Below are 54,387 nucleotides of genomic sequence, written 5' to 3' on the forward strand. Positions count from 1 at the left end.
AAAGCAGATCCAGACATGACCCCAGACCAGATCATCACCCACCTGAACCTCAGCCCACATCCCGAGGGCGGGCATTATCGGCAGACATGGGTCGACACCGACGCCAAGGGTCGGCCCTCGGGCACCTGCATCTATTTCCTTTTGAAAAACGGCGAGCAGAGCCATTGGCACCGGGTCGATGCGACCGAGATCTGGCTTTTTCACGCAGGTGCGCCGCTGGTCCTGTCGATGGCGGCGACCGACGCGGGACCGGCACAGGATCATCTGCTTGGCCCGGACCTCGCCGCCGGTCAGTCGCCTCAGTTGATCGTTCCGAAAGACAACTGGCAGGCTGCGCGCTCGACCGGGGCTTATACGCTGGTCAGTTGCACCGTGTCACCGGGGTTTCAGTTCGACGGATTTACCCTAGCGCCTGATGGGTTCGACATTCCACGCGACTGACCGGTTTATCCCCCCAGCAACAGTGCCGAAACCGGAGCCATCGCGACGGTTTTCGCCCGGTTCCCCAGGCTCCATTCGATCAGGGCTTGCAATGTCTCGGCCCGGGCGTGTCCCAGCAGGATCACCCCGCTGTCCTGCCCGGCCTTGAAGGCTGCGTTGTCAAGGAAACGGCGCATGACCTGGCTGTCCTGCCCGTCCCCGTCCAGTTCGCGGAACACGGTGCCTGCGGCAACGCCGGTTTTCAGCGCCGTCTTGTGACCGGTGTTCAGCCCCTGCGGCTCGGACACCAGACCATGTCCGCTGGCAACCAGAATCTCGGCGATCTGCGCGGCCAGCTGGCTGTTGCCCTGAAAGCCGCTTTCTTCAGCCATGAAGATCGCGACGGCCTGATTCAGAAGCGGGGCCTGAGCCTGAAAGATCACTTCGGCATCCTTGGGGGTGGCGTTGGCGGGCAGCGAGGGCACGATCAGCACCTCGGCCCCGGTGCTGCGATAGAAGGCGACCGCCTGCTCGGCGTCGGGCGCGCTGGCTTCGACGATGAAACTGACCGGAAAGGGCAGATTGTTCAGGTCGCCCAGAGATTGGCGCGTTCTACCCAGATCCATCAGAACGACCGACATCAACGGCCGCCCTTCGGGATTGGAAAAGGCGGCGGCGTTCTGGTCGATGGCAAGCATGAACTGGTCGGTCAGCACCGCCCCCGCTTCCGCCGGGGCCTGATTTTCGTCTGCGGGCTGTTCGATGGTAGGCAGGCGGTTGGTCGTCACCCCATCGGCCTGATCGTCAAACGGCGCAACAGGGTCGCTTTTGATTTGCGGCGTGTTGGCCAGTTCGGGAATGGATTGCGGCAGCTTCGGGGCTGCGGCCTCGTCCGCCTGAATGTTTTCGGCATCTGTACGGGCCGCATCGTCACCGGTGGCATCCGGGTTCGTCTCTGCGCTGTCCTGCACGGCAGGTTCCGGCGCGGCGTCCGGTGCAGGCGCGGGCGGCGCGTCGGTTTCCAGCGGTGCCTCGTCTGCCGGCACGGCAGGTTCCGGCGGCGGCGCGGGCGCGTCGGCCACAGGCACGTCAGTGTCGGGCGCAACGTCCGCGATGTCCATTTCTGCCGGGCTGTCTGGCGCGCTGATTGCATCGGGCGGTGTGTCGTTGGCCTCTGGCGCGGCGGCTTGCGCGTCCCCGGCCTCTGATGATGCTCCTGATGCATCATCGGGCGTGGTGGGCGCATCGGGCGCGGGGGCGTCCTGATCCACAGGTGGCGGGTCAACCCGCCCCGGTTGCACTGGCGCCAGTTGCAGCGACACAACCCCAAGCCCCAGAACGGACACGACCGTTCCGGCCAAAACACCTGACACAAAGCCTTTTGCCATGGCTTTCTCTCCCCGAAACCTCATCTTTGCCTGTGCCGCTCTTGACCGTCGGCACCTGCGTGGATCATGTATAGCCCGACAATCGCGGGACGTAACCCCCGCTGAGACATTCCTGGCGAAAGGCCGCATCATGATCCTGCTGATCGACAATTATGACAGCTTTACCTACAACCTCGTCCACTATTTCGGTGAATTGGGCGCCGATGTGGTGGTGCGCCGCAACGATGCGTTGAATGTGCAAGAGGCCATGGGCATGGGTGCGGCCGGGATCGTGCTGTCCCCCGGCCCCTGCGATCCGGCACAGGCCGGGATCTGTCTGCCCCTGACATTGGCTGCCGCCGAAGCGGGTGTGCCGCTATTTGGCGTCTGTCTTGGTCATCAGGCCATTGGCGAAGCATTTGGGGGCAAGGTCGTGCGCGCGCCTGAAATCGTACACGGTAAAATGGGCGAGATCGTGCATCACGGCAAAGGCGTGTTCGATGGCCTGCCCTCGCCGCTGCTGGCCACGCGGTATCATTCGCTGGTGGTGGATCGCGACACCCTGCCCGACTGTCTTGAGATCACCGCCGAACTGGACAACGGGCTGATCATGGGCCTGCGCCACAAAGAGCTTGAGGTCGAAGGCGTGCAGTTCCACCCCGAAAGCATCCGGTCCGAACACGGTCACGCGATGCTGCAAAACTTCCTGAACAGAACAGGCATGAATACCGGGGGGGTGGCCGCATGAGCGATGCAATGAAACCGCTGATCTATGCCGCGACCGAGGGACCGTTGTCGCGTGCACAGGCCGAAGCTGCCTTCGAAGAACTGTTTGAAGGCCGTGCCACCCCGGCCCAGATCGGCGCATTGCTGGCGGCGATGCGGGCGCGCGGTGAAAGCGTCTCGGAATATGCGGCCGCCGCTGCCGTGATGCGCGCCAAATGCGCCAAGGTGTCCGCGCCTGATGGCGCGATGGACATTGTCGGCACGGGGGGCGACGGGATGGGCACGCTGAACATCTCGACCGCGACGGCCTTTGTCGTGGCGGGCGCGGGTGTGACCGTCGCCAAGCATGGCAACCGCAACCTGTCATCGAAATCCGGCGCAGCGGATGCGCTGACCGAAATGGGCGTGAACGTGATGGTCGGGGCAGATGTGGCCGAACGCGCGATCAACGAGGTCGGGATCGGCTTCATGATGGCTCCCATGCACCACCCGGCGATGAAACACGTCATGCCGGTGCGTCAGGAAATGGGGTGCAAGACGATCTTCAACATTCTTGGCCCGCTGACCAATCCGGCAGGGGCCAGGCGTCAGTTGACCGGCGCGTTTGCGTCCGACCTGATCTTCCCGATGGCGGAAACCTTGCAATCTTTGGGGTCGGAAAAGGCGTGGCTGGTGCACGGGGCGGACGGGATGGACGAAATCTCGATCACCGGAGTGACCTCCGTGGCAGCCTTGGAGAACGGCAAGATATATGCGCGCGAAATTCACCCCGAAGATGCGGGCCTGCCCGTGCATCGGCTCGCGTCGATCCTTGGGGGCGAGCCTGCCGAAAACGCTGCGGCCTTCCGCGCGCTTCTTGCGGGCGAGGCATCGGCCTATCGCGACGCAGTGCTTCTGAACGCAGCGGCGGCGCTGGTGATTGCGGACAAGGCGACAAACCTGAAGGAAGGCGTCGGACTGGCCGCCGAAAGCATCGACAGTGGGGCTGCAAAAGCGAAGATCGACGCCTTGGCCGCACTGACTTCGTCGGCATAGCTTGCCCCTGCCCCCACAAGGAATTAGACCACCCCCATGAGCACCGTTCTGGACAAAATCAAAGCCTACAAACTGGATCATGTGGCCGCGTGCAAAACCGCCCGCCCCCTGTCCGAGGTTGAGGCCGCCGCCCGTGAGGCATCCCCCACGCGCGGTTTCGCGCAGGCGCTGATGAAGGCCGCAGAAACCGGCTATGGCCTGATCGCCGAGATCAAGAAGGCCAGCCCGTCGAAGGGGTTGATCCGCGCCGATTTCGACCCGCCCGCACTTGCCCGCGCCTATGAGGCGGGCGGCGCGACCTGCCTGTCGGTTCTGACGGATGGGCCGTCCTTTCAGGGTGCGGATGAATACTTGGTTGCTGCGCGCGATGCGGTCACGCTCCCGGCGCTGCGCAAGGATTTCATGTATGATACCTATCAGGTCGCTGAAGCCCGCGCGCTGGGTGCGGACTGCATTCTGATCATCATGGCATCGGTAGAGGACGCGCAGGCGCAAGAGATTGAAGACGCCGCGTTTTCCTGGGGCATGGACGTTCTGATCGAAGTGCATGACGAGGCCGAACTTGACCGCGCCCTGGCGCTGAAATCGCCGCTGCTGGGGGTAAACAACCGCAACCTCAAAACTTTTGAAACCACGCTCGACACCACCCGCCGTCTGTCGAAACTGGCCCCCGCCGACCGCCATCTGGTGTGCGAAAGCGGGCTGTCGACGCCGCAAGATCTGGCTGTCATGGCCGAATATGGGGCGCGCAGCTTCCTGATTGGGGAAAGCCTGATGCGACAGAATGATGTCGAGGCCGCCACCCGCGCACTGCTCGCCAACCCGGTGCCGGCATGAGCGACAAATCCCCCCTGACCCATTTTGACGCCGACGGACAGGCCCACATGGTCGACGTGTCCGACAAAGCCGTGACCGACCGCATCGCCTTGGCCGAAGGGTTCGTCAAGATGACGCCCGAGACACTGGCGCTGGTCATGTCCGGATCGGCCAAGAAAGGCGACGTTCTTGGCGTGGCGCGGCTGGCTGGGATTATGGGGGCCAAGCGCACATCGGACTTGATCCCGCTGTGCCATCCGCTGCCTATCACCAAGGTCGCGCTGGAGCTTACGCCGCAGCCCGACCTGCCCGGCGTCCGCGTCACCGCGACTGTCAAAACCGGTGGACAAACCGGGGTCGAGATGGAGGCGCTGACCGCTGTCTCGACCGCCTGCCTGACCGTCTATGACATGCTGAAAGCGGCGGAAAAGGGTATGGAGATCACTGCTATCCGCCTGTTGCGCAAGGAAGGCGGGAAGTCGGGCATATACGAGGCCGACAGATGATCACCGTGACCGAGGCGCTGGATGCGATATTCAAGCTGGTCGAACCGCTTGGAACGGAAGACGTGCCGCTGGCCGACGCTGCGGGGCGCATCCTTGCCCAGCACGTCACGGCCACCCGCCTGCAACCGCCCTTCGCCGCGTCAGCCATGGATGGATATGCTTTGAACGGTGTCGAGGCCGACCCCGAAGCGATGTTCCGCGTGATCGGCGAAAGCGCGGCGGGGCATGGGTTCGACGGTCAGGTGGGTCCGGGGGAATGCGTGCGTATCTTCACCGGCGCGCCGATGCCGGACGGAACCGATCGGGTGATCATTCAGGAAGATGTGGAGCGCAAGGGCGATCTGATCACGCTGGCGCGCGCGCTGGACAAGGGCCCGCATGTGCGCCCTGCAGGCGCCGATTTCGCCCCCGGTGACACAATCCCTGCTCCGCGCATCCTGTCCCCCGCCGACCTTGCACTGGCGGCGGCGATGAATGTGCCGGCACTGACGGTCACACGCAAACCCGTCGTGGCCCTTCTGGCCACCGGGGACGAGTTGGTCATGCCCGGCGAGGAACCCGGCCCCGACCAGATCATCGCCTCGAACGCTTTTGGGTTGAAAGCCCTGATCGAGGCCAATGGTGGCCACGCCCGCATGTTGCCCATCGCGCGCGACAACGCAGCCAGCCTGCGCATGGCGTTCGATCTGGCCTCGGACGCCGATCTGATCGTCACGATCGGCGGCGCGTCGGTGGGCGATCATGACCTTGTGGGCGACGTGGCCGCCGACATGGGCATGGAACAGAGTTTCTATAAGGTCCTGATGCGCCCCGGAAAACCGTTGATGGCCGGGCGCATCGGTGACGCGGTGATGATCGGCCTGCCCGGCAACCCCGTCTCGTCGATGGTCTGCGGGCATGTGTTCCTGGTGCCTGCGCTGCGGGCGCTTCTGGGTCTGGGCGCTGCGGCTGCGCCGCGCAAATCGGCGACCCTGGTCGCGCCCGTCACAGCCAATGGCCCGCGTGAACATTATATGCGCGCCCGAGTCGATGACGACCAGATCACCATCTTTGACAGCCAGGACAGCGCGCTTCTGAGCGTGCTGGCGCAGGCCAACGCATTGGCGATCCGCCCTGCCTCTGATCCGGCGCGCGATGCGGGGGCGCAGCTGGATTATTTGCCGATCTGACACGATTTTTTGCGCCCACATTCCCGCCAGACGTGCGCAGTTGACACAAAAAGGGAACAGGGATAGAACATTCCTTGAACGCCCGAACGCAAGGGCCATCCCGAACCGTCATCCCAACGACGGCCACGGATTACAAAACGACGGAGGAATGAGCAGATGCTGACCCGCAAGCAGTTGGAACTTCTGGATTTTATTCACAAACGGATCCAACGCGACGGCGTCCCCCCGTCCTTTGACGAAATGAAAGAGGCGCTGGACCTGCGATCAAAATCCGGCATTCACCGGTTGATCACGGCTCTGGAAGAACGCGGCTTCATCCGCCGTCTGGCCCATCGCGCCCGCGCCATCGAAATCGTGAAACTGCCCGAACCATTGGAAAATTCCGGTCGCGCCGGGTTTGAGCCGCGCGTGATTAAGGGCGACCGCCCCGAACAGACGCCACCAAGCGCCATCCCTCTGGAAGGGCTGGGCGTCAGCGACCTGCCCCTGATGGGGCGCATCGCCGCCGGACAACCGATCGAGGCCATAACAGACGGCGCTCAGCACGTGTCGGTGCCCGAAACCATGCTGGGCACGGGCGGGCGCCACTATGCGCTTGAGGTCAAGGGCGATTCCATGATCGACGCCGGGATCAACAACGGAGACATCGTGGTCATCCGTGAGACCAGCCAAGCGCAGAATGGCGACATTGTCGTGGCGCAGGTGGATGGGTATGAGGCGACGTTGAAACGCTTTCGCAAGACCGATGGGATGATCGCGCTGGAAGCGGCCAATCCGGCGTATGAAACCCGCTTGCTGCCCGAAGGTCAGGTCAGCGTTCAGGGCAAACTGGTCGGGCTGATCCGCACTTACTGATCCGCCTCATCCGGGCGGGTCAAGGCAGCTTACAAACGAAAAAGGGACGCGACTGATGCGCGTCCCTTGTCTTTTGTGGCCCGACCCTCGGGCACCAGTCGTCGGGCGGGTGTCACCCAAGCCCGGACAATTTCTTCTGCAAATCCGCCAACTGCTTCTTGATCGCCTCCAACTCGTCCTTGGAACTTCCATCGGACGCCTCTGACGCGTCGTCCTCGCCCTCATCAGAGGTGCTGTTGCCGGGAAAACCGCTCATCATCGCTTTCATGAAGGCTTCCTGCTGTGCACGCATGGCTTCAAACCCCGGCATCTGCGCCATCGGATTGCCCATGGCGCCAAAGTTCTCCATCATCTTGGATTGCCCATCGCGCAGCATCTCGAAACTGGCGGCCAGAAATTGCGGCACGACGCTTTGCGCTTGCGTGGTGTAAGACCGCACAAGGTCCGTCAGCACATCCACTGGCAACACGCTTTCGCCGCGGCTTTCATGTTCGGCAACGATTTGAAGCAGGTATTGGCGCGTCAGATCATCCCCTGACTTCAGGTCGATGATCTGCACCTCACGTCCATCGCGGATGAACCCGGCGATGTCGTCCAGGGTCACGTAATCCGACGTCTCGGTGTTATAAAGTCGCCGACTCGCGTAACGCTTGATCAGCAGCGGTTCTTTTTTCTGAGCCATCATACCTCCCCGCAGCATCTAGGGTATGCTGCACTGCAAAAGCCTAGCAGCGCACGGCCCAAAGGCAAGCCTTTTGACCAAAAGTTTACGTCACAACCTTCGGCGCAAAGGGCAACGAAAAAGGGCGAGCCCAAGGCTCGCCCTTTCGGAAATTGCCGGGAGGGAGGTTGACCCCGGCGTGATCCGCTTACTTCGCAGTCGCTTTTTTGGCGGCTTTCTGAACTTCGTCAGAGGCTTTCTTGACAGCAGCCTGAGCGTCGTCGCCCATTTCCTTGCCGGCAGCCATCAGCAGCTCAACGGTTTCAGCCTGAACTTTCTTGGCGACTTCAGCGAAAGCAGCCAGGTTCTCGGCAGCCATTTCAGCCTGAGCCGATGCGAAATCGGTGACGGCTTTGCCATACTCGGCGGCTTCTTCTTTGGCGGTGGTCACGTCGCCCATTTTTTCCAGGGTTTCTTTGGTCCACTTGGTCGAGATTTCGGCCGACTGACCAGCAGCTTGCAGAGCAACTTTCGACAGTTTCTCGCCCAGGGCAGCCTGGTTTTTGAAAGCGTCTTGAGCAACCGACATATCAACGGGGAAGTTGCCCATCATGTCTTGGAACATCTTGGTGAAGTCTTGGGTCTTGGTCATTGTCATATTCTCCATGGTTTGGCGCCGGGAGGAGGACGCCTGAATTTGTTATGAGGAGAATATGCATGCTGCAGTGCAGAAAATCAAGTCTTTTTCTGCACTGCAGCATAAACTATCTAAAGTTGTTGAAAATCAATTATTTGGCTTGTTCACAACATATGTTCCGGGCGCCGGGGCAAGGGGTTTGTGCGAAGAATCGCCTATTTTTCTTGCCTCGATCTGCTTCCCGGACCGCTTGGACAGCCATTGATCCCAGCGCCCCCACCATGACCCTTCGTTGAATGTCGCGCCCTCCATCCAGTCATCGGACGCCGCAGGCCAGTCATCATTGGTATAGTGGCCGTATTTCTTTTTCGACGGCGGGTTCACGATCCCGGCGATATGGCCGCTTTGCGACACGATGAAGGTCTTGTCCTTCGATCCCATCTGCCGGATGCCATCATAGGATGACTTCCAGGCCGCGATATGGTCGGTTTCACAGGCAATGGCACAAAGCGGCACATCGACATCCTTGATTGACAGATGCTCGTCCAGCAGTTCGAAGTCGCCTTTGGCAAAGCGATTGTCCTGGCACAGACCGCGCAGGTATTCGATGGTCATTTTCGCAGGTAGGTTGGTGCTGTCACCGTTCCAATACAGAAGATCGAACGCCGGGGGGGTCTTGCCCAGCATGTAACTGTTGATCGCGGGACCATAGATCAGGTCATTGGGCCGCAGATACGAAAACGTGCGCGACATGAAGAAACTGTCCAGATAACCTTTTTCCTGCACTTCCTCCTCGATCCCGCCCACGAAATCGTCATTCAGGAAAACGCCCACTTCGCCCTGATCTTCGAAATCGGTCAGGGTGGTGAAGAAGGTGGCCGAGTTGACGGATTTATCACCGCGCTTCTTCATCAGCGACAGGGTCAGAGACAAGGTCGTACCGGCAATGCAATACCCGACGACATTGACTTTCTTCTGCTTCGTGATCGCCTTCACCTCGCGCATGGCGGCCAGATAGCCATCTTCGATGTAATCACCCATCCCGACATCGGCATAAGAGGCATCGGGGTTCACCCAGCTGACCACAAACAGCGTATAGCCCTGATCGACGATCCATTTGATCAGGCTGTTCTGCTCTTTCAGATCGAGAATATAGAACTTGTTGATCCAGGGCGGAAAGATGATCAGCGGCGTGGCATGCACCTTTTCGGTTGTCGCCTCATACTGGATCAGCTCCATCATCCTGTTGCGAAAGACGACCTGTCCCGGCGTCGTGGCGATATTGCCGCCCACTTCGAACGCGCTTTCATCCACCAGTTTGACCAGAAGTTCCCCATCATTGGCTTCCAGATCAGCGACCAGATTTTCCAGCCCCTGCACCAGCGACTGGCCGTTTGTCTCAACCGCCCGCTCCAACGCGTCAGGATTGGTGGCAAGAAAATTCGTGGGGCTCATCATATCGACGATCTGCTGGGTGAAGAATTCCATCCGCTTGGCTTCGTCAGGATCAAGCCCCTCGACGTCCTTCAGGGCATTTTCGATCGTCTGGGACGAAATCAGATACTGTTTCTTGACATAGTTGTAATATGGGTGCGTGTCCCACAGCGGATTGGAAAAGCGCCGGTCTTTCGGGCCGGGATCTTCGGGTGCTGTGAAGTCTCCGCTGGCCAGGGATGCCTGAGCTTCGATGGCATGTTCCAGCGTCTTGGACCAGAACGCGATCTGGTGTTCGAACATTTTCGACGGGTTGGCCATCATGTCGGCCCAGATCGTGCCCGCCGCCTTGGCATAGAAATCGTGCCCCGGCGCCTGAAGGCTGGGGCGCACGGGTTTGCGGTGGGCCATGATATTGGCCAGCCGCTTCGACAGCTCTTCGATGCGGGCGAGGTTGTTGTTCAGTTCACTCAGTTCCTGGCCTTTGTTAACTTGGTCAGTTGTCATGAAACAATTTCCCCCCTATGGTTTTTCGCAAGTGCAGCATCGAAAAAACTGCATGTGTTATCTGACTATGCAAATGCAAAGCGACAAATCAAAGGCTAATATAAAATGCGGTACATGGCGACATACGATCTGATGGAGACACTCCGCAATACGAATCAGTGGCTGGGGGCAACGGCCGCTGCCATGGGGTCGTATCCCGCAACAGCCTTGGTTCCGAACCCGTTCTTTCAGCTTATGTCTGCCTGGGGTGAAGTGACCGAGCGCAGTTTTGAACGCATGGTCGCCAAACCGGACTGGGGTATTCTAAGCGTGGTCGGCGAAGACGGACGCGATCATGTGGTCCAGGTGGAAAAACGGGTCGAGCGTCCTTTCGGCGACCTGATCAAGTTCAACGTGGCGGGTCGTGCCGAGATGAAGCGCCGCATCCTGCTGGTGGCGCCGATGTCCGGTCACTATGCAACGCTTCTGCGGTCGACGGTGGCCAGCCTTCTGCCAGATGCCGATGTGTATATCACCGACTGGCACAACGCCCGCGACATCCCGGTCAGCAAAGGCAAGTTCGATATCGAGGACTACACGCGCTATCTGGTCGATTTCATGCGCTATCTCGGCCCTGACATCAACGTGGTCGCCGTGTGCCAGCCTGCCCCGCTGACGCTTGCGGCAACCGCCTATCTGGCCGAGCTGGATCCCGAAGCACAGCCCCAGACCCTGACCCTTATCGGTGGGCCGATCGACCCCGATGCCGCCGCTACGGACGTGACCGATTTCGGTCGCCGGGTCACGATGGGACAGCTGGAAGGTCTTGCCCTGCAACGGGTGGGGTTCAAATACAAGGGCGCCGGGCGCAAGGTCTATCCGGGCCTGATGCAACTGGCCGGGTTCATGTCGATGAATGCCGAAACCCACAGCAAGGCATTTTCCGCCCAGATCCTGCGCGTCGCCAAGGACGAAGCGTCGGACAACGACAAGCACAACCGGTTCTATGACGAATATCTTGCCGTGATGGACATGACGGCCGAGTTCTATCTGTCCACGGTCGAACGCGTCTTCAAGAACGGCGAGATCGCGAAGAATGAATTTATGGTTGATGGTCACAAGATCGATATCGGTGCCATCACCGACGTTGCGGTCAAGACCGTCGAAGGCACCAAGGACGACATCACCGCCCCCGGCCAGTGCATCGCCGCGCTTGACCTTCTGACCGGCTTGCACGCGGACAAGAAGGCCAGCCATGTCGAAGAGGGCGCGGGCCATTACGGTATCTTTGCCGGGAAAAGCTGGCGCAACAACATCCGCCCGCTGGTCCTGGATTTCATCGACCAGAATGCCGGACGTCACGACCGACAGGCTGCCAAGACGCGTGCCAAACGAGACGCTGCAAGGAAGGCGAAGCTGAAGGTCGTGAAGGCCGCCGGGGAATAGGACGGACCCCCCGCAAACGGCACCGGCGGACGGCAGGCCGTAAGGTTGGGTCAAAACGGGTCAAAGGGCGACGCAAGGCTTGCTGCGCATGGATACGTCGATCAGATCATCGCCCACGCGAACGCCGACGCAGGCAATCGGGGTCAGCCGATCAGCAATCTGAATAGCCGTCGCCATCTGCCGGATCAATCCGCAGATGTGTGACATGCCCGCTGGCACCGCAGATCTGGACCAGCCAGGTCTGGGCATAGCCCTGCCACCCGCCTCCAAGCAACGCCTGAAGATATCGGTCAACCCCACCCGCGCGCACCAGATCCGGGATTCTGGCACGCATCGCCCGATCACCGAAAAAAGGATCCGTTTCATCGCCGGGATGGCGAAGCCCAAAGCGATGAAAGTTGGCGCGATCCTGCTGGACGACCGCGCCGACATCCCTGAGTGGCGCACCACGAGAGTTGAAAAAGTCTTCTTTGCCAATGGTGGTGTAGTATGAGGCAAGATTGGGACCGGCAAAGGCGGTTTGGGCCGTCCCGAAAACAAGTGCCGAAAGCATCAATGAAATCTTGAGCATCTGGAAATCTCCTGTGCAATAAAACACGCCAAGCATAGCCCAATTCGGTTCTTCACGAAACGCAGGCAGGAAATGTCGTCCGTGCCGCGGCTTCGCGACAGGATGGACACGGCAAAAAGCGGTGCGCGTTCAGATCAGATGCAGGCCAAAGACATTGAACATCCTGCCGATGAGCAGGGCTCGATCTGGCCGCGAACATCCGCAGGCATGAGAAGCGAAGCGGTTCAGCAGGCTCTGTTGAAACAGGGTCGTCAGCGCAGTTCCAGCGGCATGTCCAGCCAGGCGCGCATTCCGATATTGACCTGATGGGGGACTTCGAGCGTGGGCAGATGCCCGGCTTCCGGCAGGATGACAAGCTCGGCCCCCGGGATCAGCGCGGCCATGGTTTCATGCCGCCGGGGGGGCGTCAGCCCATCATGAGCCCCGCACATCACCATGGTCGGGATCTTCAGCCGTTGCAGGCTGCGCTGCGCGTCCGGGCGCCGTTGCAGGGCGCGGGATTGACGCACGAACATCTCGGCCCCCAGGCGGTGCGCCATGTCATGGACCAGCGCCATCACCGCGTCGCGCCCCGGACCGGGGGCCATGTGATCGGGTGACAGGCTTTCGGCCATCGCCTCGTCCAGCCGCCCGGCGCTGGCGCGCACGATCTGTGGCTCGCGCCATGCTGCCTGTGCGGGCGTATCCGGCAGGGGTGTGGTCGAAATCAGCGCCAGTCGCGACACCCGGTCCGGCGCGCGGCGGGCGATCTCCATCGCGACGATACCCCCCATGCTCAGCCCGGCCAGCGCAAAACGCGGCGGCAATTGATCCAGAATGTGCCCGGCCATCTCGCGGATCGTGTCCCCCTGCACCGGTGGGGCGACGATGACGATATGGTCGCGCGACAAATCCTCGATCTGCAGGCCGAACACCCGCGCATCGCACATCATTCCGGGGATCAGAACCACAGGTTCCTGCATCATCTGCTCGTTTCTTCTATTGTGCCTCGACGGGGAGTTTGACGCCCCGCTGCCGGTTGCGCAAGCGCGAAGCCGACAGCGCAGCGCAGATCAGATGCGGGCCAGCACCACCTTGACCATTTTTTGGATGGTGCGCAGACATTCGTCGTCCGAGAAACGGTGATCGGCGCCCTTGACCAATGTCAGCCTGATATCATCGCCCTCGACATGCTCCAGCAGCTTCACTGCCTGCGCGGTTGGCACCGCCGTATCCTCGGTCCCTTGCAAGAAGCGCACGGGCATGTCGAGAACCAGAGGGCTGCGCAGGACCAGATGGTCGCGCCCGTCTTCGATCAGGCGCTTGGTGATGATGTAAGCCTCGTCATAATCCGACGGCAGGGACACGAAGCCTTCGCGGTCCAACTCTGCCTTCTGTGCATCTGAGAAACCCGCCCAATACCCATCCTCGGTGAAATCCGGCGCGGCGGCGATGGTGACAAGGCCCACCACCCGACCGGGCCGCGCCCGTGCCAGAAGCAGCGCCTGCCAGCCACCCATCGAACTGCCCACCACCAGAACCGGACCGTCGATCAACGTATCGACCACTGCCAGCGTATCCTCGTGCCAGTCACCGATCGCGCCATCGGTGAAGTCGCCCGAGCTTTGCCCGTGACCGGAGTAGTCGAACCGCAGAAACGAGCGCCCTTGCGCCTTTGCCCAAGCCTCCAGCGCCACGGCTTTCGTGCCCTCCATGTCCGATTTCAGCCCGGACAGGAACAGGATCGTCGGCCCCTTCCCTTCCGTTTTCTCATAGGCAATGCGGTGGCCATTCGCGGTTTCAAGAAACTGTGTATCGGACATGCTGTCCCCCGGTCTGATGCGTCGCGCAAACCATACCGGGCGCAAACCGCTCTGCAATCCCCAACTTTGACCACGGGCCGTTGACAGCGCGCAGGCAAGGGTTCAAAAGGCACCCACACATAACCCGCAACCGGGCGTTCCGTGGGCGCCAAAACGACGAGGAGAAGGCCATGAGCCAGATTTCCCTTACATTTCCTGACGGCAATTCGCGCGCTTTTGACGCGGGCGTAACCCCTGCCGAGGTCGCCGCTGGCATCTCGAATTCGTTGGCCAAGAAGGCGGTTTCGGCCACGGTGGGCGGCAAGCATTGGGATCTTCAATGGCCGATCAATGAGGATGCCCAGATCGCCATTCACACCATGAAGGACGACGTGCAGGCGCTGGAGCTGATCCGCCACGACTTTGCCCACGTGATGGCGCGTGCGGTGCAGGAAATCTGGCCCGACGTGAAGGTCACCATCGGCCCCGTCATTGAGAACGGCTGGTATTATGACTTCGACCGCGAAGAGCCGTTCACGCCTGAGGACCTTGGCCAGATCGAAGCCAAGATGAAAGAGATCATCAACAAGCGCGATCCTGTGACGACCGAGATCTGGGACCGCGACCGCGCGGTCAAGTTCTATGAGGCCAATAACGAGCCCTACAAGGTCGAGTTGATAGAGGCGATTCCCGGTGACGAACCGCTGCGCATGTATTGGCACGGGCATTGGCAGGATCTGTGCCGTGGTCCGCATCTGCAACACACGGGCCAGTTGCCTGCCGACGCCTTCAAACTGATGAGCGTCGCCGGGGCCTATTGGCGCGGCGACAGTGACCGCGCGATGTTGCAGCGGATCTATGGCGTTGGCTTCCAGAACAAAGAGCAGTTGAAGAAACACCTGCATATGTTGGAAGAGGCCGCCAAGCGCGATCACCGTAAGCTGGGCCGCGAGATGGACCTGTTTCACATGCAGGAAGAAGCCCCCGGCCAGATCTTCTGGCACCCCAACGGCTGGACGATCTACACAGAACTTCAGGACTACATGCGCCGCCAGCAAAAGCGCGGCGGTTATGTCGAGGTGAATACGCCACAGGTCGTGGACCGAAAGCTGTGGGAAGCCTCGGGCCACTGGGACAAGTATCAGGAGCATATGTTCATCGTCGAGGTGGACGAAGAACACGCGCGCGAGAAATCGGTGAACGCGCTGAAGCCGATGAACTGTCCCTGCCATGTGCAGGTCTATAACCAGGGCCTGAAATCCTATCGCGACCTGCCCCTGCGGATGGCCGAGTTCGGGTCGTGCAACCGGTATGAGCCCTCAGGCGCGCTGCACGGGATCATGCGGGTGCGCGGGTTCACGCAGGATGACGCCCATATTTTCTGCACCGAAGCGCAGATCGAGGAAGAAACGAAAGTTTTCATCGAGTTTCTGTCCGCGATCTACAAGGATCTGGGCTTTGAGAACTTCGCGATCAAATTCTCGGATCGCCCCGAAAAGCGCGCCGGGTCGGACGCGGTCTGGGACAAGGCCGAGACTGCGCTTCTGGACGCGACCAAGGCCGCCGGGTACGACTGCGAGTTGAACCCCGGTGAAGGCGCGTTTTATGGTCCGAAGCTGGAATTTGTGCTGACCGACGCCATCGGGCGCGACTGGCAATGCGGCACGCTTCAGGTGGATTTCGTGCTGCCAGAGCGGCTGGACGCCAACTATATCGGCGAGGATGGTGCCAAGCACCGCCCGGTCATGCTGCACCGTGCCACGCTTGGGTCGTTTGAACGTTTCATCGGCATTCTGATCGAAAGCCACGCGGGCAAGCTGCCCTTCTGGCTGGCCCCGCGTCAGGTCGTCGTCGCCTCCATCGTGTCGGATGCCGATGACTATGTGCGGCAGGTGGTCGATGCGCTGAAAGCCAAAGGCATCCGGGCCGAGGCCGACACCCGCAACGAAAAGATCAACTACAAGGTCCGCGAACACTCGGTCGGCAAAGTGCCGGTAATCCTGGCCTGCGGCATGAAAGAGGTCGAGGAGGGCACCGTGTCGATGCGCCGTCTGGGCGAAAAACACTCCAAGGTGCTGCCGCTGGACGAGGTGTCCACCACCCTTGCCGCCGAGGCCACACCGCCGGACCTGGCCTGATCGACAAACAGCTCTCAAACCCCCGCCATCGTGCGGGGGTTTTTCGTGGGGCCGGGTGTTATAACCCCATCACGCAGACCATCCCCCAGGCGTCGTTACAGCCAAATATTTGTAACAATCGCGCCGCCAGCGGCATGTTCTTTGTAATTTTTCGCATCACACCCCGCCGCGGATTTGCCAATCATGTCGCTCCTGACACACCGAAAGGCGCGAAAACCCCTTGAATCCCGGCGCTTGGCCGCTGGGCTGATCCGAATTTCTGCAGGGGCAAAACAACTGCTGCTGTTCACTCGCGTTAACGGAGGCGTGAGTTACGCGTTCGTGAGTGGAGCGTGTGACCACCCACCCCTTACCTTTCCCCTACCGCCCCTCAGAGGCGTGAACGAAAAACCGAAAGGAAACTCGATGTCCAACAACATGAAAACCGTCGCCGTTCTTGGTGCTGTTTCAGCCGCTGTGGCTGCCAATGCCGCCCCGGCCTTCGCCGATGGCGAGCAGGAAAAGTGCTTCGGCGTGGCTCTTGCCGGTCAGAATGACTGCGCCGCCGGTCCCGGCACCACATGCGCCGGCACCTCGACCGTCGATTACCAGGGCAATGCCTGGAAACTGGTTCCGGCCGGGTCTTGCGAGTCGATGGAAATCACCGATGCATCCGATGGCGAAAAGCGCATGGGCTCGCTGGAAGCGTTGGAGCGTGACCTGCCCGCCAGCTAATCCGGGTCTCTTGCAACTGGGGGCTGGCCATGTGTGATGGCCACCCCTTCCCGCCTTCGGCACCCGGTCCCCGGCCGTTTCAATGGAGCTTTCAATGCGCGACGTTCAGCACGACAACAGCCTGCCAAACGGGGCGGGCGTCGGATACAAGCCACAGCATTTTGCCGCGCTGACCGAGGATCCCGGCAGTGTAAGCTGGCTTGAAATCCACGCCGAAAACTTCATGGGCGATGGTGGCCGTCCTTTGGCGCAGTTGCGTCATCTGGCCGAACGTTTCCCCATCTCGGTCCATGGGGTTGGCCTGTCCATCGGCGGCGAAGAGCGGCTGGACCCTGAGCATCTGGCACGCTTGAAAAAACTGACGGATTGGCTCAACCCGGCGATGTTCTCTGAGCATCTGGCATGGTCGACCCATGACGGCGCGTTTCTGAACGACCTGCTGCCGCTGCCCTATACGGCCGAGACCCTGTTGCGTGTCACCGCCCATATCGATCAGGTGCAAGACCATCTTGGCCGCAAGATGCTGCTTGAGAACCCATCCTCCTATCTGGCATTTGATGAAAGCACATGGTCCGAACCGGACTTCTTGCACGAAATCGCCCGTCGCACGGGCTGCGGGCTGCTGTTGGATGTGAACAACGTGTTCGTGTCCGCCACCAATCTGAATTTCGATCCGCGCGCCTATATCGACGCCTATCCGCTTGATCTGGTTGAGGAGTTTCATCTGGCCGGTCATGACGAAGACGCAGACGAACTTGGGCGCAAATTGCTGATCGACAGTCATGGCAGGCCGGTCGACGAACCTGTTTGGGCCCTGTTCGATCACGTGATCGCCCGTGCGGGCGCCCGCCCGGCCCTTGTGGAATGGGACAACGACGTACCCGAATGGGACGTGTTGGAAGCCGAGGCTGCACGTGCCACGCAGCATATGAAACCCGCATTAGCCGCAGCGGTGTCCGCATGAACGATAGCGTAACCCTTTCAAGCACGGGCGACGTAACCGTCTCGCAAACAGCGTTTCGCAAGGCCCTGCTTGATCCGCAACACGACGTGCCAGAAGGCTTGACCAACCCCGACGGCCAGCAAGCCGACAAACGCTTCTCGGTCTATCGCAACAACGTGGCGCACGGGTTGTCCGAAGCCATGCTGACCGGCTTTCCGGTGCTCGCCAAATTGGTCGGCGACGTATTTTTTCGTGAAATGGCAAAGGTTTACCTGCGCATTCACCCGCCGGCCTCGCCCCTGATGATGCATTACGGCGCCGCGCTGCCGGGGTTCTTGGAGAGCTTTCCCGGCACGCTACATCTGAAATATCTTCCCGATGTGGCCCGGTTGGAGCTGGCCTTGCGCCGCGCCTACCACGCTGCCGATGCAGCGCCCATTGATCCAACGACGTTGACCCAGCTTGACCAATCCACCCTGATGCGCGCGCGTTTGCATATGTCACCCGCTTGCGAAGTGTTGATCACCAAGTGGCCCGCTAAGGCGATCTGGGATTTCAACATGAAGGATGGACCGCAACCCACCGGTGGTGCAGAAGATATCCTGATCAGCCGTGTTGGTTTTGATCCGGTGGCCGAGCGGTTGCCAAAAGGCGGCGCGCCGTTCGTCAGGTCCCTTATCAAAGGGCGCAGCTTCGGCACCGCGTTGGGGTTGGCCACGGCTGACACGCCCGATTTCGACCTGACCGAAACGCTAAGCGTTCTGATCGCGACGCACGCGATAACCGGCGCCGACAAACCAGACTAACACTTCGGAAGGATACCGTCATGCGCGCCTTGGCAAATCTCTATAACCCGCTGGTCAATCTGGCCGAGCGGCTGGCCCCGGCGACCTTGTCGACGCTGGCCCGGTTCACGTTCGCTGCAACTTTGCTGGGGTATTTCTGGGCATCTGCTCTAACCAAGACCGGTGACGGCGTGCTGGGCATTCTCCAGCCCTCGCTTGGCGCCTATGCACAGATATTCCCGAAGGCGATGGAGGCCGCGTCCTATGATGTCGGTCAGTTGGGCCTGTTTCACTGGGCGGTGGTGGTGGCCGGCACCCTGGCCGAGTTCATCCTGCCGCTGCTGATTACTGTCGGGCTTCTGACACGTCTGGCCGCGCTGGGAATGATTGGTTTTGTCGTCGTGCAAAGCCTGACCGACCTTTACGGCCATGGCGGCATTGACCAGCCCGAAACGCTGGGCGCCTGGTTTGACCGGATCCCAGACAGCGTGATCCTGGATCAAAGGCTGTTCTGGATGGTCGTGCTGGTGACATTGGTGCTGAAAGGCGCGGGGCCATTGTCGGTCGACCGGCTGCTTGGCATCCGCTGAACGACGGTCAGTGCGGGTCGGGTTTCAGGGCAAACAGCGCAAGCAAGCCACCCAATCCGGCCAAAGCAATCGGGAACATGGTGAACACGCCATACCCGAAAGCGAAATACATGCCTGCTGCTGACAACAGCAACAGCACGCCGCCCACCTGAGCCACCGACCGCGCCATCGCGCCCCCGGCCAGCGCCAGAACCGGTGCGATCAGGGCAAAGGCCCGCACACGCCCCGGATGGTCAACCTGTTCGGCCAGATCGGGCAATTCGCCCATCCGCGCGATCACCTCGGTATAGCCATATCCGAAAAACCCGACGACCATGCCCCAGATCCCGGCAATGATCCCCAAAACCAATGCAGCGTTGCGCATGCAGATACCTCCTACTTTCCGAACAGATAGGCGCTCAGGCGGTGTGCTCCAACCAGTCCTCGCGCGTTTTTGCGTCCCAACCCAACGTCAACTTTTCGCCGTCCTCGATCACGGGACGCTTCATCAGGGTCGGGTGTTCTGCAAGCAAATCAAGGGGATCACCAGCGCGCTCAGCCTCGCTCAGCCCGCGCCAGGTGTTGGAGCGCCGGTTGATCAGTGCCGCGCCGAAAGCCTGATGAAACCGCGCCAGATCCGCCGGGTCGACCCCATCCGCGCGCACGTCCACATAATCGACCACGGCCCCTGCCCCTTCCAGAGCCTTCACCGCCTTTCGGCAGGTATCACAGCTCTTCAACCCCCAAAAACGCATCTAACCCGTCCTTCTGCCATGGTCCCGTTGCAAGCGGGCTGCACCCTGCTGCGCGACGCCTGCCCGATGCCTATATGCCCCGATCAGGCCCGAAACGGAAGGACGCCGATTGATGCCCATTGCCCCGGACCAAAAAGGAATCCCTTGCTTTTTTCAGAACATGGTCCAAATCTTATGGAGTAAGACAGCACTATCTACCGCCTCCTTCCCGGCAGTCGGACGATACCTGACTGCACGATGAAGGCCCCGCACGTTGCGGGTGCCCACACCAAGGAGAGACGGAAATGGCCGACAAGCAAAGCGGCATCGTAAAATGGTTCAACACCACCAAGGGCTATGGTTTCATCGCCCCCGAAGCTGGCGGCAACGATGTGTTCGTGCACATCTCGGCGGTCGAACGCTCGGGCCTCACAGGCCTCGCCGACAACCAGAAGGTCCGCTATGACCTGCAAGAGGGCCGCGACGGCCGCCAATCAGCCGTGGACCTTGAATTGGTCAGCTGATCGGACGACCGGTTAGAGAATTGCGAACCCCGCGGAGTGGATGCTCGGCGGGGTTTTTTGTTTGTGGGAATGGTTGGGACGCGCTTCGTTTGCCAAGGGCAGCGCCCGGCACGTGGGTGGGCGAGAAGCGCCCGCCCATGGGGGCGGGTCGGGCGCTGCCCGTGCATGGCACGGGTCTAAACGGCGTTACCAGTCGATTGATATTCTATCCGAGGAGGTAAATCGTTCATTGCGTAGTGAACAAATTGCGCGCCTAGAGCAGTCAATTCATACTCTTCATTGTCATCGAATGCGGATTTCATTTTACTGCTGGAATTACGGGTAGAACTTGAAGCTGACTTCTTCAGGTAGTTACCATTATAATCGGTGGGGCGATGTTGGCGAATTACCCCTCCAGTGGAAAGATCTCGGATCAATAGCTTGAATAGATCCGCTTCAGCGGAATCTTCCCGAACTTGCACTCTGCCGATCTTTGACCAAATTCCGGAGCGCGTTATTCCGTTTCTGTTATAGATTGCTGCGATCACTTCAAAATGCATATCGGAGTATGTTTTAAGCCACTCCAAGAACAAGCGAATGACATCGTCGCTCGCTATTGACGAAGCGGCTGCATTTGCGAGGATGTTTCGAACTAGGTTGCGTTTCTGTTCGCTTTCACTGGCAGCCCACTCCCGAAACGACTTCTTCACAAGAGCTTGGTAGTCATCACTTGAAATCCGCTTTTGAATGGCCTCATCGTGCATATCGATGCGGGCCATTACCTCTACAATGGTCTGCTCCTTCTCCTTCAATTCTTCTTGAAGCATCGCTAGCCAATGCTCTAGAAACTGATTTACGGCATCTTGTTCCTTTTCAGACCAGTATCCAGCGGCAGCCGAGAATAGACCTCCTGCAAACGGAATACTGCTACCAACCGCATTCAGTGCAGCCCTTCCCACCTTACCGGAACGTCCAGAAGCTGGCCCCTTTGGCACAAGATCACCTTTGTTTTCATCGCTCAACTTGATTTACCCCTTCAACTCCGCCTCAAACTCGCGCCACTCCCCCTTTGACATGCCGGAGTTCTCCTGCGTGACCTCTTCGCCTTTCAGCATGCGGCGCACGCAGTCCATGGCGCGACCGGAGAGGTTGGCGCCGCCCAGACGGTAGTCCTCGAACGCGCCGTAGGCGGCGGGGACCCAGTCGGCGACGATGTTGCAGATCGCGTCGGCATAGACGCGGATTTCGTATTGGGCGTGGTGGTCGGCCCGCAGGCGCAGGAAGTGGAACAGGTTGTGCAGATCGACCTTCCAATACCATTGGGTATAGATGTTGGCGGGCAGGTTCATCCGCGCGAGTTCGCGCGCCAGCCCCTGTTGGCCTTCGTCCGAGATCATCGCCTCGTAATTGTCATAGCAGCGGTTGCTGTCGGCCTTCAGGATTTCCAGCACGCGGGCGGCTTCCTCGCCTTCCAGCGTCGCCCCCCGGCCTTGGTTGTTCACCACCGATTGCGCGGCGATGTGTTCGGGCGCGGGGATATAGAACTCGCGGTCCAGTATCGAATAGCGCGCGGAGTATTCGTTCACATTCGCGGTGCGGTGGCGAATCCACTGGCGGGCGACGAAGACGGGCAGTTTGACGTGCAGCTTGATCTCGCACATTTCAAACGGGGTCGAATGCCAGTGACGCATCAGGTAACGGATCAGGCCTTCGTCGTTCTGCACCGATTTGGTGCCCTTGCCATAGCTGACCCGCGCGGCCTGACAGATCGCGGCGTCGTCACCCATATAGTCGATGACGCGGACAAAGCCGTGGTCCAACACCTCATGCGCCGTATAGAGGTGTTTTTCCATCCCCGGGCTGACCGCACGCAAGGTCGGTTGCGGGGTGCTGCGCTGGTCTTCGATTTCGCGGATCTGTTCGGGGCTCAGGGGCATGTCGAATCTCTCGTCTCGTGGTTGCCCGGCCACTATATATAGTCGCGGCCCATGGCAAAACACCCATATGGCGTGGAGGCTGCGTTTCTGCTTTTCTCACCCGCCTGACCTGATAGGCTGGCGATATATCCACCGGAACCACGAAGAGAGAGCAGATGAAACTTCGATACCTGCACACGATGGTGCGCGTGAAGAACCTGGAAGAGAGCATGCGGTTCTATGAGCTTCTGGGGCTTGAGAAAACCCGGCAGATGGATTCGGAACAGGGGCGGTTTTCGCTGATCTTCATGGCCCCGCCGGGCCAGCCGGAGTGCCCCATCGAGCTGACCTATAACTGGGATGGCGATGACGGATTGCCGTCAGACAGCCGCCATTTCGGGCATCTGGCCTATGAGGTCGAGAATATTTACGAGATGTGCCAGCACCTGATGGACAACGGTGTGACGATCAACCGTCCGCCGCGGGATGGGCGCATGGCGTTCGTGCGGTCGCCCGACAACATTTCGGTCGAGCTGTTGCAGGCCGGTGATCCCCTGCCCCCGCAAGAACCATGGGCCAGCATGGACAACACCGGTCACTGGTAATGCGCGCAGGGCGGATCACACAGTGGGCACTGGCCTTGGTGACCGTCGCTTGGGCCGGGACTGCCGCCGCCCAAAGCGATGCGCCTTGCCGTCAGGCGTTGGCCCTTGGGTTGGATGTGTCAGGTTCAGTCGATGAAGGGGAGTACCGGTTGCAACTGGATGGGTTGGCCGCCGCGCTGGAGCAACCCGAAGTGTTGCGCGCCCTGCTGTCCCAACCTGCCCGCCCGATCCAGATCGCGGTTTATGAATGGAGCGGTCCATCCCATCAACGTCTGTTGCAGGATTGGGTGTCGATCACGGCGCGCGAGGACGTGAGTGCCGTGGCGGATCGCCTGCGCCGCACCACCCGCATCAAAGCCGATCCGTCAACCGGGATCGGGGCCGCGATGATCTTTGGTCAGCGGCTGCTATCCGGGCGCCGGTGCGAAACGCTGACCCTGGATATCTCTGGTGACGGGCCTGCCAATACCGGGCCAAGGCCGCAGGATGTACGCTATCTTTCCGGTTTTGACGGGATCACCATCAATGGGCTGGTGATCGGTGCGGGCGATGCGGACACTGATCTTGTTGCCTATTTCAAGGAACTGGTCATTCACGGGTTCGGGCGTTTCGTCGAACAGGCCGCCGATTTTCGGGACTATGAAGACGCGATGGCCCGCAAGCTTCTGCGCGAGTTGCGCGGCGTCGTCGTATCAAACCTGCGGCAATCCCATCCGCCCACGGGTCAGTAGATATACCGGATCTGATCCGTCCAGTATCGTTCGACCCGTTTCAGCGCGACATTGATCTCCTCAATCCCTGATGACGTCAGCACATCGCGGGATTGCAGACCGTCTGCGTGGCGTTCGAACAGGCCGGCGACGATGTCACGGATCCCACGCCCTTTCTCGGTCAGCCGCACGCGGACGCTGCGGCGATCCACCTCGCACCGCTGATGATGCATATAGCCCATTTCGACGAGTTTCTTGAGGTTGTAGGACACGTTCGACCCCTGGTAATAGCCGCGCGTTTTCAATTCGCCTGCCGTCACCTCGTTGTCGCCGATATTGAACAAAAGCAGCGCCTGCACCGCGTTCACTTCCAACACGCCGACCCGTTCAAACTCGTCCTTGATCACGTCCAGCAGCAGACGATGCAGCCGTTCGACCAACGCCAGTGCTTCAAGATACTGATACACAAATGTCTGATTGCTTGTCTGCCCAATGGGGGAGTGCATGCTCATCCGTTTCTCCGACCTAGTTACCAAGGTGACTATTCGGACCGAAATGAGAACATTCAGTTAAATGCGTGCATCAGTTGCGGAAAATTTTCGTCAAACCCGCTGGGTCAGCGCATCGCGGTGTGACCGATGATGTGCTGGATCAGGTCGGACAAGTGTTCGGGCGGCTCTTGCTGGCCGGACACCCATTGATACAGGTCCTGATCATTTTCACCCAACAGCGCCTCGTAGAGGTCAAGTTCGTCATCCGTCATCGCAGCCAGACGGTCCGTGGCATAGCGGTGCAGGATTATGTCCATTTCCTTGATACCACGACGCATTGATCGCATCCCCAGCCGTTTGATGCGCACCTCGCGGGTTTCACCGGGGCGCGCACCAGGGGTTTCCTTCAACTGATCCAGAGGCACGCCTGTCATACGACGCCACCTTCAAGCCGTTTGCGCAGACGTTTTTCCAGCCGACCCAACTGATCGGCCGACCGGGACATCTGCGATTTGATGTCACGGATTTCCAACAGCAGGTCGCGCACCTCGGGCAGGTCATCCAGATTGCCGGTCGGTTCTGCCACACCGTCGCCTTCGCCGGTCAGCAGCCACCGCAACGAGACATTGAGGATGCCCGACAGCATCTGCAGCTTGTTGGCGCGCGGTTCGTTCAGGTCATCTTCCCAGCCGCGCAAGGTCTTGACCTTGACGCCGATCCGCCGGGCCAGATCATCCTGGCTCAGACCGATCGCTTCGCGGGCGCCGGCCAGTCGGTCGCCGAAGGTCGCGGCCTCTTCCGAGAACCAGTTTTCATCCTGCGGTATGTCGTCCATCTGCTTTTCCTATCGTTTCAGGCACCACGCCGGGCACCGGGTTCTGGCTTGATTGGTTGCGCGGCTGACCCTAGAAGAACTGGGACCAACTTACAAATCGGGGACATCATGTCTTTCCTTTCTGCGACACTTGATCGCGTAAAACCATCACCCACCATCGCCGTTTCCACTTTGGCAGCCGAGTTGAAAGCCGCCGGGCGCGATGTGATCGGCCTGGGTGCAGGCGAGCCGGATTTCGACACGCCCGCGCATATCAAGGCGGCGGGAAAGGCAGCGATTGACGCGGGCAAGACGAAATACACCGCACCTGACGGGATGCCCGAGCTGAAGCGGGCGATTTGTGACAAGTTCAAGCGCGAGAACGGGCTGGATTACACGCCAGCCCAGATCTCGGTCGGCACCGGCGGTAAGCAGATCCTTTACAACGCCCTGATGGCGACCCTGAACCCCGGGGACGAGGTGATCATCCCGGCCCCTTACTGGGTCAGTTACCCCGACATGGTGCTGTTGGCAGGCGGTGAGCCTGTCGTCGTGGAATGCCCCATCGAAACCGGATTTCGCATGACACCTGAGCAACTTGAGGCCGCGATCACGCCGAAAACAAAGTGGCTGATCTTCAACTCGCCCTCGAACCCGACGGGCGCGGGGTACACGCGCGCGCAGTTGAAGGCATTGACCGATGTCCTGATGCGCCATCCGCATGTCTGGGTAATGACCGATGATATGTATGAACATCTGGCCTATGACGGGTTCGAGTTCTGCACGCCGGCCCAGGTGGAGCCGGGCCTTTACGACCGCACCTTGACCTGCAACGGCGTGTCCAAGGCCTATGCGATGACGGGCTGGCGCATCGGTTATGCGGGCGGGCCTGTCGAATTGATCTCGGCCATGCGGAAAATCCAGTCGCAATCGACATCGAACCCCTGTTCGATCAGCCAATGGGCGGCGGTCGAGGCGCTGAATGGCCCGCAGGATTTCATCGCCGAGAACAACAAGGCTTTCGTGCGTCGCCGCGATCTGGTGGTCGAAATGCTGAACGCCGCAGACGGGCTGGAATGCCCGGTGCCGGACGGGGCGTTCTATGTCTATCCGTCTATCAAGGGCTGCATCGGCAAGACCACGCCGTCGGGTGTGAAAATCACCGATGACGAGGTGTTCGCCAAGGCGCTACTGGAAGAGCACGGCGTGGCCGTCGTTTTTGGCGCGGCGTTCGGGCTGAGCCCGAACTTCCGCGTCAGCTATGCCACATCGGACGCAGCACTGAAAGAGGCCTGCACCCGCATCCAAGCCTTCTGCGCAAGCCTGCGTTAAGGGGGCGGAATGGATCAGGCAAGGATCACCGCCAACCTGCCCAGCCGCAGTTTTGACGCCACTTTGACCTTCTATGAGGGGCTTGGGTTTCAACTGGTCTGGCGCAGTGATGGCTGGATGATCCTTGGGTTTGGCACCACCCGGATCGAGTTCTTTCCACATCCCGAGCTTGATCCGAAATCCAGTTGGTTTTCGGCCTGCCTGCGCCTTCCCGATATTGGCACGCTCCACAAGGCATGGCGCCGGCAGGGCATCGCCGCGGACGCCGCCGCAATTCCACGACTGACCGACATTGCGCCCGCCACCGCCAGCGCACCGCGTATGTTCTATATGGTGGACCCGGATGGCAGCCTGTGGCGCATCATCGAAGACAAGGACATCAGATGAGCATCACTCTGCCCGACTATTACTTTCGCGTACGTGAAAACGGTGCGTTCGTCTTTCGTGTGAACACCGAAAACCGGCAACGCCCGTTGGAGCTGAACCAGATCGCCGCGGTGAACATCCGAAACGGCGAGGTCAAGCCGCAAGGCGCATATGAACTGACCGACGCGGATCACGCCGCCATCGACGCTTGGATGGAAGAGCGAAAAGCAACGCTTGAGGCGCGCGATCTGGATGACATCCTGCGCAGCATCGACCACCTGAACCTGACAGCACATTGGGCGCAAACCCGTGCAACACCCGAAGCGTTGGAGCAGGTCACGGATGCGCTTCTGTTGGCGATGCATGATCTGCGCACGGTGCTGGTGCGCAAGAAAGCGGACCGGCTGAAACAGGGCTAGACGGCAGGCCCCGGTTGCATGTCACCAATCCGGGACGAACTTTTCCAGAACCGCCACGACATGAAGATACCGGCACAGACAAGGCCCAGCAACAACCCGACCCAGACACCCGGCGCGCCATATCCCAGCGTGATCCCCAGCACATAGGACATGGTCATGCCGACCCCCCAATAGCTGAGCGTGGCAATGATCATCGGCACCCGAGTGTCCTGCACGCCGCGCAACAGGCCCATCGCGATGGCCTGCGCCCCGTCTGCAAACTGGAACAGGGCCGCCACGATCAGAAGGACCGAGCCAAGCGCGACAATCTCGTCCCGTCTTACCTCGCTTGGGTTCAGGAACAGCTTGATCATCGGTTCGGGCGCACCAAGGAACAGGATCACGGTCAGGCCGCCAAACACGACCGATGCCAATGTCACGGCCAGAGCCCCACGCCGCAAGCTGGCCTCGTCGCGACGCCCCAAAGCGCGTCCTGCCCGGACGGTCGCGGTGTTGGACAGGCCCAGATGCACCATGAAGAAGGCGGCCGTGATTTGCAGCGCGATCCCGTGGGCGGCCAGCTCCAGGGTGCCAATCAGCCCGACAACCACCGTCGAGGCCGAGAACATCCCAACCTCGGCCAGAGTGGTCAGGCCGATCGGAATGCCAAGGCGCAAAAGCTGGCGCAACGCCTCCCAATCCGGTTTCCACAGCCGCCGGAACAGGCTGGCCTCGGCATTCAGTCGCGCGGCATAGACGACCAGCACCAGCCCGGACGCGATCTGTATCAGCACCGAGGCAATGGCCGCCCCGCGCACGCCCAGTTCCGGCGCGCCCCAATTGCCGAAGATCAGCGCATAGTTGATAAACCCGTTCATCACCGCGGCCAGTACCGTTGCCCATAACACGATCCGGGTATGTTCCAGCGCCGCCAGATAACTTTTCAGCGCCATGACCAAAAGCGCAGGCACCAGCCCAACCCCGGCGATGCGCAGGTAATCCTGTGCCAGAAGGCTCAGATCTGGATCCTGCCCGATGGCTCGCAGAATTGGCGCCGACATCCACATGAGCGGCAGGACCAGCAGCGCAAACCCGACCGAGAACCACATCGACATACGGGTCAGCCTGCGCACCCGCACATCGTCACGCGCCTCGGAGGCTTCGGCCACCATCGGCATCAAGGCCCAGGCCGGACCCGACCCCATGATCAGGAACATGAAAAAGAACGTGCCGGCCAGTGTGACGGCGGCCAGTTCCTCGACCCCGTACCAGCCCAGCATGATCGTGTCGATGATCTGCACCGCGAATTGCGCCAGATGCGAGGCAACCAGCGGAAGCCCCAAAACAAGGACTGCGCGAAAATGCTGTGACAGGGTGAGCGTTTGCAACATCACCCAGACCTATGCCGGAATATCGGCATGGGCAAGATGCCGAATGTCCCGGACTGTCCGCCCGACCCCAGCCTAGCGCAACAGCGCCAGAAGCGCCCGCGAAGGATCGCCCGTGACAGGAAGGCCCCGCGCGCGCTGGAACGCCTCGATCGCTTGCAGGGTTTTCCTGCCGATCACCCCGTCGGCTTCGCCAACCTCGTATCCTGCCCGGGTCAGGCCGCGTTGCAGCGCCTTGCGGTCCTCAAGTGTCAGCCCGTATTTGTCGGGACCGAACGTGCCGCGCAGCGGCGGACGCCCCAACAGACGGTCCGACAGATGTCCGACACCGATGATGTATTTCTGCGCATTGTTGTACCGCCCGAGCACGTTGTAGTTGTGATAGACCTCGAACACCGGGCCGTTGTCCCCTTCCGGTTTCACGACCCTTCCACGACCTAACGGCGCGCGGCCCGTTATCTCGTCCCCCCAACGCTGCCCACGCCGCCAGCCCGATCGGCTGAGATATGCCGCGGCCGAGGCCAGCGCGTCGGTCGGATCGTCTGCCCAGATATCGCGTCGCCCATCGCCACGGAAATCCACCGCATAGGCCAGATAGGATGTCGGAATGAACTGCGTATGCCCCATGGCACCCGCCCAGCTTCCCGTCATGCGCGCAGGCGTCACGTCGCCACGATCCAGAATTTTCAGGGCCGCCATCAACTGCACGTCGAAGAACCGCCCGCGCCGACCGTCAAAGGCCAGCGTCGACAGGGCCGAGATCACAGGAACATCGCCACGCCGCTCGCCATAGCGGCTTTCCAGCCCCCAGACGGCCACGATCACCTCTTTCTCGACGCCATACTTCGCCTCGATCTGCGTCAGCAATCCCGCGTGGCGCCGCAGCATCTCGCGCCCCTTGGCAATCCGGTCATCCGAGGCGGCAATGGCCATGTAATCCTCGAACGAGCGGACGAACTCGGTCTGGTTGCGGTCCCGTTCCACCACGCCGGGCAGATAGCCGACATCGCGAAAGGCACGCGTTACCGTGGATGCGCTGATACCGGCCGCCCGCGCCCGGGCTTTTGCCCCGTCGACCCAGGTGTCGAAGGCGGCGTTCGGAACGGCGCGCATGGTTGATCCTGCACCGGGTCGCGACGCGGGCCGGGTGGTTGCGCCGGACTGGCAGGCGGTCAGGTAAAGCCCGGCAAGGCCGAAGGCAATGAAGCGTCTGGAATATGTCATGGGGTGCCCCTGCTCTTGTTTTGAGCTGAGAGTATAGGGCTGCGATGCGAAGGCAAGCACCTCGTTCATGTTCCCACCGGACCAGCGGCAAGAAGCAGGAAAGGGGCCGGTTTCCCGCCCCCTTCCCGGTGAACGCACCACGCGCGGGTCAGCCGCTGCGCCGTTGATCCGGGTGCAGACTGGCCCCCAGGATATGGTCCGCCTTGTGAATCACCTGGCTGGCATGTCCGACGATCAGCGGGTCGGGTTGACCAACAAGCTCGTGATCCTTGTCGGGGTATTCCAGCGTCGACAGGAAATGGCGCATACATTCCAGACGCGCGCGTTTCTTGTCGTTGGACTTGATGATCGTCCAGGGCGCATCCGCCGTGTGGGTATAGAAGAACATCGCCTCTTTCGCCTCGGTGTAGTCATCCCATTTCGACAGAGATGCCACATCCACCGGGCTGAGCTTCCAACGCTTCAGGGGATCATCCTTGCGGCTGTCAAAGCGGCGTTTCTGTTCGGGCTGCGTGACCGAGAACCAGTATTTGTAAAGCTGAATGCCCGACCGGGTCAGCATGCGTTCAAACTCCGGCGTCTGTCGCATGAACTCAAGATATTCGTTGGCGTTGCAGAACCCCATGACCCGTTCGACACCGGCGCGGTTGTACCAAGAGCGGTCATAGAACACCATTTCGCCCGAGGTCGGCAGGTGCGAGATGTACCGCTGATAAAACCATTGCCCGCGCTCTTCATCGGTGGGTTTGTTCAAGGCCACTACCCGTGCTTCGCGGGGATTGAGATGCTCCATGAAGCGTTTGATCGTGCCACCCTTGCCCGCCGCGTCGCGACCTTCAAACAGCAGCACGAATTTCTGCCCCGTTTCACCGACCCAACGCTGGACCTTCAAAAGCTCCGCCTGCAACTTGGCCTTCGTGGCCTCGTATTCCCGACGCCCGAGTTTCGCGCTGTATGGGTATTTGCCGTTTTCAAAGGTCTGGCGGATCTTATCTTCAGTCACGGTCGGAAACCCGCTTCTGCCCTTGCTCACCTGTGGCGCAGTCTGGGACGATACCGCCGCAGATGTCGTTGCTTGCGAATTCGCGGATGTCGGGGTGGATTTTGATACACGGGTTGCTTTTGCTGTCATAAGCCAATCTCCATTTCGGGGTTCGAAAACCTGTTATCATCTTGCGCCGTCAGGCGCTTTGATCCGAGTCAATGGAAATCGCTATTGTCCCTAAAAGAAAGGCCCGCTGCGATGCGGGCCTTTCAATAAGCAGGCGGTCAGCCGTTAAACGGGGCGATCCACCCGCATCGTCACATGCGCGGTTCCGCGCACGGCACGTGACCATTTCAGTTGTACCTGTTTGTAAGTTGCCCCCCGGTTCACCAACACATGCGGATTGTCCCAGACCTGAGCGTTCGAGCCGTCACGCAGATCGCCCTCGATCGTCACGCTGGACACGGTGCGCGCATTGCCACCAAAGGGGAAATAGGCGGACCCGTCCAGCGTCCAGGTCGCAGCGGTTGTGTTCTGGTTGAACTCCAACGTCACCGGCGACACGGTCGCTTGCGTCACACCTGTGAAGGCGTTGTTCTCGAACGTCACGTCCTTCATGCTCCAGTAATCCAGACCGGCATGGGTGGTCGACACCCCCTCGACCCGGTCGATCCAGCCAGCCAGCGTGCGAAAGGTGTTGTTGGTCACGTGCAGGCCGGACACATAATGGCCGTTGCCGAAGGGTTTGATCAGAATCCACTTGAACCACGACGCCACGTCATTGGCGGTAAAGATATTACCGGTGATCGTCATGCCGCCGAACGAGTATTCAGACCCGTGATCGGGAACGGCGTCATGTTCGTTGTTCCATTCGATGAAACAGTTGTCGACGTAGTTACCATTCAGAACCGTTTTGTTGTTTTCGTAAGTGAACACCATACCCGCGACGCGGGGGCCGTCCGTGACTTCATCCCCCTGAAACAAGTGGTTCCCCTGGATGATATGCCCCGACCCGTGCAGCACCATCGAGGTGCCCATCCGCTGGAACCTGTTGTCGCGGATCTTGGCGTCATTGGCATTCACGTTGAAAGCAACCGACTGTCGCGTGGTGGCGGGCTGGCTTTGTTCGTTCGAGACAAACTGGCAGCGATCCAAATGCAGATCCTGGCACCCACGTCCGACCGAGCTGATGCCACGGTTCTTGGGCTTGATGAAGAAACAGTCCTGAAAGACGAAGTTCTCGCCATCTCTTGGCAGCAAAACCGCCGACGCATGGCCATTGCACTGAAACTCGACCTCGGTCAGGTTCATCCGGTTCACTTGGGCAAACCCGCCGAAATCCAGCACGTATTTGTGCCGCGTGAACGTGTAGCTCTGGTTGGCGGCAGCCCCCCAAAGCGGCTGGCTTAGCTCGACCTCCGAGGCACTGATGTTCACTTCTTTGACGTAGACTTCGCGCCCCACGCCCGCGCCCGTCACGACAGAGCCCGCCTGAACCGCCGCGACATTGGTGACATTGGTCAGCTTGTAGGGGTTGGCGGGGTTGTATTTGGCAGTGGAATTGGTGGTCTCACTATCCCAGGCTGACCCGCCGATCACATAGAACTGCCCGTTCTTGATCACGCGTCGGATCAGGAATGAGTCACCGGCACTGTAAGCCGCCTGCATGTCGATGGGCGCCGTGACATCGACCCGCCGCCCGCACATATCCAGTATCTCGTGATCGGCATAGTGCAGAAGCGCCTGAAAAGCCTTGCGAAAGCCCAACTGCTCGTCGCCAAAGGCGTCGGCATAGGTGGGCAGATCGAAACTGCGGGTCAAAGAAAGATAGACGTTATCGGCCATGGTCATCGTGCCCTCGAACCGAATATCTGCGTGAAGTGTCAGGTTCGACCCGATAAGGTAGCTGCCTTCAGGCACCAGAAGCGTGCGCCCGTTGGCGGCAGCATCGGCGGCTTCGAAGGCGGGTTTGTCATCGGTAACACCGTCACCTGCGGCCCCGAAATCACGCACATCGACCCAATCCATCATGTCGCGCAGATAAGCCCCGGTCACATCCTCGACCACCAGATCGTCAATTCGCACGACGCCGCCATTCGATCCGATCAGGTCCAGCCCGACATGGGCATAAGCCACATCCGCCCCCCAGATGATATTGACACCATTGCGGCTGCCGGACCCGATAATGGCCGACACTTCGACCACCTCGCCATAGGCGGTCAGCGCCGTCACTGGCCCGGTTTCCAGATTGCCGCCCGCATGGGCGCCGCCACTTTGTGCGGGCCACGCCGCCACCCGCACCGACGGCAGCGGGCCCGAGATCGCCTTGATCTTCGCTGACACCCGCAGATAGCATCCCTGTTCATAAGGCGTCTGCCCCATGTAGCGCAGCTTTTGCGTGGATTCGGTTTTCAGAAGTTCAAGGCAACCGTCGAAATCCTGGTCTGCCGGCACAAGGGCGGCGTTGCCTGCCCCCGCATAGGTCAACGACCCCGGCGTTCCGTCCTCGCTTGACCAGACCGTCAACCCATCTTCGAATGCTGGGGGCATGAAAACCACCCCATCGGTAAGCGCCTTGTTCATTGATTTCCCTTTCAGGTCCAGACATGCAGCCCCCGTTGGCGATGCATCATAGACGCACCGCCCATCGCGCATGGGCGACGGGGCAGAAAACAGCGAAAGAGCTATCAATCAGGCGTTAACGAGACGAAACAGGAGCGTACGCTGGCCTGTTTGCGCAACGCAAAACGGCGCACCAAACCGGCGCGCCGTGTGTTGGGTCGGGACAGGAAATCCCTATTTCATCAACTCGCCCGCAAGACCCTGATCAATCAAGGTGGCGGTTTCCGCGACTCCATAAAGGGCTGCGAAACTGCCAAAACGCGGGCCTTGGCTTGCGCCCAGAAGCACCTCGTACAGCGCCTTGAACCAGTCGCGCAGATTGTCGAACCCATGCAGCTTGCCCACGGCGAAAACGATGGATTGCAGAAACTCGTCCGAGGTGAAATCAACCTCGGGCGCTGGGTCGTCATTGCCCATCTGCGCGTTTTTGCGCGCGATCACGTCCAGTGCCTTATCCCCATCGCGAAACGCCGCCGCAAGTTCTTCCATCGCGGCGCGTTCCTGGTCGGTCGGCGCGCGGAAGGTGCGTGCAGGCGCCACGAAGTCCTGAAAATACTTCACCGCATAGCCAGCGGCCGCGTCCAGATCGGGATGTGTTTCGGCCGAGGCGTCTGGCGCATACCGCTTGATGAACCCCCAAAGCTGATCCTTGTCATCCGCCGATGCAACCGACGCAAGGTTCAACAGCATCGAGAACGAGACAACCATGTTGGATTGCGGCACGTCGCCGCCATGGATGTGCCAGACCGGGTTGTTCAACTGCCCTTTCAGGTCTTGCTTGTGATAGGCGTTCAGCTGCTGATGATATTCATCCATCGCCTTCGGGATCACGTCGAAATGCATCCGTTTCGCGGTTTTCGGCTTCAGATACATGAAATACGCAAGGCTCTCGGTCGAGGCATAGGTCAGCCACTCATCAATCGACACGCCGTTGCCGCTGGTCTTGGAAATCTTCTGCCCGTTCTCGTCCAGAAACAGCTCATAGGTGAAGTGCTCGGGTGCGGGCCAGCCAAGGATGCGGCAGATCTTGTCATAGATCGGCGTGTTGGTGGAATGGTCCTTGCCATACATCTCGAAATCGACTTCCAGCGCCGCCCAGCGCGCGCCGAAATCGGGCTTCCATTGCAGTTTCACATTGCCACCCGTCACCGGCAGCGTCCACTCGCGCCCATCCTCGTCGTCGAAAGTGATCGTGTGGTTTTCAGCGTTCACCTCTTTCATCGGCACATAAAGAACCCTCCCCGTTTCGGGGTGGATCGGCAGGAAGATGGAATAGGTCTGACGACGTTCTTCACGCAGGGATTTCAGCATCACCTCCATGATGTCGTCGTATTTCTCGACGGCACGCTTCAGCACCTCGTCAAACTGACCAGAGCCATAGAACTCGGTGGCCGAATAAAACTCATACTCAAAGCCAAACGTGTCAAGGAACCGGCGCAGCATGGCGTTGTTGTGATGGCCAAAACTCTCGAACTCGCCAAACGGATCGGGCACCGAGGTCAGCGGTTTTTGCAAATGTGCCTTCAATCCCTCGGCATTTGGCACATTGCCCGGGATCTTGCGCATTCCGTCCAGATCGTCGGAAAAACAGATCAGCTTGGTCGGGATGTCGGAAATCACTTCGAAGGCGCGCTGGATCATCGTGGTGCGCGCCACCTCGCCGAAGGTGCCGATATGGGGCAGACCCGACGGGCCATAGCCCGTTTCAAACAGCACGTATCCCTTTTCGGGCGGCGCCTTCTGATAGCGTTTGAGCACCCGGCGCGCCTCTTCAAAGGGCCAGGCTTTCGAACTCATCGCGGCGTCTCGCATCTCGGACATATGCTTCATTCCTTGATTGGCGCGGCCATCTGGCGCGCGCGGCTATGTACAGGTGTTCTCCCTATTGCGATGGGCGCGCCGGGTCAATATTCTGCACCGCAACAGACAGGAGCGAACACACGTGCAACAGACCCCCCATTCGATGACCGCCGAAGACAGCCTGATCGCTGTGATGGTGGCGGTCTCCGCCTCGGACGAACAGATCACGTCGGCCGAACTGGTCACGATCGAAAGCATCGTCAATCACCTGCCGGTGTTTGCGAAATACGATCCGGACCGCATCAAGACCGTGTCGCAAACAGTGTTCGACCTGTTCGGCGTCGAAGACGGGCTGGATGCCCTGTTCGGACTGGTTCGTGAAAACCTGCCTGAACAGCTTTGGGAAACCGCCTATGCGCTGGCCTGTGACGTGGCAGCCGCCGATGGCGAGCTTCAGGGGCCGGAACTGCGTATCCTGGAAGAAATCCGGTACGAGTTGAACATCGAACGCCTGCACGCCGCGGCGATCGAACGCGGGGCGCGGGCGCGGCACATGACGATCTGACCCAGCGATCGGCGTGGCGCGTTGCACCCGCCCGTATCTCTCCCGGCATCAAATCATTCCGCCTTTTTTGAAAGGACCGACATGCTCGACCAGTTCGACATTACCAAACGCTGGCCGGCGAAAGACGCCAGCGTCATTCAGCTTTATTCATTGCCAACGCCCAACGGCATCAAGGTCTCGGCGATGCTGGAGGAAACCGGGCTGCCCTATGAGGCACATCTGGTCAGCTTCGCAACTGACGACCAGCACACACCAGAATTCCTGTCACTGAATCCCAACAACAAGATCCCGGCGATCATTGACCCAAACGGCCCCAATGGCGCCCCCCTGCCCTTGTGGGAAAGCGGCGCGATCCTGATCTATCTGGCAGAGAAATCCGGGAAACTTTTGCCGTCAGACACCGCAAAGCGCGCCGAGGTGCTGCAATGGCTGATGTGGCAGATGGGAGGCTTCGGCCCAATGCTCGGGCAGTTCGGTTTTTTCTATGCCTATGGCGGGAAAGAGATCGAAGACCCACGCCCTCTGGACCGCTACAAGGTCGAGGCTAAGCGCCTGCTTTCTGTTCTGGATCAGCGACTTGACGGTCGCTCGGTGGTGGCGGGCGACGCATATTCGATTGCTGACATCGCGATCTGGCCGTGGGTGCGGGCGCTGTTCACCGGATACAAGGCATCCGAGGTTCTGGGATTGGAAAAATACGCCAATGTCCTGCGTTGGCACACCGAATGCGCAGACCGGCCCGCGTCTCAGGCGGCTGTCAACATTCCGGCATCACCGGGGTAACGACCAGTCCCAAGGCGGCGGCCCCCCGATCAGGTGCTATATTCCAAGGCCCAGCGGGAAAGAAGCTGGTGTTGCAACACGCGCGAGCGGCGGCTCCAGCCCTTTGCGCCTGGGGGTCGTTCGCGGTTGGCCCGTGGAATGGCGGCGCGTCGCTCCAGATCCGCCGTGAAGATGGCAAAGCTCAGCAGTCGCCCCTCCGGCGCTGTCAGGTATCCGGCCAGCGAACTGACGAAATTCAGGGTGCCGGTCTTCGCCTTGACCACATAGGCGGCGTCATTGATCGCCCGTCCCCTTGCATCCAGGAGCGTCACATTCTTCATCAGATCCCGCAAATAGCCCTCTGACCCGACACTGTTCAGCGCCTTCACCATGTCACTTGCGGACAGGCGAGATTGATCGCTTAACCCACTATGATCCTTGAAGAACGCGCGCCTGGCACCCAGATCTGTGTTCATCCAGTCGGCCATGGCCGCGCCCGAGGCTGCCAGACTGTCCGGCACGCTGCCGCGGGTCGCACTGGCAGAAAGTCCGATCAATTCGGCCGTCAGGTTGGTTGAGTATTTCAGCATCCCTTGCGCCACCTCTCTGAGCGGACGCGAACGATGCGCCGCCAGCAGCGTGCCGCCGGGCAACGAAGGACGTGCCGTGGGGCTTGGCAACCGGATGCCTTCGCTGCGGGCCAAAACCTGAAAGACCTCGCCTGCATAAAGGTCGGGGCGCCGCACAGGAAGCCAGCGTGACCCGCCCTTTCCCAAAGCACCACGGGCCACGGTCCAGTTGTCGATGCCCTTCGCATCCTCATAGGTATAGACCGGCACCTTGCGGTCGATGATCTGCATGCGCGCCATCTTGACCGCCGGGCGAAACCGATCCGACCGCGCCTCCATCGACACATCAAACCCCTGGCCTGCACGCTTCCATTCAAAATGCACCCGATTGTAGTTCAGGTTCAGCGCCGACACTGCGGGATTATACCCCAGATGATCCGGCTGCCCCGGATCAATCATCCGCTCATATGGCAGCCCGCGACCATCCACGATGAAATCGCCTTTGATCGACGTGACGTTCTTTTGCTTCAAGGCCTTCACAAGCGTCGCCAATGCGTTCGTGTCCAGCGTTGGATCCCCGCCTCCGACCAGCAGCAAATCGCCCTGCACCACCCCGGCTTCCACCGGCCCCGTGGCAATCACCTGCGTTTCGAAACTGTGTTCCAGCCCAAGCGATGAAATGCCGTAAACCGCCGTGATCGCCTTGGCGACACTGGCCGGGGGCAAGGGCAGGACGGGGCTGTGCGCTTCAAGGATCAGGCCGGTCTTGGCATCTGCAACCACGAAACCGATCTTGCCGCCAAGGTTCGCATCGGCAATCAGCGCATCTGCCGACGGGATCAGACGTTTCGAGAAATCCAGCAGCTTGGGCGCGGGGCGGATCGACGTCGCAGGCGCGTTCGCAAATACCGGGCTGACCAGACTCGCGCCCAGCCCCCCCAAAAATGCACGTTTCGAAATCACTTTGACCATAGGTGAATTAAATCCTCTGGGCGATCACGGGGCAACCTGATTTATCGTGAGCCAACGCGGCTGGCGCATGTCTGATCCTTGCTGATACGGGCATCTCACCATTCGCCGCGTGCGCGGATCTGGGTGGACGAGACATCAACCATCGGCACATTGATCAGGGACCAGGCCGGCGCTTCTGCATTGGCCAGTTGCCGCGCCGCCCGCCCCGCGATCCTGGCATGTTCGAACCGCTGAGCCGCGGGTGACGTGCGTGCTGCGACCCGGTCCCCCGGACGCGCGATGACGCCCACGGGCACGTTTTGCATGATCCATTCCCACCGGTCCCAGTGATGAAAGCTAGCCAGATTGTCCGCCCCCATCAGCCAGACAAACCGCACTCCCGGATACAAACGCTGCACGGCCTGCAGCGTCTCGGCGGTAAATCGCGTGCGGGTCAGACGTTCGATGTCTGTGACCTCGACGCGCGGATGCCGCATGACAGCGCGGGCGCGCGCCAGCCGTGTCGCAATGGGCGCGGGTCCGTTTTTCTTCAACGGATTGCCGGGTGTCACCAGCCACCAGATCCGGTCCAGACCAAAGCGTTTCAACGCCTCGCGGGTGATGTGAGCATGGCCGCGGTGGGCCGGATCGAAAGACCCGCCCAACAGCCCGATCACCTGCCCCGGTCGCGCATATGGAAGTTCATGACGCATCAGCGTACCATTGACCGGCATATCAGGCCCCGCCCAGCCCTAGTCGATCTCTGCCGACCGCGCCCAAAGGTTCACGGTCTCTTCACTGATCGCGGCGTCAATGGCCTCCAACTCCGCCGCGCTGAAGTCAAGCCGATCAATCGCACCCACACAGTCCAGCACCTGTTCGGGGCGTGACGCACCGATCAATGCGGTTGTGAACCCTCCGTCCCGCAGCACCCAGGCGATCGCCATTTGCGCCAGGGTCTGGCCCCGCGCTTTCGCGATGTCATTCAGCGCGCGCAGACTTTCAATCACCTTGTCCGAGACCGCGTTCGCGGGCAGCGACTTCCCCTGTGCCGCGCGGCTGTCTTCGGGAATGCCCTTCAAATACTTATTCGTCAAAAGCCCCTGCGCCAGTGGCGTGAACGCGATTGAACCGACGCCGAGCTCGGTCAACGTATCCTTCAACCCGTCCCGCTCAACCCAACGGTTCAGCATGTTGTAGGAGGGCTGGTGAATCAAACAGGGCGTCCCCAGATCGTTCAGGATCGCCACCGCCTCGCGGGTGCGCTGGCTGTTATAGCTGGAGATACCTGCGTACAGCGCCCGCCCTGACCGCACAATATGATCCAGCGCGCCCATCGTTTCCTCCAGCGGCGTGTCAGGATCGAAACGGTGGCTGTAAAAGATATCGACGTAATCAACCCCCAACCGTTTCAGGCTTTGGTCACAAGACGCGATCAGGTATTTCCGGCTGCCCCATTCGCCATAGGGGCCGGGCCACATGTCATATCCCGCCTTGGAACTGATGATCAGTTCATCCCGGAAACCTGAGAAATCGGTCCGCAAGATCTCGCCAAACGCCTCTTCGGCGCTGCCGGCGGGCGGGCCGTAATTATTCGCCAGATCAAAATGCGTGATCCCGTTGTCAAATGCTGCCCGGCAAATCGCCTGCTTCGTCCCATGCGGAAAGTCGTGCCCGAAATTGTGCCACAGTCCCAAACTGATCGCAGGCAGCTTCAACCCCGATGCCCCGCAACGCCGATAGGTCATCTTTTCATAGCGGTCTTCTGCCGGATGATAGGTCATGGTTGCTCCTTCGGGATTGCCCTGCCCCCTTTGTCTGGCTAAGACACCGGGAAGTCAAACGCGAGGACACATCCCATGGCCGCTTATCAATATGTTTACCACATGGACGGGGTTTCCAAGACCTATCCCGGTGGCAAGAAGTGTTTCGAAAACATCCGCCTGAGCTTCCTGCCCGGTGTGAAGATCGGCGTCGTGGGCGTGAACGGCACGGGTAAATCGACGCTGATGCGCATCATGGCGGGCATCGACAAGGACTTTCAGGGCGAAGCATGGGCCGCCGAAGGCGCCACGGTCGGCTATCTGCCGCAGGAGCCGGAACTGGACCCGTCGCTGGACGTGCGTGGCAACGTCATGCAGGGCGTGGCCGAGAAGAAAGCCATCCTTGAACGCTACAACGAACTTGCCATGAACTACTCGGACGAAACCGCCGAGGAAATGGCAAAGCTGCAGGACGAAATCGACGCCCAGAACCTCTGGGATCTGGACGCGCAGATTGATGTCTCGATGGAGGCGCTGCGCTGCCCCCCAGATGACGCCGACGTCACCACGCTTTCGGGCGGTGAAAAACGCCGGGTCGCGCTGTGCAAGCTGCTCTTGGAACAGCCCGACATGCTGCTGCTTGACGAACCGACCAACCACCTGGACGCCGAAACCATCGCGTGGCTGCAACAGCACCTGATCGACTACAAGGGCACCATCCTGATCGTCACCCACGACCGCTATTTTCTGGACGACATCACCGGCTGGATTCTGGAACTCGACCGCGGGTCCGGCATTCCTTACGAAGGCAATTATTCTTCCTGGCTCGAACAGAAAGCCAAGCGGCTGGAACAGGAAGCGCGCGAGGACAAGTCCAAGCAGAAAACGCTGGAACGCGAGCTGGAATGGATGCGGCAGGGCCAGAAAGCCCGTCAGGCGAAATCCAAGGCCCGGATCAACGCCTATAACGAACTGGCCAGCCAGTCCGAGCGTGACAAAGTAGGTCGCGCGCAGATCGTCATCCCCAACGGCCCGCGTCTGGGTTCGAAGGTGATCGAGGTCGAAGGCCTGAAGAAACACATGGGAGACAAGCTTCTGATCGAAGACCTGTCCTTCAGCCTGCCCCCCGGCGGTATCGTCGGCGTGATCGGCCCCAACGGCGCCGGTAAATCGACCCTGTTCAAGATGCTGACCGGGCAGGAGCGGCCCGACGAAGGCACGATTGAACTGGGCGACACGGTGAAGCTGTCATACGTGGACCAGTCGCGCGATGACCTGAACGCAAATGACACCGTGTGGGAGGCGATTTCCGGCGGGGCCGAACTGATCGAACTTGGCGACGCACAAGTCAATTCAAGAGCTTACTGCTCGTCCTTCAACTTCAAGGGTGGCGACCAGCAGAAGAAACTGTCGCTTCTCTCCGGCGGGGAACGCAACCGGGTGCACATGGCGCGTCTGTTGAAAGAGGGCGGCAACGTGCTGCTTCTCGACGAACCGACCAACGACCTCGACGTCGAAACCCTCCGCGCACTGGAAGACGCGCTGGTCGATTTCGCCGGCTGCGCCGTCGTCATCTCGCACGACCGCTTCTTCCTCGACCGTATCTGCACCCACATCCTCGCTTTTGAGGGCGAAGCGCATGTGGAATGGTTCGAAGGCAACTTCGAGGATTACGAAGAGGACAAGAAACGGCGGTTGGGGCCGGACGCCCTGGAGCCCAAGCGGTTGAAGCATAAGAAGTTTACGAGGTAGGTTTGTAAGAAACACTTATTGCTTCCCGCATAGGAGATGCGACGATCTCAAAAAGTAAAATTGACAAAGCAGGCCGTGTTCTTTCCGACCGGTCACGCGAATATGACGAACTTGCCTTAGAACTGGACTTCGTATTTGAAGCTTTCAGAAAAGAGCATCTTGGTCCAATGACCAAGCTCACTCTTGTTCTTCAAGAGTGGCTTCAGACCTACAATCAACAGTACTATATTGCGCAGCGATTGAAGAGAAAGCCGCAAATATTAAGGAAGCTTCGCCGCTTCAGTGTTCGGCTTACACAACTTCAAGATATCGGCGGTTGCAGAATAGTTGTCGAAAACAATGATTCTGTAGATTCATTGGTTGGTTTTCTACGCGACAAGTTTGAAAGCAGCGATGAATACCGCATTGAAAGAGAGACCGACTATCGCGACTGGGGTAGAGATGATTCCGGGTACCGCGCTTACCATATCGTACTTTCATCGAACGGTATGAAATTAGAATTGCAGCTACGAAGTTCTTTGCAACACTATTGGTCTGAGAGTATCGAGCGTAGCTCTGTAATCTATGGCTATAGATTAAAAGAAAGTGATGGCGACATTGAGGTGCTGCGGTACTTTAAGCTATTTTCTGACGCACTTCACCAACTGGAACTTGGGAGGCTGTTTTCTTCTGATTTCGAGATTGAATTACAAAGATCACGTGAGTTGTCCGAAGCAATTATTCAATCGAGTAGCGCAGGCTCAGCCCTCTCAAGTTATGTGAATGAGGGTATTATCAAAACCATGAGCGAAGTTGAAAAATCATCCCAAGGCTCACTAAACAATTGGATTCTTGTGTTCGACTGGAATGACGGTAACTTCGTGACTTGGGCAATGGTTGGCCGAAACCCTGACGAAGCAATTGAGCTTTATTCGAGGTATGAGGCTCAATACCCAGAAGAAGAAAAGTATGAAGTCGTTATGATCGGATCATCCGATATTTCCACTGTACGGCATACTCATAGTCACTACTTCGGGATTGAGCATCACAATAGTGCTCTCGAGGAAATGGAAAATTCCATCATCGGCTTAACGAATAGGATGTCGATGGACGTAGGGGCAAGAAGAATTCTGTCAACTCTTAAGCGTCAGGGGCGTTGGGGAAAGAAGGCGATCAAGGTAGACACGTTGAAAAACCATTTCTGCCTAAACGTGGCGACCTTTTCAGATTCGCTGGAACTGTTGAAACAACAGGGTTTGATAATAGGTTCCGACCCGGTTGCACTTAACATAAAACGGAACAAAGAAATCAATGAGTTAGTGTGATTTCGAAATCTACTATGCACCCTTCTCCACAGCCACCGGCTGCCCATCCTCATCCAGCGCCACGAACACAAACACGCCTTCTGTCACCTTGTGGCGTTCGCCAAGCCGGTCGCGTTTCACCCAGGCCTCCAGCTCGATGGACATTGACGTGGTGCCGACCCGGCCCACGCGGCCATAGATGCACAAGACATCGCCCACCTTCACCGGCTGGATGAATTTCATTGCGTTCACAGCCACCGTCGCCACACGCCCCTGTGCGCGTTCGCCTGCGATGATGCCGCCGGCGATGTCCATCTGGCTCATCACCCAGCCGCCGAAAATATCGCCAGCCGTGTTGGTGTCCTTCGGCATGGCCAAGGTGCGCAGGATGATGTCGCCTTCCGGCGCAGGTGTCTGATCGGACATGGGATCCCCGTTTCCAGATTTGCTTTCCCATGGGTAAACCGCAGGTCGCCCCGGCGCAAGCGGATCGCTGCGTCAGTTCGCCGTGGCCACCGTGCGCAGTTCGTTCAGAAGGTCCAGCAGCGTCTCCATCTTCTCGTGCCCGAAGCGGCATTCCAGATCTTCATAGATCTTCGCCGCCTTGCCGGACATTTGCGCGTATTTCTCGCGCCCTGCCGGGGCGATCTGTACCTTGCGGCGGCGGCCGTCGCTGTCGTCCACCCGCTCGATCAGCTCGCGTTCTGTCAGGTTTTTCAGAATGCGGCTCAGGCTGGGCGGCATCAAAACGCAGCGTTCCGCCAGTTCGGTCGCACAGCAGGGTTTGCCCTCGGCCAACACGCGGATCACGCGCCATTGCTGCACGGTCAGGTCGATCTGGTCCAACTCGTGGCGGAAGGGTTTCAGGGTGGCTTCACGCGCGTGAAGCAGCGCGATGGGAAGGGCGCGTTCAAGTTTTCTCATTCCAATTCCTTTTCGCGGAGGGCCGCGTGGATCGTGCTCCAGCTTTTGCGGCTGAAACGGGTTTCTATATCCTGAACCTCAAGGCTGAGAATAAAGGGCGTGTCGCCCATCTGCGGGCGCAGCGCGTCCTCAACCGCGCCATATAGGGTGTCGGCGATGGCCTCGCGCGTGGCCTCGTCCCGACCCTGCCCCAGCCTCAGGATCATATCAAGGAAGTGATACCCGCCTGCCCCGTCGCCAATGGCGTCGACAACGGCCTCGAACCCGCGCACGCGAATGCCGCCGACCGGGCAATGGCCCGTGGCAACCAGCGCGGTGCGCATGGTCTCGGCCAAGGCCGGCAGATCGGCTTGGTGACCCAGCCCGTGGCTGAATTCGAATGACAGGTGCGGCATGGACACTCCTTAACACTGGCAGTAAATACCTGCCGGCGCTGAAAAGCAATTCATTGCGGGTGCAACAAGATGCCTCAGGGCGTGATGACACCTGACGAGACCCAGTGGTCGAACTCGGCCAGAACCCGCTCGGTGAACGCCGGGTCGTTGATATGGGTCTCCAGTTCCAGAAGCGTGACGTTGTCCGGGCATTGGGCGCGAATTTCGTCACAGAAGGCCGCCAACCCCGCGGCATCATGCAAAGGCCCACCCGGCCGGTCCCATTCATTGCCCCCCTGCAACGGCAGAAGAAGCGTGACAGGGCCCTGCGCGGCAGAGAGCTGCCGGCACATCGCGCGCGCCATCTCGCGCCGTTGATCCGGTGTCATCATGACAGAGGACAAAAGCCGGTTGTGGGCGTGCACCTCCTGCCCCGCCAGTGTCGACGGCACGTCCTGCCAACCGATGAAATCCACCAGATCATAGCAGCCGATCGACACCATTTGAGGTGTGGCCGAGGCACCAGCGTTGGTCATCCGGTCCGGTCCGGCCGAAATGCTCGACCCCATGATGTGGTTTCCAAGCTCTTGCGGGGCAAAGTCCAGAACGGCGGCGAAGGCGCCCTCGGCGGCAAGGCTTTCAAAAGCCCGCCCGCCCATGCCCGTGGCATGGAACACCGCCACCTCGAACCCGCGCGCTTCCAGGGCGGGTTTAAGCCCGACCATGTAGCGCAGCACGGTCTTGCCAAAACTGGTCATCCCGATCAGGGGTTTGGTGAAGTCCGGCGCCTCAACCGCTCGCGCAGCCCCCAACACCGCCCCCGCCGCTTGCGACAGCGACGCCTTGCAGATCGCGTTCAGCCCGTAAAGCCCGCCCGCCCACAGGATCATCTGCACGTCGGCCGGCAAACGTTCGGGGGGGATCAGGGGCGAAAAGCTGACGGTCGAAACCACATATTTCGGCACGCCAAGCGGCAGGGCCTGACACAGATCCAGCGCCGCGTCGGTGCCCATCGTGCCGCCCAGCACGATCAGCCCGTCAAATACACCCTCACGGTAAAGGCGCAACGCCAGGGCCGCAGAACCACGCGCCATGATCTGCATGGCCGTGTTCTCGTCCCCGCTGTCAATGGCGGCCTGGATCGACGACCCGCCAGCCTCGGCGACCTGATGCTTGGAGTAATCACAGGGCGCGCTGGGATCCCCCAAAACCGAAATATCCATCGTCTTGACGCCACCGCCCTGCCCTCGGATCACGTCCGCGATGTAATTCAGTTCGTCGTCTTTGGTGTCATAGGTGCCGACAACCAGAATGGTCTTGTCGCTCATAGCTGCATCCATGCGGTTTTGAGGTCGAAATACTTGTCGAATGCATGCATCGACTTGTCGTGCCCATTGCCTGACTGCTTGACCCCTCCCAACGGAACCGTCGTGTCCGGGCCGCCATAGGTGTTTACATGGACAACGCCTGCCTGAATGTCGCGCACCATTCGATGGGCACGGCTGAGGTTCGATGTCCAAACCCCTGCGGCCAAACCGAATTTTGTGGAATTTGCGATCTGAACCGCCTCTTCATCCGACGTGAACGGGGTCACGGCAAGGACCGGACCGAAGACCTCGTTCTGGGCCACGTTGTCCTGCGGTTTCACACCGGTCAGCACGGTCGGCTCCATGTAATATCCGCCAGTGTCTTCAAGAACGCGCGACCCGCCCAGCGCGAGTGTCGCGCCTTCCTCGACCGCACGGGTAACGAAACCCAGATTGCTTTCCAACTGAGGCATGTTGTTCACCGCGCCGATATTGGTGGTCAGATCCAATGGATCGCCGACCTTCATCGCAGCAGCGTGTCGCGCAAGCGCGTCGACGAATGCGTCATGCACGCTGTCCTCGACCAACAGGCGCGAGCCGGCCACGCAGACCTGCCCCGCATTGCGGAAGATTCCAGCTGCCGAGACTTTGGCGGCCTGTTCCAGATCCGACGCATCGGCGAAAACCACGTTTGGGGATTTGCCCCCCAACTCCAAATAACAGCGTTTCAGGTTCGACCGCGCCGCGTATTCCAGCAATCTGCGCCCCACCCCGCCGGACCCGGTAAACACCAGAACATCCACACCCATCGACATAGCCAGTGCCTCGCCGGTGACGGACCCCTGGCCGGTCACGACATTGAAAACGCCATCGGGCAGACCCGCCTCCGTGGCCAGTTCAGCAAGGCGCAACAGGGTCAAGGATGCGGTTTCCGCCGGTTTCAACACAACCGAGTTTCCTGCCGCCAGCGCCGGCGCCAGTTTCCACGCCCCGATCATCAACGGGAAGTTCCACGGGACAATCGCGCCGACAACGCCCACGGGTTCCTTGTGCACAAGTCCCAGTATTCCCGGCGCGGTCGGGGCGATTTCGCCATACACCTTGTCCAGCGCCTCGGCATAGTATCGGAACGTGCCCGCCGCCGACCCCGGTTCGGCTTTCATGGCCATGCCGATCTCGGTCCCGTTGTCGCGCACGCCCAAAACCGCCAGTTCCAGCGCGTGCGCCTCGATCAGATCCGCCAGCTTGTGCAGAACCTTCTTGCGATGCGCAGGCGCCGCCCGCGACCAGCGTCCGTCTTCGAACGCGTGCCGGGCCACGGCGACCGCGCGGTCCACATCCGCTGCGGACGCCCGGACAATTGTCGTCAGTCGCGATCCGTCAATCGGCGAGAGAACGTCTTGCGCCTCCCCCGTACCTTCTTCCCACGCTCCGTCAATATAAAGTTTCTGCGGCGCGACAGGATGGCTGCGAAGCTCGTTGATGCGTGACTGGTCTGCCATTCGTTCGTCTTTCTTTCTTTGAAGTCCAGCCAGACCCGGCGGAAATGCAGGGCCAGAACCAGAACGATCATTCCAAACAGGATCGCCGCAATGGGGCGATCAACGAAGTCGAGCGGTGATTTCACGCGCGCCATTGCGCTGCGCAGTTTCACCTCCATAATGCCGCCCAGCACCATGCCCAGCACAATGGGCACCACGGGAAGATGCATACGCTTCATGATAAAGCCGAAGATGCCGAACCCCGTCGCAAGGATGCAATCCGTCAGGGAGTTGCGCAGCGAGTAGACCCCAACGAAACTGAGGATCAGGATGCACACCCCAAGGAAGCGGTTGGGTATTTTCACCACCTTGATCAACTGATTGGTCGCAACCAGCAGGAAGATCACCACAAGCACGTTCAGGACCAACAGCGCCAGATACAGGGCGACCACGAAATCCATATCGTTTTGAAACAATTGCGGACCCGGGATCACGTTGTGGACATAGAAAACCGACAACATCATCGCCGTCAGAGCCTCGCCGGGGATACCCAGCGCCAGAAGCGGCACCATCGCCGCTGCGGGCACGGCGTTGTTGGCGGTTTCCGCCGCGATCAGGCCTTCGCTTGACCCATGGCCGAAATCCTCGGGGCGTTTCGACGATTTCTGCGCATAGGTATAGGACATGAACTGCGCCGTGAACTCGCCCACACCGGGAATCATACCCATGATCACGCCGAAGGACGCGGACACCCCGGCAATGCGCGGATGGCGGGCCAACTCGCGAAAGCCCTGAAAGAAGCTGCCCTTCAACCTGGTCAGGCGCACCTTCTCATCCTCGCCATGCAGAAGCGTGAACGCCTGTGACAGTGCGAACAGCCCCAGCACGACCACAATCAGATTTACTCCGCCCGACAACCAGCTTTGGTCGAACGTATAGCGTTTCGAATAGCTGGCCGGATGCAACCCGATGGTGTTCAGCCAGATGCCAAAGCACGCCATGGCAGCCGCGATCAGCGTATGCTTGCGGTGGGCCGTCACCACCAGGATAATGCCCAGCAGTGCGGCCAGAAAGATTTCTCGGCTGCCGAACATCGGGGCCACCTTGGCCAGCACGGGGGCAAAGAAAATCAGGCACATGACCGAGAACAAGCCGCCGAAGAATGACGAACTATACGCCAGAGAAAGCGCACGCCGCGCCTCACCCCGCGTGGTCATCGGATAGCCGTCATAGGTGGTCAGTGCGTTCACGGCGGTGCCCGGCGTGTTGATCAGGATCGCGGGGATCGAGCCGCCATACATCGAACTTCCGTATATCCCCAGCAGCACCGTCAATCCGACAATCGGGTCCATCGAAAAGGTCGCTGGCAACAGAATGGCGATCGCGACGGCGGGTCCGACACCCGGAATGGCCCCGATCAACACGCCGCCCACTGACCCGACCAGCAGCGCCAGCACCACATCCCACCGGGCCAAGACCCCGGAACTGGCCTGAACCTGTGTCAAAAAGTCGATGATCAGGTCCATCTGTGCCTCAGAAATTCAAAATGAAGAACGACCGCAGCGCGCCCGGCAGGTATTCATACAGGGCCGCACCGGGGATCTTCACTTGCAGAAAGCTCTTGAAAACGACCACGACGGCAATCGCGAAAAGAACCGCGCTGAGCATCATGATGCGGTCGCGGTATCCGACGCGCCAGGTCAGCATCAATGTGAACGCGATGGTCACGGGCAGATAGCCGATGATCGGGACCAGCAGCACATAGCCCAGAAACCATGCCGCCCATTCAAAGACCGATGCCCAGACCTTTGCCTCGCGCCGGTCGGTCCAATGCTGATACAGCCAGGTGACACGCACAGTTGCGACCAGCAGGACCATCGGCGCGGCGGCAAACGGCCCCAGCCACAGTGCAAGCCCGACCGCCAAAACGCCCCAGAACAGGCTTTCGGCCCATTGGAACCAATCCGCTTCGCGCATCCAGCGTGGCAGGCGGCGCGGTTTGCGCGGCAGGTGCCAGAAATGCAGGGCGGAGAACAGGACCATGCCGCCAACACCGATTGCCGGCCAGAAACGCGGCTGCGCAAAGAATTCCTTGCCCTTCAGCCATTTGGTCTGCTCGCCCAGCGCCGCGATCAACAGCGTTGCGCAAATCAGGAACAACGCCGCGAACAAGACCTGCCCGCGGCGGGGACGATCAGGATGTTCTGAAATGTCGTTGCTCATACCTGCCCCTCATCATGAAGATGCGGGGCCAGCGAACTGCCAGCCCCGCGTCAGGCGTATCATTCGAGGATCTTGCCAATCCGCGCCCCGGTTTCCTGATCCGCAGCGATCCGTGCCGCCGAAGCGTCCGCATCCATCCAATAGACCAGCGCACCGGTTTCCTTGGCCACGTTCTGCGCACGCTCGCTCATGACAGTTTTCGAGGCGACGGCGGCGATCTTCTCGCGCACATCCGCAGGGGTGTCCTTGGTCACGAACAACCCGTTCCACAGCGCGATGTTCAGACTTTCATCCAACTCGCCAATGGTGGGGACGTCGGGGATCAGGCTGATGCGTTCATCCGTGATGGCCATCAGCACTTTCACACTGTCAAGGCAAGGCAGGATCAGTTGCAACGTGGTGTTGATCACATCCGCGTCGCCCGAGGCCAGCGTGTTGCAATCCAGCGCATCAAAGGCTGCATCCGACCCCCAGTCGAACCCGGCATTCACCGCATAGGCTTTCGTGACCTGTGTCGGCGTCAACACATCCCCGAAATGACCCAGCGCCACGTCATTTTCCTTGGCATAAGCAGCTAGTTCTTCCATCGAGTTATAAGGCGCGTCCTTGCTGGTCGCGATCACGAACGGATAGGTCAGGAAAATGCCGATCGGGTCGAACTTTTCCGGGGTCAACTCGTCAATGCCGATCTCGTGTCCGATAACGGACACTGCGGGCACGAAACTGCCAATGGTGTAGCCATCTGCGGGCGCAGTGGCCACGTCAATCGCGCCGGGGAACGGGCCACCGCCCCCGCCGGGCTTGTTCACCACAGCCGCCGATACGCCATATTCGGCCTGGAAGTCCTCGGCGATCATGCGCGTCAACACGTCCTCAAGATCGCCGGGCGGCCATGGGACAATGAAGCTGACGGGCTTTTCGGGGTATTCGGCAAGCGCCGGACCTGCAAGTGCGACGGCGGTCAGTGCGACGGCCCCTGCCAGAATGGATTTGGTGTTCATGACGTTCTCCCTGCTGCGTCGTGGTCTGAGTAGCGATCGGTTCATTATTTGAACCATTGGTTTTAATTTAGATTGACAGAGCCGCATCAATCCTGTCAAGAAAACAATGAACATGCGAAGTAATTTTGCAGCCACCGCCAGTTCTTGCGCGCCGCACGCAGATGGGATCGCCAATGGGAACGACATCCAAAGCCTTGTCATTGCTCAGCTATTTCAGCCGCGCCATGCCCCAGATCGGACTAAGCGAACTGGCGCGCCTGTCTGGCCTGAACAAGGCCACCGTGCATCGCCTGTTGGGCGAACTTGCCGAACACGGATTCGTTGAACAGGTGGGAACCGGGCGCGAATACCGTCTTGGACCGGCCTTTCTGCGGCTTGCCGCGCTGCGCGAAAAGCAGGTGCCGGTGCGCGAGGTCGCGTTGCAACAGCTGACCGAACTCTGCGACAAGACGGGCGAAACCGCGCATATGTCGCTTTTGAACGGGGACGTTCTGTCAAACCTTGCCTATGCCTATTCCAACCGCCACGGCACGATGGTGATGATGGAGGACGCCGAGGTGCTGGAGCTTCATTCCACCGGGTCCGGGCTGGCGGTCCTGGCCTATTCACCGGCGTCCTTTGTTGACGAGATCCTGTCCCGCCCTCTGATTGCGCGGACCTCGCAGACCCTCACCGATCCGGCCGATATTCGTGCGCTGTTGCCTGCGATCCGCCGACAGGGAATGGCGGCCTCGACCGGCGGGTTTGAAGAGGACGTGATCTCGCACGCCGTTCCGATCTTCGACGCCCGATCCGCCTGTATCGGTGCCATGGCTGTTGCCGCCCCGGTGTCGCGCATGACCGATGCCCTGCGGCACAACATCTGCGACAAGCTGATGGTCCACGCGCGTCAAACGACCCGCATCCTTGGCGGCTTTCCACCCGACAATTTCCCCCCTTATCAACCGCAAACACCGCTTGCAGAAGAGGCATGACATGAAGGATTCCAATTTTCTGAAAGAGAAAAACGCCCGGTCCCTGTGGCATCCCATGGCGCATCCGGCGGACAGTCAGGCCAACCCGCCCACCATCGTCACCGGAGCAGATGGTGTTCGGATCACCGATGTGGATGGGCACGAGGTCGTCGATGGTGTCGGGGGCTTGTGGAACGTAAATCTCGGGTTTTCCTGTCAGCCGATCAAGGACGCCATCGCCGCGCAGTTGGATCAACTGCCCTACTATTCCACCTTTCGCGGCACCACGAATGACAAGGTGATCGAGCTGTCTGAAATGCTGCGCGATTTCTTCGCGCCTGATGGGTTGACCCGCACCTTCTATACCTCCGGCGGGTCGGACAGCGTCGAAACCGCTTTGCGGCTGGCCCGGCAGTATCACAAAATCCGGGGCGATCAGGGGCGCACAAAGTTTCTGAGCCTGAAAAAAGGCTATCACGGCACGCATATGGGCGGCGCATCGGTGAACGGAAACGCCAATTTCCGCACCCAGTATGAACCGCTCTTGCCGGGCTGTTTTCACATCCCTGCCCCCTATACCTACCGCAACCCGTTCAACGAAACCGACCCCGAAAAGCTGGCGCAACTGTGCCTGCAAGCCCTGGAGGACGAGATCGCGTTTCAGGGTGCCGGCACCATCGCCGCATTCATCATGGAGCCCATTCTGGGCGCAGGAGGCGTAATCCCGCCGCACGAAACATTCATGCCCGTCGTGCGCGAGATCTGCTCGAAACACGGCATCCTTCTGATCGCGGACGAGGTGATCACCGCCTTTGGCCGCACCGGCGGATGGAGCGGCAGTCGCTATTGGGGCGTGCAGCCAGATTTCATGTGCACCGCAAAGGCGATCACCAACGGCTATTTTCCTTTCGGCGCGGTGATGATCGCCAATCACGTGGTCGACACGTTCGAAAAGGACACGACCGGCAAAGCTGCGATCGGACATGGCTATACCTATTCGGGCCATCCTGTCGGGGCTGCTGCCGCAATCGCATGTCTTGAGGAAACCCAGCGTCTGAAGGTGAATGAAAATGCCGCCGCCCGGGGGGCCGAGCTGTATCAAGGCCTGCAAGAGATCGGTGCTGCCAATGACATCGTCGGCGACGTGCGCGGCGGGCACGGGCTGATGTGTGCCTTGGAACTGGTGTCAGACCCGACGACCAAAGCCCCGGTCGACAAACAGACGATCGGCACAATTCAAGAGGTCGCATACCAAAACGGCGCAATGGTGCGCGTGTCCGGCCCCAACATCATCCTGTCGCCCCCACTTGTCCTGACTGCGACAGACGTGACCACCATTATTGACGCCCTCAAGGCGGGGTTCGCAGCCGCCTGATGACCGTTAACGGTGCTGGTCGAACAGGACCGGCACCCCGTCGGGGTCGATGACCACGAAACTGGCCGGACCGTCATCGCCACCCTTTTCCTGCGTGATCTCAAGCCCGGCTTCCTTTAGCCGGGCTTTGATCTCGCGTACATCCTCGAAAGGGTCCACGGTGCGCGCCGACTGGTCCCAACCGGGGTTGAGCGTCAGCATCGTGCCATCGAACATGTCCTGAAACAGCCCGACAATCGCATCACCGTTCTTCATGATCAGATAGTTGTGCGCCTCGTCCCCGGCAAAGACGGCAAACCCCAGCGTCTCGTAAAAAGCGCGCGATCTGGACAGGTCTTTCACGCCCAGACTGACGGAAAACGCTCCGAGTGACATGATGATATCCTCCGTTTTGTAACCGAAGGATAGCACAGTTTGCCCGCAAGCGGTGTCAGACTGGCACGATCAGCCGGATCCCGTCCAAATCGCCCGATGCCGTGATCTGACAGGACAGGCGCGAGGCGTCGGTGACGTCGCCATCGGCCATGTCCAGCATCGCCTCTTCGAAATCGCTTTTTTCACCGGTCTTTGCCAGCCAGTCGCCTGCAACATGCACATGGCAGGTGGCGCAGGACAGTGACCCGCCACATTCGCCCTGAATACCCGCAACATTGTTGGCCACGGCGGCTTCCATCAGGTTCACGCCGTCCTTGACGTCAGCCACGACTTCCTCGCCCCCAGGCAAGACCCAGGTCACTCTCATATCATTTCTTCTTTATCTTTCCGTATGCTAGACGAAATGCACGTAGAAATCGCGCAGCCCGTCGCCCTCAAGGTCGCGGGTTTTGATGACTTCCTTGCGCTTTATGTAAATGTGGTTGTCGACCAGCAAGCGGCCCACGGCATCCCCCAGCGTCTGGTCGGCCTCAAGATCGTTCATCGCACGTTTCAAATCGACAGCCGTGCCGTCTGTGGCATCGGTTCGGTCAAAGCCATCACCCGTTTCCATCGGCCCCAGCGCATAATTGTTCTCAACCCCCAGCAGCGATGCCTGAAGCACGGCGGCAACCGCCGTATAGGGATTGGCCGTGGCATCCGCCATCCGGTGTTCAAGGCGCGACTTCGCGCCCCCTTCGTTGGAAATGCGCGTGGTGACATTGCGATGGTCGCCGCCCCAGTTGCGCCAATAGCCGGACAGGGTGCCGGGTTGCAGCCGCTGATAGGAATTGGTCGTGGGCGCGACCAGACCCGACAGCCCCTTGTGGTGGTGCATCAGACCGGCGATGCAGCCGCGCGCCAGATCGTTCATGTTCTCCGGCCCGCCAACCGGGCCGTTGTCCAGCGCGTTGCGCCCTTCCTGATCGCGGAAGCTGAAATTGACATGCATCCCCGATCCGCCTGCCTCGGCAATCGGTTTGGGCATGAAGGTCAGGACCAGACCGTGTTCCAACGCCACCTCGCGCGCCATCTGGCGGAACAACACGATGTCATCCATCTGCTTCAACGCTTCGTCGAAGGTCAGGGTAAATTCGAACTGCGGGCTGTCATATTCTGCGGTGATCATATCGACGTTGAAGCCCAGCTTGTCCGCGCGTTCCCAGATGTCATCGGTAAAGCGAAGCGGGTCGGAGAACGGGCCGGTCCCGTACACCACCCCACCCGGTGCGTCATAGGGCACAAGGCGACCGATCTCGTTGGCCATCAGGGCGTAGCACTCCAGCTCGATCCCGATCATCGGCGTGAGCCCCCGCGCCTGCCACGCCGCGATGGCGCGTTTCAGAGCTTGCCGTCCGCACAGCTCAAGCGGCGCACCATCCTGATCATAAAGATCGCCAATCACGATCTGGGTCGCGCTTTCCCAACTGTCCCGAATGTCTGCCTCGTTCCAGCGCAGTTCCATGTCCGGCAGGCCCTGCTTCATCATCGCGCCCGGCGCGTCCAGCAGATCCTTGTCGTAATGCACCCCGAAGGTTGACCGGCAGAAGCGTGTGTTTCCATCCTGGATCTTATGGTTGGGCAGGTATTTGCCGCGCAGAATGCTCAGGTGGTCGCACCAAAGGGCGCGCAAACGGTCTTTCATCTCACCTCCCTACCCGACAATTGTCAGGCCACCCCGATTGAGCGGGTTATGTCGCCTGCATCGTGACAGGCAGTTCTTTGATCCCACCGACAAAGTTG

At 60.0% G+C, this 54,387-nt stretch carries 60 protein-coding genes (1 of these 60 running past the window's edge); 26 read left to right on the top strand and 34 right to left on the bottom strand.

Annotation, left to right across the window (positions count from 1 at the left end):
* Window positions 1-15 precede the first annotated feature (15 nt).
* Window positions 16-441 (top strand): cupin domain-containing protein, encoded by a 426-nt coding sequence (locus MUY21_RS00315; protein WP_248408431.1) that lies wholly within the window; start codon window positions 16-18, stop codon window positions 439-441.
* Window positions 442-446: 5 nt separating this feature from the next.
* On the opposite strand, the gene MUY21_RS00320 is transcribed toward MUY21_RS00315, so the two are convergent.
* Window positions 447-1,808: a divergent polysaccharide deacetylase family protein gene (locus MUY21_RS00320; RefSeq protein ID WP_248408432.1), complete on the bottom strand. Its 1,362-nt coding sequence runs from the start codon at window positions 1,806-1,808 to the stop codon at window positions 447-449.
* Window positions 1,809-1,938: 130 nt separating this feature from the next.
* Between MUY21_RS00320 and MUY21_RS00325 the strand changes: the two genes are divergently transcribed.
* The 6 genes from MUY21_RS00325 to lexA all read left to right on the top strand — a co-directional run bounded on the left by MUY21_RS00325 (window position 1,939) and on the right by lexA (window position 6,894).
* Complete coding sequence (locus MUY21_RS00325; protein WP_248408433.1) at window positions 1,939-2,535, top strand: aminodeoxychorismate/anthranilate synthase component II; 597 nt, start codon at window positions 1,939-1,941, stop codon at window positions 2,533-2,535.
* Window positions 2,532-3,548, top strand: a complete 1,017-nt coding sequence (trpD, locus tag MUY21_RS00330; RefSeq protein WP_248408434.1) for an anthranilate phosphoribosyltransferase — start codon at window positions 2,532-2,534, stop codon at window positions 3,546-3,548. The genes MUY21_RS00325 and trpD overlap by 4 nt, the downstream gene beginning before the upstream one ends.
* Before the next feature lie 36 nt (window positions 3,549-3,584).
* Window positions 3,585-4,385, top strand: coding sequence for an indole-3-glycerol phosphate synthase TrpC (gene trpC / locus MUY21_RS00335; protein WP_248408435.1), 801 nt, complete (start codon window positions 3,585-3,587; stop codon window positions 4,383-4,385).
* Entirely contained in the window at window positions 4,382-4,870 is a 489-nt protein-coding gene (moaC, locus tag MUY21_RS00340) for a cyclic pyranopterin monophosphate synthase MoaC (protein WP_248408436.1), read from the top strand. The genes trpC and moaC overlap by 4 nt, the downstream gene beginning before the upstream one ends.
* On the top strand, window positions 4,867-6,039 hold the full coding sequence (glp, locus tag MUY21_RS00345) for a gephyrin-like molybdotransferase Glp (protein WP_248408437.1): 1,173 nt from the start codon (window positions 4,867-4,869) through the stop codon (window positions 6,037-6,039). Before moaC ends, glp begins: the two co-directional genes overlap by 4 nt.
* Before the next feature lie 156 nt (window positions 6,040-6,195).
* Window positions 6,196-6,894 carry a transcriptional repressor LexA gene (gene lexA, locus MUY21_RS00350; protein WP_191284777.1) on the top strand — a complete coding sequence of 233 codons (699 nt, stop codon included), beginning with the start codon at window positions 6,196-6,198 and terminating at the stop codon, window positions 6,892-6,894.
* A 112-nt stretch (window positions 6,895-7,006) separates the two neighbouring features.
* Here the strand turns inward: lexA and phaR are convergent, their stop codons facing one another.
* From phaR to phaC, 3 genes are all read right to left on the bottom strand, one after another.
* Window positions 7,007-7,576, bottom strand: coding sequence for a polyhydroxyalkanoate synthesis repressor PhaR (phaR, locus tag MUY21_RS00355; RefSeq protein WP_248408438.1), 570 nt, complete (start codon window positions 7,574-7,576; stop codon window positions 7,007-7,009).
* Window positions 7,577-7,763: 187 nt separating this feature from the next.
* Window positions 7,764-8,207 carry a Phasin gene (locus MUY21_RS00360; protein ID WP_248408439.1) on the bottom strand — a complete coding sequence of 148 codons (444 nt, stop codon included), beginning with the start codon at window positions 8,205-8,207 and terminating at the stop codon, window positions 7,764-7,766.
* A 132-nt stretch (window positions 8,208-8,339) separates the two neighbouring features.
* A complete protein-coding gene (gene phaC / locus MUY21_RS00365) occupies window positions 8,340-10,133 on the bottom strand; it encodes a class I poly(R)-hydroxyalkanoic acid synthase (protein ID WP_248408440.1) in 1,794 nt (597 codons plus the stop codon).
* 105 nt (window positions 10,134-10,238) lie between these two features.
* On the opposite strand from phaC, the gene phaZ reads away from it, so the two are divergent.
* The gene (gene phaZ, locus MUY21_RS00370; RefSeq protein ID WP_248408441.1) at window positions 10,239-11,558 is read left to right on the top strand and encodes a polyhydroxyalkanoate depolymerase; all 1,320 of its coding nucleotides are present in this window, start codon (window positions 10,239-10,241) and stop codon (window positions 11,556-11,558) included.
* A 60-nt stretch (window positions 11,559-11,618) separates the two neighbouring features.
* On the opposite strand, the gene MUY21_RS00375 is transcribed toward phaZ, so the two are convergent.
* Window positions 11,619-11,765 (bottom strand): hypothetical protein, encoded by a 147-nt coding sequence (locus MUY21_RS00375; protein ID WP_248408442.1) that lies wholly within the window; start codon window positions 11,763-11,765, stop codon window positions 11,619-11,621.
* On the opposite strand from MUY21_RS00375, the gene MUY21_RS00380 reads away from it, so the two are divergent.
* Window positions 11,764-12,051, top strand: coding sequence for a hypothetical protein (locus tag MUY21_RS00380; RefSeq protein ID WP_248408443.1), 288 nt, complete (start codon window positions 11,764-11,766; stop codon window positions 12,049-12,051). The two genes, MUY21_RS00375 and MUY21_RS00380, sit on opposite strands and share 2 nt — an antisense overlap.
* 329 nt (window positions 12,052-12,380) lie before the next feature.
* Here MUY21_RS00380 and MUY21_RS00385 read toward each other — a convergent pair whose 3' ends face one another.
* Complete coding sequence (locus tag MUY21_RS00385; protein ID WP_348984570.1) at window positions 12,381-13,094, bottom strand: alpha/beta fold hydrolase; 714 nt, start codon at window positions 13,092-13,094, stop codon at window positions 12,381-12,383.
* An 87-nt stretch (window positions 13,095-13,181) separates the two neighbouring features.
* On the bottom strand, window positions 13,182-13,931 hold the full coding sequence (locus MUY21_RS00390; RefSeq protein WP_248408444.1) for an alpha/beta hydrolase: 750 nt from the start codon (window positions 13,929-13,931) through the stop codon (window positions 13,182-13,184).
* A gap of 170 nt (window positions 13,932-14,101) precedes the next feature.
* Here MUY21_RS00390 and thrS point away from each other — a divergent pair, with 170 nt between their 5' ends.
* The 5 genes from thrS (at window position 14,102) to MUY21_RS00415 (ending at window position 19,080) form a co-directional block, all read left to right on the top strand.
* A complete protein-coding gene (gene thrS / locus MUY21_RS00395; protein ID WP_248408445.1) occupies window positions 14,102-16,048 on the top strand; it encodes a threonine--tRNA ligase in 1,947 nt (648 codons plus the stop codon).
* A gap of 405 nt (window positions 16,049-16,453) precedes the next feature.
* Window positions 16,454-16,762: a DUF2282 domain-containing protein gene (locus MUY21_RS00400; protein ID WP_248408446.1), complete on the top strand. Its 309-nt coding sequence runs from the start codon at window positions 16,454-16,456 to the stop codon at window positions 16,760-16,762.
* A 94-nt stretch (window positions 16,763-16,856) separates the two neighbouring features.
* A complete protein-coding gene (locus MUY21_RS00405; protein ID WP_248408447.1) occupies window positions 16,857-17,726 on the top strand; it encodes a DUF692 domain-containing protein in 870 nt (289 codons plus the stop codon).
* On the top strand, window positions 17,723-18,511 hold the full coding sequence (locus MUY21_RS00410) for a DNA-binding domain-containing protein (protein ID WP_248408448.1): 789 nt from the start codon (window positions 17,723-17,725) through the stop codon (window positions 18,509-18,511). Before MUY21_RS00405 ends, MUY21_RS00410 begins: the two co-directional genes overlap by 4 nt.
* 20 nt (window positions 18,512-18,531) lie before the next feature.
* On the top strand, window positions 18,532-19,080 hold the full coding sequence (locus tag MUY21_RS00415) for a DoxX family membrane protein (protein ID WP_248408449.1): 549 nt from the start codon (window positions 18,532-18,534) through the stop codon (window positions 19,078-19,080).
* 7 nt (window positions 19,081-19,087) lie between these two features.
* On the opposite strand, the gene MUY21_RS00420 is transcribed toward MUY21_RS00415, so the two are convergent.
* On the bottom strand, window positions 19,088-19,444 hold the full coding sequence (locus MUY21_RS00420; protein WP_248408450.1) for a hypothetical protein: 357 nt from the start codon (window positions 19,442-19,444) through the stop codon (window positions 19,088-19,090).
* Between the two features lie 34 nt (window positions 19,445-19,478).
* A complete protein-coding gene (locus tag MUY21_RS00425; protein ID WP_248408451.1) occupies window positions 19,479-19,814 on the bottom strand; it encodes an ArsC/Spx/MgsR family protein in 336 nt (111 codons plus the stop codon).
* Window positions 19,815-20,098: 284 nt separating this feature from the next.
* Between MUY21_RS00425 and MUY21_RS00430 the strand changes: the two genes are divergently transcribed.
* On the top strand, window positions 20,099-20,317 hold the full coding sequence (locus tag MUY21_RS00430; protein WP_248408452.1) for a cold-shock protein: 219 nt from the start codon (window positions 20,099-20,101) through the stop codon (window positions 20,315-20,317).
* A gap of 176 nt (window positions 20,318-20,493) precedes the next feature.
* On the opposite strand, the gene MUY21_RS00435 is transcribed toward MUY21_RS00430, so the two are convergent.
* The gene (locus MUY21_RS00435; protein ID WP_248408453.1) at window positions 20,494-21,318 is read right to left on the bottom strand and encodes a hypothetical protein; all 825 of its coding nucleotides are present in this window, start codon (window positions 21,316-21,318) and stop codon (window positions 20,494-20,496) included.
* A gap of 6 nt (window positions 21,319-21,324) precedes the next feature.
* Window positions 21,325-22,233: an FAD-dependent thymidylate synthase gene (gene thyX / locus MUY21_RS00440; RefSeq protein WP_248408454.1), complete on the bottom strand. Its 909-nt coding sequence runs from the start codon at window positions 22,231-22,233 to the stop codon at window positions 21,325-21,327.
* A gap of 155 nt (window positions 22,234-22,388) precedes the next feature.
* On the opposite strand from thyX, the gene MUY21_RS00445 reads away from it, so the two are divergent.
* Both MUY21_RS00445 and MUY21_RS00450 read left to right on the top strand, forming a co-directional pair.
* Window positions 22,389-22,817, top strand: a complete 429-nt coding sequence (locus tag MUY21_RS00445; protein ID WP_248408455.1) for a VOC family protein — start codon at window positions 22,389-22,391, stop codon at window positions 22,815-22,817.
* Between the two features lie 38 nt (window positions 22,818-22,855).
* A complete protein-coding gene (locus MUY21_RS00450) occupies window positions 22,856-23,548 on the top strand; it encodes a DUF1194 domain-containing protein (RefSeq protein WP_348984574.1) in 693 nt (230 codons plus the stop codon).
* On the opposite strand, the gene MUY21_RS00455 is transcribed toward MUY21_RS00450, so the two are convergent.
* The 3 genes from MUY21_RS00455 to MUY21_RS00465 form a co-directional block, all read right to left on the bottom strand.
* A complete protein-coding gene (locus MUY21_RS00455; RefSeq protein ID WP_191284795.1) occupies window positions 23,542-24,039 on the bottom strand; it encodes a MarR family transcriptional regulator in 498 nt (165 codons plus the stop codon). The two genes, MUY21_RS00450 and MUY21_RS00455, sit on opposite strands and share 7 nt — an antisense overlap.
* Before the next feature lie 104 nt (window positions 24,040-24,143).
* A complete protein-coding gene (locus MUY21_RS00460) occupies window positions 24,144-24,452 on the bottom strand; it encodes a succinate dehydrogenase assembly factor 2 (protein WP_248408457.1) in 309 nt (102 codons plus the stop codon).
* Window positions 24,449-24,853 (bottom strand): helix-turn-helix transcriptional regulator, encoded by a 405-nt coding sequence (locus tag MUY21_RS00465; protein WP_248408458.1) that lies wholly within the window; start codon window positions 24,851-24,853, stop codon window positions 24,449-24,451. Before MUY21_RS00465 ends, MUY21_RS00460 begins: the two co-directional genes overlap by 4 nt.
* 108 nt (window positions 24,854-24,961) lie before the next feature.
* Between MUY21_RS00465 and MUY21_RS00470 the strand changes: the two genes are divergently transcribed.
* From MUY21_RS00470 to MUY21_RS00480, 3 genes are read left to right on the top strand one after another with little or no spacing between them, the layout of a single operon-like run.
* Window positions 24,962-26,164, top strand: a complete 1,203-nt coding sequence (locus MUY21_RS00470) for a pyridoxal phosphate-dependent aminotransferase (RefSeq protein ID WP_248408459.1) — start codon at window positions 24,962-24,964, stop codon at window positions 26,162-26,164.
* 9 nt (window positions 26,165-26,173) lie between these two features.
* Window positions 26,174-26,551, top strand: coding sequence for a bleomycin resistance protein (locus MUY21_RS00475; protein WP_248408460.1), 378 nt, complete (start codon window positions 26,174-26,176; stop codon window positions 26,549-26,551).
* Entirely contained in the window at window positions 26,548-26,949 is a 402-nt protein-coding gene (locus tag MUY21_RS00480; protein WP_248408461.1) for a hypothetical protein, read from the top strand. The genes MUY21_RS00475 and MUY21_RS00480 overlap by 4 nt, the downstream gene beginning before the upstream one ends.
* Here the strand turns inward: MUY21_RS00480 and MUY21_RS00485 are convergent.
* The 5 genes from MUY21_RS00485 to MUY21_RS00505 all read right to left on the bottom strand — a co-directional run bounded on the left by MUY21_RS00485 (window position 26,946) and on the right by MUY21_RS00505 (window position 34,968).
* Complete coding sequence (locus MUY21_RS00485) at window positions 26,946-28,319, bottom strand: MATE family efflux transporter (protein ID WP_248408462.1); 1,374 nt, start codon at window positions 28,317-28,319, stop codon at window positions 26,946-26,948. The two genes, MUY21_RS00480 and MUY21_RS00485, sit on opposite strands and share 4 nt — an antisense overlap.
* 72 nt (window positions 28,320-28,391) lie before the next feature.
* Complete coding sequence (locus MUY21_RS00490; RefSeq protein ID WP_248408463.1) at window positions 28,392-29,540, bottom strand: lytic murein transglycosylase; 1,149 nt, start codon at window positions 29,538-29,540, stop codon at window positions 28,392-28,394.
* A 148-nt stretch (window positions 29,541-29,688) separates the two neighbouring features.
* On the bottom strand, window positions 29,689-30,573 hold the full coding sequence (gene ppk2 / locus MUY21_RS00495; RefSeq protein ID WP_248408464.1) for a polyphosphate kinase 2: 885 nt from the start codon (window positions 30,571-30,573) through the stop codon (window positions 29,689-29,691).
* 243 nt (window positions 30,574-30,816) lie between these two features.
* The gene (locus tag MUY21_RS00500; RefSeq protein WP_248408465.1) at window positions 30,817-33,108 is read right to left on the bottom strand and encodes a glycosyl hydrolase family 28-related protein; all 2,292 of its coding nucleotides are present in this window, start codon (window positions 33,106-33,108) and stop codon (window positions 30,817-30,819) included.
* A gap of 213 nt (window positions 33,109-33,321) precedes the next feature.
* On the bottom strand, window positions 33,322-34,968 hold the full coding sequence (locus MUY21_RS00505) for a lysine--tRNA ligase (RefSeq protein WP_248408466.1): 1,647 nt from the start codon (window positions 34,966-34,968) through the stop codon (window positions 33,322-33,324).
* Window positions 34,969-35,089: 121 nt separating this feature from the next.
* Between MUY21_RS00505 and MUY21_RS00510 the strand changes: the two genes are divergently transcribed.
* Both MUY21_RS00510 and MUY21_RS00515 read left to right on the top strand, forming a co-directional pair.
* Window positions 35,090-35,512: a tellurite resistance TerB family protein gene (locus MUY21_RS00510; RefSeq protein WP_248408467.1), complete on the top strand. Its 423-nt coding sequence runs from the start codon at window positions 35,090-35,092 to the stop codon at window positions 35,510-35,512.
* 81 nt (window positions 35,513-35,593) lie between these two features.
* Complete coding sequence (locus MUY21_RS00515) at window positions 35,594-36,295, top strand: glutathione S-transferase N-terminal domain-containing protein (RefSeq protein ID WP_248408468.1); 702 nt, start codon at window positions 35,594-35,596, stop codon at window positions 36,293-36,295.
* Window positions 36,296-36,324: 29 nt separating this feature from the next.
* Here MUY21_RS00515 and dacB read toward each other — a convergent pair whose 3' ends face one another.
* From dacB to mgrA, 3 genes are all read right to left on the bottom strand, one after another.
* Window positions 36,325-37,815: a D-alanyl-D-alanine carboxypeptidase/D-alanyl-D-alanine-endopeptidase gene (gene dacB, locus MUY21_RS00520; protein ID WP_248408469.1), complete on the bottom strand. Its 1,491-nt coding sequence runs from the start codon at window positions 37,813-37,815 to the stop codon at window positions 36,325-36,327.
* 95 nt (window positions 37,816-37,910) lie between these two features.
* The gene (locus MUY21_RS00525; RefSeq protein ID WP_248408470.1) at window positions 37,911-38,507 is read right to left on the bottom strand and encodes a nicotinate-nucleotide adenylyltransferase; all 597 of its coding nucleotides are present in this window, start codon (window positions 38,505-38,507) and stop codon (window positions 37,911-37,913) included.
* 39 nt (window positions 38,508-38,546) lie between these two features.
* A complete protein-coding gene (gene mgrA, locus MUY21_RS00530) occupies window positions 38,547-39,578 on the bottom strand; it encodes an L-glyceraldehyde 3-phosphate reductase (protein WP_248408471.1) in 1,032 nt (343 codons plus the stop codon).
* Window positions 39,579-39,653: 75 nt separating this feature from the next.
* Between mgrA and ettA the strand changes: the two genes are divergently transcribed.
* Together ettA and MUY21_RS00540 are read left to right on the top strand one after the other, a co-directional pair.
* On the top strand, window positions 39,654-41,309 hold the full coding sequence (gene ettA, locus MUY21_RS00535; protein ID WP_248408472.1) for an energy-dependent translational throttle protein EttA: 1,656 nt from the start codon (window positions 39,654-39,656) through the stop codon (window positions 41,307-41,309).
* Window positions 41,310-41,476: 167 nt separating this feature from the next.
* Complete coding sequence (locus MUY21_RS00540; protein WP_248408473.1) at window positions 41,477-42,613, top strand: RelA/SpoT domain-containing protein; 1,137 nt, start codon at window positions 41,477-41,479, stop codon at window positions 42,611-42,613.
* A gap of 12 nt (window positions 42,614-42,625) precedes the next feature.
* Here MUY21_RS00540 and yciA read toward each other — a convergent pair whose 3' ends face one another.
* From yciA to MUY21_RS00580, 8 genes are all read right to left on the bottom strand, one after another.
* Entirely contained in the window at window positions 42,626-43,018 is a 393-nt protein-coding gene (gene yciA / locus MUY21_RS00545; RefSeq protein WP_248408474.1) for an acyl-CoA thioester hydrolase YciA, read from the bottom strand.
* Between the two features lie 72 nt (window positions 43,019-43,090).
* Window positions 43,091-43,516: a homoprotocatechuate degradation operon regulator HpaR gene (gene hpaR, locus MUY21_RS00550; protein ID WP_248408475.1), complete on the bottom strand. Its 426-nt coding sequence runs from the start codon at window positions 43,514-43,516 to the stop codon at window positions 43,091-43,093.
* The gene (locus tag MUY21_RS00555) at window positions 43,513-43,911 is read right to left on the bottom strand and encodes a 5-carboxymethyl-2-hydroxymuconate Delta-isomerase (protein WP_248408476.1); all 399 of its coding nucleotides are present in this window, start codon (window positions 43,909-43,911) and stop codon (window positions 43,513-43,515) included. Before MUY21_RS00555 ends, hpaR begins: the two co-directional genes overlap by 4 nt.
* A gap of 74 nt (window positions 43,912-43,985) precedes the next feature.
* Complete coding sequence (locus MUY21_RS00560; protein WP_248408477.1) at window positions 43,986-45,218, bottom strand: Tm-1-like ATP-binding domain-containing protein; 1,233 nt, start codon at window positions 45,216-45,218, stop codon at window positions 43,986-43,988.
* On the bottom strand, window positions 45,215-46,681 hold the full coding sequence (locus MUY21_RS00565) for an aldehyde dehydrogenase (protein ID WP_248409163.1): 1,467 nt from the start codon (window positions 46,679-46,681) through the stop codon (window positions 45,215-45,217). Before MUY21_RS00565 ends, MUY21_RS00560 begins: the two co-directional genes overlap by 4 nt.
* On the bottom strand, window positions 46,564-48,204 hold the full coding sequence (locus MUY21_RS00570; protein ID WP_248408478.1) for a tripartite tricarboxylate transporter permease: 1,641 nt from the start codon (window positions 48,202-48,204) through the stop codon (window positions 46,564-46,566). The genes MUY21_RS00565 and MUY21_RS00570 overlap by 118 nt, the downstream gene beginning before the upstream one ends.
* 7 nt (window positions 48,205-48,211) lie before the next feature.
* The gene (locus MUY21_RS00575) at window positions 48,212-48,901 is read right to left on the bottom strand and encodes a tripartite tricarboxylate transporter TctB family protein (RefSeq protein WP_248408479.1); all 690 of its coding nucleotides are present in this window, start codon (window positions 48,899-48,901) and stop codon (window positions 48,212-48,214) included.
* Window positions 48,902-48,960: 59 nt separating this feature from the next.
* Window positions 48,961-49,902 carry a tripartite tricarboxylate transporter substrate-binding protein gene (locus MUY21_RS00580; RefSeq protein ID WP_248408480.1) on the bottom strand — a complete coding sequence of 314 codons (942 nt, stop codon included), beginning with the start codon at window positions 49,900-49,902 and terminating at the stop codon, window positions 48,961-48,963.
* Window positions 49,903-50,075: 173 nt separating this feature from the next.
* On the opposite strand from MUY21_RS00580, the gene MUY21_RS00585 reads away from it, so the two are divergent.
* Window positions 50,076-50,876, top strand: coding sequence for an IclR family transcriptional regulator (locus tag MUY21_RS00585; RefSeq protein WP_248408481.1), 801 nt, complete (start codon window positions 50,076-50,078; stop codon window positions 50,874-50,876).
* Between the two features lies 1 nt (window position 50,877).
* A complete protein-coding gene (locus MUY21_RS00590) occupies window positions 50,878-52,230 on the top strand; it encodes an aspartate aminotransferase family protein (protein ID WP_248408482.1) in 1,353 nt (450 codons plus the stop codon).
* 6 nt (window positions 52,231-52,236) lie between these two features.
* Here the strand turns inward: MUY21_RS00590 and MUY21_RS00595 are convergent, their stop codons facing one another.
* The 4 genes in view from MUY21_RS00595 to MUY21_RS00610 are tightly spaced (at most 55 nt apart) and all read right to left on the bottom strand, a layout consistent with a single transcriptional unit that may run on beyond the window.
* A complete protein-coding gene (locus MUY21_RS00595) occupies window positions 52,237-52,605 on the bottom strand; it encodes a VOC family protein (protein ID WP_248408483.1) in 369 nt (122 codons plus the stop codon).
* Window positions 52,606-52,660: 55 nt separating this feature from the next.
* On the bottom strand, window positions 52,661-52,972 hold the full coding sequence (locus MUY21_RS00600; protein WP_248408484.1) for a 2Fe-2S iron-sulfur cluster-binding protein: 312 nt from the start codon (window positions 52,970-52,972) through the stop codon (window positions 52,661-52,663).
* Window positions 52,973-52,999: 27 nt separating this feature from the next.
* The gene (locus tag MUY21_RS00605) at window positions 53,000-54,289 is read right to left on the bottom strand and encodes a glutamine synthetase family protein (RefSeq protein WP_248408485.1); all 1,290 of its coding nucleotides are present in this window, start codon (window positions 54,287-54,289) and stop codon (window positions 53,000-53,002) included.
* A gap of 46 nt (window positions 54,290-54,335) precedes the next feature.
* Window positions 54,336-54,387, bottom strand: partial view of a cytochrome P450 gene (locus MUY21_RS00610; RefSeq protein WP_248408486.1) — the 3' portion only. 1,208 nt of this gene lie beyond the right edge of the window; the window shows 52 of its 1,260 coding nt (coding positions 1,209-1,260); its start codon lies beyond the right edge, outside the window; its stop codon occupies window positions 54,336-54,338.

This window comes from Aliiroseovarius sp. S2029, from assembly GCF_023195575.1.
Lineage (GTDB): Bacteria > Pseudomonadota > Alphaproteobacteria > Rhodobacterales > Rhodobacteraceae > Aliiroseovarius > Aliiroseovarius zhejiangensis.

What these genes read in the sequence shown, in the direction of transcription:
- MUY21_RS00315 (WP_248408431.1), top strand. Translation starts at nt 16, where the DNA reads ATGACCCCAGACCAGATCATCACCCACCTGAACCTCAGCCCACATCCC.
- MUY21_RS00320 (WP_248408432.1), bottom strand. Translation starts at nt 1,808, where the DNA reads ATGGCAAAAGGCTTTGTGTCAGGTGTTTTGGCCGGAACGGTCGTGTCC.
- MUY21_RS00325 (WP_248408433.1), top strand. Translation starts at nt 1,939, where the DNA reads ATGATCCTGCTGATCGACAATTATGACAGCTTTACCTACAACCTCGTC.
- trpD (WP_248408434.1), top strand. Translation starts at nt 2,532, where the DNA reads ATGAGCGATGCAATGAAACCGCTGATCTATGCCGCGACCGAGGGACCG.
- trpC (WP_248408435.1), top strand. Translation starts at nt 3,585, where the DNA reads ATGAGCACCGTTCTGGACAAAATCAAAGCCTACAAACTGGATCATGTG.
- moaC (WP_248408436.1), top strand. Translation starts at nt 4,382, where the DNA reads ATGAGCGACAAATCCCCCCTGACCCATTTTGACGCCGACGGACAGGCC.
- glp (WP_248408437.1), top strand. Translation starts at nt 4,867, where the DNA reads ATGATCACCGTGACCGAGGCGCTGGATGCGATATTCAAGCTGGTCGAA.
- lexA (WP_191284777.1), top strand. Translation starts at nt 6,196, where the DNA reads ATGCTGACCCGCAAGCAGTTGGAACTTCTGGATTTTATTCACAAACGG.
- phaR (WP_248408438.1), bottom strand. Translation starts at nt 7,576, where the DNA reads ATGGCTCAGAAAAAAGAACCGCTGCTGATCAAGCGTTACGCGAGTCGG.
- MUY21_RS00360 (WP_248408439.1), bottom strand. Translation starts at nt 8,207, where the DNA reads ATGACCAAGACCCAAGACTTCACCAAGATGTTCCAAGACATGATGGGC.
- phaC (WP_248408440.1), bottom strand. Translation starts at nt 10,133, where the DNA reads ATGACAACTGACCAAGTTAACAAAGGCCAGGAACTGAGTGAACTGAAC.
- phaZ (WP_248408441.1), top strand. Translation starts at nt 10,239, where the DNA reads ATGCGGTACATGGCGACATACGATCTGATGGAGACACTCCGCAATACG.
- MUY21_RS00380 (WP_248408443.1), top strand. Translation starts at nt 11,764, where the DNA reads ATGCCCGCTGGCACCGCAGATCTGGACCAGCCAGGTCTGGGCATAGCC.
- MUY21_RS00375 (WP_248408442.1), bottom strand. Translation starts at nt 11,765, where the DNA reads ATGTCACACATCTGCGGATTGATCCGGCAGATGGCGACGGCTATTCAG.
- MUY21_RS00385 (WP_348984570.1), bottom strand. Translation starts at nt 13,094, where the DNA reads ATGATGCAGGAACCTGTGGTTCTGATCCCCGGAATGATGTGCGATGCG.
- MUY21_RS00390 (WP_248408444.1), bottom strand. Translation starts at nt 13,931, where the DNA reads ATGTCCGATACACAGTTTCTTGAAACCGCGAATGGCCACCGCATTGCC.
- thrS (WP_248408445.1), top strand. Translation starts at nt 14,102, where the DNA reads ATGAGCCAGATTTCCCTTACATTTCCTGACGGCAATTCGCGCGCTTTT.
- MUY21_RS00400 (WP_248408446.1), top strand. Translation starts at nt 16,454, where the DNA reads ATGTCCAACAACATGAAAACCGTCGCCGTTCTTGGTGCTGTTTCAGCC.
- MUY21_RS00405 (WP_248408447.1), top strand. Translation starts at nt 16,857, where the DNA reads ATGCGCGACGTTCAGCACGACAACAGCCTGCCAAACGGGGCGGGCGTC.
- MUY21_RS00410 (WP_248408448.1), top strand. Translation starts at nt 17,723, where the DNA reads ATGAACGATAGCGTAACCCTTTCAAGCACGGGCGACGTAACCGTCTCG.
- MUY21_RS00415 (WP_248408449.1), top strand. Translation starts at nt 18,532, where the DNA reads ATGCGCGCCTTGGCAAATCTCTATAACCCGCTGGTCAATCTGGCCGAG.
- MUY21_RS00420 (WP_248408450.1), bottom strand. Translation starts at nt 19,444, where the DNA reads ATGCGCAACGCTGCATTGGTTTTGGGGATCATTGCCGGGATCTGGGGC.
- MUY21_RS00425 (WP_248408451.1), bottom strand. Translation starts at nt 19,814, where the DNA reads ATGCGTTTTTGGGGGTTGAAGAGCTGTGATACCTGCCGAAAGGCGGTG.
- MUY21_RS00430 (WP_248408452.1), top strand. Translation starts at nt 20,099, where the DNA reads ATGGCCGACAAGCAAAGCGGCATCGTAAAATGGTTCAACACCACCAAG.
- thyX (WP_248408454.1), bottom strand. Translation starts at nt 22,233, where the DNA reads ATGCCCCTGAGCCCCGAACAGATCCGCGAAATCGAAGACCAGCGCAGC.
- MUY21_RS00445 (WP_248408455.1), top strand. Translation starts at nt 22,389, where the DNA reads ATGAAACTTCGATACCTGCACACGATGGTGCGCGTGAAGAACCTGGAA.
- MUY21_RS00455 (WP_191284795.1), bottom strand. Translation starts at nt 24,039, where the DNA reads ATGAGCATGCACTCCCCCATTGGGCAGACAAGCAATCAGACATTTGTG.
- MUY21_RS00460 (WP_248408457.1), bottom strand. Translation starts at nt 24,452, where the DNA reads ATGACAGGCGTGCCTCTGGATCAGTTGAAGGAAACCCCTGGTGCGCGC.
- MUY21_RS00465 (WP_248408458.1), bottom strand. Translation starts at nt 24,853, where the DNA reads ATGGACGACATACCGCAGGATGAAAACTGGTTCTCGGAAGAGGCCGCG.
- MUY21_RS00470 (WP_248408459.1), top strand. Translation starts at nt 24,962, where the DNA reads ATGTCTTTCCTTTCTGCGACACTTGATCGCGTAAAACCATCACCCACC.
- MUY21_RS00475 (WP_248408460.1), top strand. Translation starts at nt 26,174, where the DNA reads ATGGATCAGGCAAGGATCACCGCCAACCTGCCCAGCCGCAGTTTTGAC.
- MUY21_RS00480 (WP_248408461.1), top strand. Translation starts at nt 26,548, where the DNA reads ATGAGCATCACTCTGCCCGACTATTACTTTCGCGTACGTGAAAACGGT.
- MUY21_RS00485 (WP_248408462.1), bottom strand. Translation starts at nt 28,319, where the DNA reads ATGTTGCAAACGCTCACCCTGTCACAGCATTTTCGCGCAGTCCTTGTT.
- MUY21_RS00490 (WP_248408463.1), bottom strand. Translation starts at nt 29,540, where the DNA reads ATGACATATTCCAGACGCTTCATTGCCTTCGGCCTTGCCGGGCTTTAC.
- MUY21_RS00500 (WP_248408465.1), bottom strand. Translation starts at nt 33,108, where the DNA reads ATGAACAAGGCGCTTACCGATGGGGTGGTTTTCATGCCCCCAGCATTC.
- MUY21_RS00505 (WP_248408466.1), bottom strand. Translation starts at nt 34,968, where the DNA reads ATGTCCGAGATGCGAGACGCCGCGATGAGTTCGAAAGCCTGGCCCTTT.
- MUY21_RS00515 (WP_248408468.1), top strand. Translation starts at nt 35,594, where the DNA reads ATGCTCGACCAGTTCGACATTACCAAACGCTGGCCGGCGAAAGACGCC.
- dacB (WP_248408469.1), bottom strand. Translation starts at nt 37,815, where the DNA reads ATGGTCAAAGTGATTTCGAAACGTGCATTTTTGGGGGGGCTGGGCGCG.
- MUY21_RS00525 (WP_248408470.1), bottom strand. Translation starts at nt 38,507, where the DNA reads ATGCGTCATGAACTTCCATATGCGCGACCGGGGCAGGTGATCGGGCTG.
- mgrA (WP_248408471.1), bottom strand. Translation starts at nt 39,578, where the DNA reads ATGACCTATCATCCGGCAGAAGACCGCTATGAAAAGATGACCTATCGG.
- ettA (WP_248408472.1), top strand. Translation starts at nt 39,654, where the DNA reads ATGGCCGCTTATCAATATGTTTACCACATGGACGGGGTTTCCAAGACC.
- MUY21_RS00540 (WP_248408473.1), top strand. Translation starts at nt 41,477, where the DNA reads ATGACCAAGCTCACTCTTGTTCTTCAAGAGTGGCTTCAGACCTACAAT.
- yciA (WP_248408474.1), bottom strand. Translation starts at nt 43,018, where the DNA reads ATGTCCGATCAGACACCTGCGCCGGAAGGCGACATCATCCTGCGCACC.
- hpaR (WP_248408475.1), bottom strand. Translation starts at nt 43,516, where the DNA reads ATGAGAAAACTTGAACGCGCCCTTCCCATCGCGCTGCTTCACGCGCGT.
- MUY21_RS00555 (WP_248408476.1), bottom strand. Translation starts at nt 43,911, where the DNA reads ATGCCGCACCTGTCATTCGAATTCAGCCACGGGCTGGGTCACCAAGCC.
- MUY21_RS00560 (WP_248408477.1), bottom strand. Translation starts at nt 45,218, where the DNA reads ATGAGCGACAAGACCATTCTGGTTGTCGGCACCTATGACACCAAAGAC.
- MUY21_RS00570 (WP_248408478.1), bottom strand. Translation starts at nt 48,204, where the DNA reads ATGGACCTGATCATCGACTTTTTGACACAGGTTCAGGCCAGTTCCGGG.
- MUY21_RS00575 (WP_248408479.1), bottom strand. Translation starts at nt 48,901, where the DNA reads ATGAGCAACGACATTTCAGAACATCCTGATCGTCCCCGCCGCGGGCAG.
- MUY21_RS00580 (WP_248408480.1), bottom strand. Translation starts at nt 49,902, where the DNA reads ATGAACACCAAATCCATTCTGGCAGGGGCCGTCGCACTGACCGCCGTC.
- MUY21_RS00585 (WP_248408481.1), top strand. Translation starts at nt 50,076, where the DNA reads ATGGGAACGACATCCAAAGCCTTGTCATTGCTCAGCTATTTCAGCCGC.
- MUY21_RS00590 (WP_248408482.1), top strand. Translation starts at nt 50,878, where the DNA reads ATGAAGGATTCCAATTTTCTGAAAGAGAAAAACGCCCGGTCCCTGTGG.
- MUY21_RS00595 (WP_248408483.1), bottom strand. Translation starts at nt 52,605, where the DNA reads ATGTCACTCGGAGCGTTTTCCGTCAGTCTGGGCGTGAAAGACCTGTCC.
- MUY21_RS00600 (WP_248408484.1), bottom strand. Translation starts at nt 52,972, where the DNA reads ATGAGAGTGACCTGGGTCTTGCCTGGGGGCGAGGAAGTCGTGGCTGAC.
- MUY21_RS00605 (WP_248408485.1), bottom strand. Translation starts at nt 54,289, where the DNA reads ATGAAAGACCGTTTGCGCGCCCTTTGGTGCGACCACCTGAGCATTCTG.